Genomic DNA, 51,609 nt, shown 5'->3' on the forward strand with positions numbered 1-51,609 from the left:
CGTCAGTGGGAATAAAGGGCGGGCCATGCAATTTTTGCTTGTTCAATCAAAAAAATGGCAAATTATCCGATATATTTCAAGCTTTGGGTACTAGTATAGAATCAAGGTAGCCGCATACGCACTAATGGCACGAGCTTCTATGGTTAGGAGGGCAAACGAACTTCGCGAAATGCCTCACCAAGCTGAAGCGCCGCACTTCGCCTGTCGCCCATGTCGACCAGCATGTCGAGGATCCGCAGGAAATTCTGAGCTATAGCCAGCGTCATTGGTGCGTCACGATGTGCAAAGTGCTGAACCAGTTCTGCGATTCGCGCCGGAATGAACGTTCCATGCCAACCCTTTAGGTTGTCGGGTCCGTCGCCGATAATTGCGAGCACTTGGTCCGCGAAGGCTTCGGCCGAATAGTTGGCCCTAGCTCGCTCACAGAGCGTCAAGAACGGGTCCATCACGGAAGCAGCCCACCCGCCGGCACGAATGAAACGATCAATCAGTGGCAGGATGCGGCTGATTTCGGACCAGTCACCATTCACGTAGCGAGCGGCCAAGTCCGCGCGTTCAACCGAAACAAACATTAAGGTACGAACAAGCTGGGGCTGATCGAAGCCTGAGAATTCTCCGCTCCGGTAGGCTTCGCGCTTGAAGGCAGAGTCCTGGAGAAGTCGCCCAAGACAGAGGTCAAGCGTGGCGACTGCGTCGGCTGGAACGACCGGCGCATCGTACACGTAAGCGCAGACGTGGGTGCTCGCGAATGGAGACAGGAGAGCCCAGCAATTTTCGCCCTCGAGCCCCAAAATCGGGTCAAGGAAGCGGGCCTGAAAGTCGGCAAGCGGGAGAAGACCGGCCACGTGGCCCAGCCGCGATCCGAGCGCATGCGTCCACTCAAAGATTTGGGTCGCCGACCGATCACGGCGCCTGGGCTTCACCCACGGTGGCGCATTCTTCTGGTTGGTCCAGTCGAGAACACCCGCGAGGAAGTCGAGAAGTGCGCTCTTTGCGCTGCTGTTCAGAACCTCATCGAACGGGATGCGCTGGAGGATTTCTGCGGCCTGCTTTGAGTGCCAGAAGACATCCGGTTCACCCCACACCTCAGCCGCGTCGGTCGCATCATCCGCGTCGTAATCTTCATAGCTTTGATGCCCACGCCGGCCCTTCCCGGGTTCGACCTTCACCCAGGCTGGAGGCGGTAACGGAAGGGAGGCCCATCCGCTTCCGTTCTTATAGAACGCAAGCGCCGCGTCGACCGCCGCTTGCGCTTCACTTGAGGAGTGGAGAGCTTCTCCGTGTTGACGGGCTTGATCGCGAGGCCGCGGCGGGACGTGGCAGAGGGAAAACGCCAAGATCAGCGCAGCCCAAGTTAGCTTCGGGTCCTTTGGCCAAAGCTTGCAGGCTTCTTCGAGCGCGGCCAACGAAACGACTTCAAGTGGGTGTGCAATCAGTCCGAGGAGGTCGCGAGCCGCACTTTGGGCCGCTGTACCTTCGCGGAGATCCGCTGCGAGACCTCGCGCCACGTAGATCGCCTGGTGCCACGGGATGACTGAACCGGGCGACCACATCAGGTCGGGCTTTTCTGGCAGACGGATCGCGCGCCTTAGGACGTCACGAGCCCACTCAAGGTCTTCTTGAGTGCGCCCGTCTCGAAAGTTGAGCGCGATGGCAGCGGTAGCGGCGACCGCGCCGCGACGCATACCCAAAAGCTCTTCTTCGTTCTCCTCGTTCGAGTGCTCGAACAAGTCGCTGGCGTCCGCTTCCCTGGCCAATGCGATGGCACCCTCGACCGTGTAGGTGTCGCTTAGTGTTTTCTCTTCGAAGGACTTGGACGCCCACGTCCAAAGGCCCGTTTGCTTAAGCCGCTTAGAAGCCTCCTCTGCCCTAGCGACATTTTCAGGCTTGGCGGCAGAAGGGCTCACATGGACAATCGCAATCTGGTCTGAATCCTCTTTGGTGCGGTAGGCCTGATAGTTTTGCGGGTCCGCCAGCTCGGCATATTCGAGGGCCTGAGCTGTGAGGTGCTCCCGTTCCCTCGGATTGTTTCGGTGCTCTTCGTACTGATAGGGCAGATCGTTCTTGAAGTTAAGGATCGCTTGCCTGGCTCGGTCGCGGATCGGCCCCGTCGCAAAGACGAACCTTGGCACCATGCAACTAAGCTGTGTCTTGCGTACCGGCCGGGCATTTGCTGCTTGGATCGCCTCAATGTGAGGCCTGTCGGTGCGAGACGTAAAACCGATTAGGCTAGCAGTCGGAGAGAGGTCTTGCGCCCATCGGTTATGGTCTGCCGCCAACAGGCGCTGTGAGGTGACGAGCGGCAACGTTGCTTCGGACACCGTCTCGGTGTGGAGCGCGAGCATCGACGCGATACCCAGGATGGCGATGCACTCGTTCCCCTCCACGATTTGCTGGATCAGCTCGTCAACGGGCCGGCTGCGCGCAAGCTCGGCGAAGCACCACTCCTCGAGCGCCATAAACCCGCAGCCGATGGCTTGGGGCGCCCACGTCGACCGAAACCAAAGATACTCCTGGTCGGTGCCCCAGAACCTTTGGGTGCCCCAGGGAAATGTCAGTTCGAGCGGTATAGGGGTGCCCCCACGGTCGTGTGAGTGACGATGCAGCTGTCGCCACGCGGTCATCGCGTGATTACAGAGCTTGCGACAGAGCCTCAGTGCCTCGTCGGGCGATGATTGGAAAAGCGAGTGAAAGGGCTCTCGAAGCGGCGAAGGAGGCCAGAAGCTTCGGTGGTCGTCGTGGATCGAAAGCCTTTCCCAGTCGTGGTAGCTGAAATCGCCGACGGTTCGCAGATAAAACCCACCCGAGAGCGCCATTTTTTCTTGACGCGAGCGCTCGGTTTCCGGCTTCGCCAGGACTACCTTGCGCCACTCAGCTGTGTCATGAAGTTCCTGCTTTTCGCGGGCGACTTGCTCGTCTGGAAGCTCCTTTCGCAGGAACGCTAGTGAAAGCCCAACCACCGACTGGGGAAGCGATTGGGCGAGGATGCGTGAGTAGGCGATGATGTCATGAAATGCATCGTCTCGGATGCGCTCTGAGTTGGAGACCCGCTGCAAATAGTCGGCCGCAAAGGTCGGCTCGGCTCTCGACGATCTTAAGAGGATCTGGCCCAGGGATTTTCGTAAAGCGTCCAAGCCGGGCACCTTCTCCCAGTACGCAGAGTTCTCGTCGGGCCCATTGGCGGTACTAATCGCGTCGATGGCGGCGAGCCAAGAAGCGCATTGTTGTAGAAGATCGCGAGAAGTCGGGTTGCGAAGGTCGGCTAAGGCGTTCTGCCAGACCTCGAAGATAGCGACGATCTCCGGATAGAGCCTCTGCGGAATGTCTGAAATGCGCCGGAGGATAAAGGCGATGAGGCGACGCCACGCGGCAAAGTCGGAAGGCCAACCGAGAAGATCAGCGAACCGTTGGCGTTGCTCCTGTGGGAGGTCACCAGCTAGGATGTTCGCATTCGGGGAGGTCTTCTCCGCCTGAAACCAGACGAGCGCCTTTCTGAACAGGCGGAAGTCGTCGGCAAAAACGGCCGTCGCGAATTGGCCCTCATCAACTTCGAACCTAGAAGTTCCGAGAGGACCGACCAACCACGCTCGAAGCCATTGAGCTCTAAGTTCCGAACCTTCGGTTTGGGCGAGGTACGCCGTCCAGTCTTCTCCCCGCGCGTACTCCCATTGGGAAACGAGTTCGACGACGCGTGCGACCGCGGGTGGCTCGCCGCAGACCTTAATCTCTTCCATCCATCGGGCCCGGCGTTCCGCCAGGACATGGAAGAAGGCCCATTCAAAGAAGATATCGTGAGCGAAGCGGACGGAGATCCCTTCGCGAGCATTTTGGAGTATGCCGTCCGATCTTAGATCATCGATGTGTGCGACCGAGGTGAGCTGGCTAAGGCCAATCGGCTGGCTAAGCTGGCGGGCGCGAACATGAGCCAAGTCGAGCAGCGCGCGTTGGCGTCCAATCGCGCTTTGGCCGGATTCGTTGTAGCCGCCCCGTCGCCACCAATTCTCGATCAGATCGAGTTCAGATTGAGGGGCGAATGTCGGGGCGCTGGGATCGGCCACGTGACTCTGGTTCAGCACCTTCGCAAAAAAGGGTCGTCGGACAATTTCTTTCGCCTGGGGTGATCCAAACAGAAGCGGCCTCAGGTGTGGCTTGGCTTTTGCGAGTGTCTCAGCCTCTTGGTCGCTCAGCTGACCAACTTCAAGAGTTTCGACCTTAAGGACATCAAGGAAGTGGCCTAACCAATTGCGAAGCACTTCAATCCCAGTGTCGCGAAGAGAGACAACGAGGTGCCAATTATCGAGTAACGGCGACCCCATGATGGTACGGATCACGTCGAGGATGATGGGCTGGCGCTCCCTCTCAATGCGATCGATTGCATCGATGAACAAAATGGGAGTGCCAGCCGCCCCGATCTCCACGAGAAGTTGCTCCAAGGGAGCACCAGAGAGCCCCTGCGAGGTCGCGTAGCTGATCCAGCTGGTGCCTTCGAGCTGTTCGGCCTTGAGGAAGAGGACCGGCCCGCACTCTAGCGCGCGTTGTACCGCTCGCCTCACTAAGACTGATTTCCCACTTCCTGGCAGGCCGCGGACCTGGACGACACGGGCCGTGGTGAGCTTGGCGTCTACGTTCTCAAGGAGCAGGGCGCGGTCGAGCTTCGTTCCGCCGACGTCGTCCGGAATGAGGTTCGCGTAGCTCTTTGCGAGCTCCGTTAACTTGTCAAGGTCGAGGCGTAAGGAAGGCGCGCCTCGAAGGCGTGCGACAGGGGAGATCAATTGCACAAGCCGCGCGCGATCAAATTGGCCTGATTTCCCTGCTGATGCGCGGGCTAACTGAACGAGCTTTGACCAGACGAGGGGAGCCTTAGCTGCGTCATCGGGCGCGAGACAATCTCGAATACGATTAATGGCATCAGGCGGATCAGTGGCCCCTTCTCGAAGGAAATCGAATTGGATCATAACGAAGTGCGCAAGGAACCGATGCACTTCTTCACCCGTGCAAGGTGCCCGCTTTGTCTCTTCCAGCAGAGCAACGACGTCGTTCTTGACAGCTTTGATGTCTTCGCTGGCGCTACCGCCCTGTGCAAAACGAGCGTCGAAATGGTCAGCTGTCAGACTTTCACGGGCCCAATCGCAAAGGGTCCTAAGCGCTCGTTCTTTGGCAGGGGTGACCGTGCCAACTGCTGCCCCGTAGCGGTCCGCGTTGATGCGGAAATCAGGCTTCTTGAGGGTGGCCCAACTGTCGCGGATAATGTCGCGAAAGTCGGTGTTCGTTTTCGCGTCGCTGATAGTGAGCGAACGCTTCACCTGGAGGCTAAGGCGAGCGGGGTTCTTTGCGGCTTCCTCAAAGTCGACGATTACATCATCGAGCGGTTCGCCGAAGTCGCGCTGCTGAACCGATACGCGAACAACGGTTCGATCATCGATGCCGGGTGCATATGCCTCGTCTAGCAACGCAGTGAGATAGAACGCAACCGCGTCCCCCTCAAAGGTGAAGCCCTCGCCGCCGGCGAGTTCAGGTGAGTGCGGCATCGCTAGCCTGTAAAGTTCGTGGATTAGTCATAAGTCGAGGAGCCGATTTGGCGACTGTAGGTACTAGCTGCGCGGCATGGTCATGTCTATGTTTCATTTGCCTGCCCAACGTAAAAGTGAGGGGCGCCGCGCTTTTGCGGCGTCCCTCTCGACTGCCGGGTTGGGCGACAAGCGATCATTACTGTTGCCACTCAAGAGAACTCTCCTGCTTCAGATAATGGGCGCCAACGAATCGCTTGAGATATGGCCTGGCTCTGACGTTATTCATAAGTCGCCAGAACCATTGGCGCGTAACGTCCCCTTGTATATCAGCGGGGTACTCGTAGCTGTAGGCTGGAGAGTTTTCCAGACCTGCTCTGTATGAATGAGCAAAGGTAGGCATCAGATACGCTTGCAACCCCCAGCGCACATTGTTCAGAAGCTCTGATAGCCATGTGCTGTAGTACACGAAATAGTTTTCAGCCAAATGCTCTCTGAAGTCGTCTAGTGCAAGGGGTATTTGTTCCTCTGGAACAGAGTACCCATGATTGCTCAGAATTTTGGCAACGTCTCTGGATACCCCAGTCAAACGAGAAAGATTGTGTTTGGAGTGATTGCCGATGATATTCAAAAACTCCAGTCTGGACACATCAATTGTTGCGTTGATATCGAGGGCCGGCAGCCAGATGGTTATGGTATTTTTATAACTGAGCCAATTTTCTAGCGCTTCGATTGAGTTCCTTAGGTCGGTAACACTTCCGTTAACGTCAAATGACTTCGTAGTGCATGCTTCTTTAAGAACCGTCAAACAAGAACCAGTTACACCAGTTAGCTGCTTGCTCCCATTTTCTTTGACGAAATCGAGCAGGCGAATTAAGAATAGATCACGATGGACACTGGTTTGAAAGATGACCTCTGCTTCACCGGGGTATGCGGAAACATCGCGAAGCGTAAGCAGTGCATGGTTTGCAATATTGCCCACTGCTTCAAGGCATATGCATAGCCCAATGGCCTCTCGTTCCGCCGCGCTGTAGGTCATGTTATTGCCCAACGTTTGGGTTAACCGGCGCCGCCACTGGGCTTAACCGGCTTTGCCGCCGCTGAGCTTACCGGCGTCCGGTTGAACCCCTGGTTAGGCAATTATCTTTGGGACACTGTGCATAGAAAGTGCATTCGTGCCTATACTGGCACTATCAACTCGAACGACCAATGACCTTAGCTGTTCTATGAGAGAATCGACGGGTTCGCGCCACGACTGCCTGATCAGTTCCACGATTTCCGCCTGCCCTGGGACAAATTGCAGAACGGCACTTGGAGACATATTAAAGAAAGCGCCCATCAGTCCAACCGCAATTTTGAAATCTTCAATAACGGGAAACTTGCTTCCCAAGGTGACAATAGTCTTCACACCAGTATCTGTTCTGTAATTTTCAATGGTGGTTCTGTCCAGACCTGTTCTTACTCCTATGCCAAATGAGCAGAAACTTGATTTTTTGTTCCAGAAACTCTCGCGGTAGAGTTTGACGGCATTGTTACCTTCCACTTCACCAAGTATGGCCGTGTCAAGCATCTCCTGGGAGGAACGCCTTATCAGGATACAAAGATCGACGTATTTGATGTCTTCCCATACATTGCTGATTGTTTTCTCGGTGTACCCAAAGATACCAGCATTGGTGTTCTGCAAGAAAGAGTGACCACTGTACGAGTCAATACCACATACGAAGACCCCATACGACTGCATTTGAGCACGAAGGTCAACGTTGTAATTGTCCGAAATGCTGTCAAGTAAGGAGATTATTGTGTTCTGCCCTTCGTGACTCATTAAATAATGACAAAGGAAATACTGCAGCCCCCAATTATGAATACTACTTGTTACTCGAGAGAAGAAACCATGATCCGAGGCTGACATCAAATTAGAAAGGGTTTTGGGCTCAGGACTAGGAACAGACCTGGTGAAGGAGAACTGAAGCTGTTTGTGTTCCCAGAGGGTTTCCAAAATCGCACAAAAGTGCATTGCCCAATATGATTTGGGATTGCCTATAACGTTGGGCTGGATTAACCTGACTATCTGATTGGTCATGTCGTTCAGTGCTTTTAGAGCCTAACGTCTAAGCTAAGCGGCGCGGCGTTAGCCGCGTCCGGTGGAGGCCGAAGGCCGGAACGAACTTGAGCGCCTTGTTATGTGTTTTCAAAGCCAACCCCCACTACGCCACCTGTCTCTTCCTCCGAAAACACACGTGTTTTCCAGGATTCTCCAGGAAACTCCATTTGTAGCTTTAAGAGCCAAGACATCGCCATAAGCTCGGCCAGGTGATGATCGTGCCTCCGATTTGTGGAATCGCGGACGGAAAACAAGTACGGCACTTCACGCCACCTAAAGGAGTTGACAATTCCTGCACTCTCCCTTGAGCCCTGACTTTCCTCCAATTGCGACCGCTGCTCCGGCAGCAGGGGACCAAGAACGACTTGGCCATTTACAACTTCAAACTCAGGGAAAAATACGGACCATGCGAGGATTGCTTGTTTTGGGTCGGCGAATGAGTGAATGAAATCTCCGACCTCCCAGCCTTCCTCGCCACCAAACAGATCTCGGATTTGGCTCAAATGGTCAGTCATTGGGGAACACATAACGCCAAAAATAAGGGGCGGCGTAGCCGTCCTGCTTAATTTTCTTGTTAAATTTATTCTTACAGAGGGTCCAAAACATGAATGACATTATTTCTCACCCAGTGTTCCTGTATTTTGCTGGAAATGTTCAAGGCATAATGCTGACCGTTCTTCTTGTTTATTTAAATTACCCGAAACGGTGATGGTAGTTAGCGCGGTAATTGCCGATACTACCAACGCAACTACTGCTGGCTTAATTAGCCAGTTTTTAATTGATTGTTGTTTTAGATATTCTTCATGGGTATTCAACCAGCCAATGCCTTTGTCGTTTATTGCAGCACATGATACACCGCTATGTTTTGCGTATTCAATACAACCTACGTGATGCAGGTGCTTTAACATGTTTTCGATTTCACCCTCACTGGCTCCTTTGATTCTATCCTTAATAGAGTCAACCGTTAGGCGAGCCCCTGGAGATGGGTCGTGATCGAATAAATCAAGTAACTCAGACAATATCTTTGGCTTTAGATTGGTTGATTTCATGGCAACATTATCTTTTCAATTTAACTACAATTATACGTCCGAAATGACGCAATACATTACGTCAAAAATGAAATCTATTACGGCAATACTCATACTAACTCCTTAAATTTTATGGAAACAGGCCGATTTAGGTTTCATTGTAACAATCTATGTTATATCCACGAATGAATATTATGAACAAACCCCGGCTTTTGGATCAGGTGCGAGATAAGCTTAGACTAAAACATTACAGTTATCGTACCGAGCAATCCTATATTGCGTGGATAAAGCGCTTTATTTACTTTCACGAGAAGCGACATCCGAACACGATGGAAGAAAGGGAGATTGAATCTTTTCTCACTCATCTCGCCGTGAAACGTAATGTGGTCGCGTCTACACAGAATCAGGCTTTGTGTGCACTGCTGTTTTTATACAAGGAGGTACTCGGGTGCGAATTGGCATGGCTGGACTCAATGCAGCGCGCCAAACGTCCAGCACGATTGCCGGTGGTGCTCACAGTTCAAGAAGTACTCAATCTGCTTAAATAAAAGGGTAGAGTAGAGAACAGGCTTGCAGAAATGGGGTCAAGTCTTGTTACAACACATAAGCGGCAACGGCCCGCTTCCCAAACTGTCCCCAGTATCCAGTCCGTTTGCAACCACTCAGGACGGCTGCTTTTCCCGATCATGGCTGAATAGCTGTTCCATGGCCATTGCCCAATATCCTTCACCCCACCCGCCCGCGCAGGATTCAGCACAACATAGCGGGAGAGTTCAAGCAGATAGCTTTCCTTCTCCATCAGAATGGCTTTCTATCGTCCTTGGTAGGCATGTACAACATGATTTAAGACTTGACCCCTATCGTATTGCAACCATGGCTCTTTTAGATATCCAGACTTGCCCCGCGTTTGCGCAACCACTCCTTTCTTTCGCGCCAATCCGGCAGCACCTTGTCCACCTCGTTCCAGAAGGCATCGCTGTGGTTGCGGTGATGGAAGTGGCAGAGCTCGTGGACCACGATGTAATCGATGATGCGCGGCGGGGCCATCATGCACTTCCAGTGAAAATTGAGTACGCCGCGCCTACCGCAACTGGCCCAGCGGTAGCCCATGTCCTTGACCTTGATACCGGCAACGCTCACGCCGACCCTGGGCGCATAGAACGCCACATGCTCGGCAAAACGCTGCTGCCCCTTGTCGGCATAGAACTGCTCAAAGGCCTTGCGGGCCATGTCTGTGCCGCCCTGTTCGATCAGTTCACGGCTGAGGCAGAAGCGGTCGCCTTTTAGCAGCAGTGCCTTGTCCTGCCCATTGACCAGCACCAGTCGATAAGTGCCGCCCAGATACAGAAAGGTTTCGCCGTTGACCCACTCACGCGCCACGGTGGCAGCGTTCAGGTCTTTCCATTCGGCCAGGTTGCGGTAGATCCATATGCGTTTGCTCTCCACTAGCGCATCCACCTGTTCCGGGGTGAAGTCGGCGGGTGGGCGCACCACAATCTTGCCATCGCGTTCGATGACGATGTCGGTGGTGCGGCGCTGGCTACCAGGCAGCAGGTGGTATTCGATGTCGCGTATACGGCGGGCGTTCATGGCTGCTGCTCCCCGACGACTCCTTGCAGCAGGGCATCGTGGCGATTCTTGGCCAGTCGCATGATCTCCACGGCGATGCGTTCACGATGCGTTTTCAGCTCGCCAATGCCGGTCAGCGTCAACGCTGTCTTGATCTCGCTGCGGGTGCGTTTCTGTTTGTCGGCGTTGTGCCAGAAGTCGATGCTGCCGATGCTCCGTTGCAGAATTTCCACAATGGCTTCCATCAATGCACGCATTTTTCCCTGAGCACTGGCGGGCACTTCGCCATCAAAGGCTTCGTTGGCGATATGCTCGTAGAAGGTGGTGGCTTCGCGGCTCATGCCGGCTTTGCCCTGCTGGCGCCCTGCGGCGGCCACCTTGCGCAGCTTTTCCAGTTCCTCGGCCAGTTGCTCCCACTCGTCCTGATAGCGGCCGATCAGCTGTTCCACTTTTTCCGACAGGCTTTTGTAGAAGGCCGGGTCTTCATCATGATGCACGGTGCAGTGCTTGCGAATGGCGTGCTCCATTTCGCTGGCCTTGGCCTCGGCATTATCACCGGCATGCTGGTTGAGCTGCTCGATAAAATCGGCGGAAAGCAGTTCCACCGGCGGCACCTTGGGGTTGATGCCAAGGCTGATCAGATGCTCGTTGATCAGATCACGCACCTTCTGCCCGGCGTCGCCCAGGTTCAGCGTGTCGTCCTTGTAGCGTTCTTTGGCCACGCGCAGGATATAACCGAACCGCTTGGCCGGCACCCGGTAGGGCTGACCGGCGGCATGGGGCAGAATAATATCGAGGCTGGCGAGAAACTTCTTCAGGTACACATCAAAGTCGGCGCGCTGTTTTTCGTCCTTGAGCAGTTTCACCGCCGCATGCACCACGGCGGCTTCGTCTTCCACGCTGGCGAGCCTGCCTTCGACAAAGTCGCGCACGCCGACCACCTTATGTTCGGCGAACAGTTGCAGCAGACGCTGGTAGCGCTCCTGCAACACCGGCACTTCGGAGGTAATGTTTTTCAGGCCGCTGGCCAGTTCCTGCTGTTCGTCGGTGGCGGCGTACAGGGTCAGCGCCTCGGTCAGGCGGTGGGTCAGGCCGACATAGTCCACCACATAGCCGCGCTGCTTACCTTTCTTGACCCGGTTGGTGCGGGCAATGGCCTGCAACAGGGTATGCTCGCGGATTTTCTTGTCCAGATACATCACCTGTTGGATCGGTGCATCGAAGCCGGTGAGCAGCATATCGCACACCACCAGAAAGGCGATGGCGCTGTACGGTTGGTCCGGATCGTCAAAAGCAAAGGGTTTGCAGAAATTCTCCACTGCATTCCAGGCGCGCGCCTGTTTGCGTCCCTCGGTGATATAAGCGGCTTCGTTGGTGCCGTCGCCGGAGATCACCACCGCCGCTTTCAGCATGTCTATCTGGCGGATTTTTTCGGCATCCGGCGCGGGTGCGGCGCGCAATGCGGCAGCGGTGTCGGCCAGTGCCTGATGAATCGCCTTCTGGTAGCGCACCGCTGCCAACTTGGAATGGCACACCACCTGGGCCTTGAAACCATTGGGGAAGATATGCGCCAGATAGTGGGCCACCAGATCTTTGGCGATCGCTTCAATGCGTTGCTCGGCTTCCAGAATATCGCCGGTGGCACCGTATTTTTTCTTGATCGCCAGCAGCTCCTCCTCGCTGCGGTCCTTGAACAGATTTTCGAACTTGGTCTCGAAGGCATGCTTCTCGTTCAGCGCTGCGTCCGAAGTGCGGCCCTCGTAAAGAATCTGCAAGGTGGTGCCGTCTGCCACTGCGTCCATCAGCTTGTACTGGTCAATGTACTCGCCAAAGCGTTTGACGGTGCGCTTTTCACCATGGCGTTCAGTAATCAGTGGCGTGCCGGTAAAAGCGATGCGCGCGGCATTGGGAAAGGCTTCAAAAATGTTTTCGCCCAGCTCCGAGCTCTGGGTGCGGTGGGCCTCGTCGATCATCAGCACAATGCGATCCGAAGCATTGACCACACCAAAAGTCTTCTTGCCCGGAATCGCCAGATAGGTGCCCAGCGCCTCGAACACCGACGGCGGCAGGCTCTGGTCGGCAATCTGGAACTTGTGCGCCATCACCATATTGATATCGGACTGATCGGTGGCCAGATCGCGGCGCAGTGCCGCGCGGCTGTCAATCACATTCACCCGACCGCCGATCAGAGCAGCGGTTTCAGCCAGTTGCTGTTCCAGATCGGTGCGGTCGTTGATCAGCACCAGCTTGTAGTCGTGCAAATCCCTTGATGCGCGCAGCATGCGCGCCACAAACACCATGGTCAAGCTCTTGCCCGAGCCCTGGGTATGCCACACCACGCCGCTTTTTTCCTCGGCGGTTCTGCCCTCGCGCAAACGCTGGAGAATCTTGCCGGCGGCACGGAACTGCTGGTAGCGGCACACCACCTTGATGCGTGGCCCGCCATCGGTGTCCATGAACACCGAGCAGGTGCGCAGCATCAGCAGCAGGTTGGCCTTGTTGAGCATGCCATGGATGAGGCGCTGCTGGGCATTCATGCCCTCGGCCACTCTGTCGGCTTCTGGCCATTGCGTTTTCCAGGGGTAGAAGTGTTCCTCGCCAGAGGTAAGGGTGCCGTAGTCGGCTTCCACACCGCTGGAACGGATCAGCAGCAGGTTGCTGTGGAACAGCCGTGGCTCGCCTTCCTTCAGCCCCTGGCGGGCGGTGTCCTCGCGCCGGTTCATGTAGCGCTGCAACTGGGCAAAGGCCTCGGCCATCGGGTTGGCGCAAGTCGGCCCGCCCTTTTTGCACTCCACCACCGCCAGCGGTATGCCGTTCACGAACAGCACAATGTCGAGAATGATGAATTGCCGGACAGCGCCGGGAGTATCGATGCGGAACTGGTTGATGGCAAGAAAGTGGTTGTTTTCCGGCGTGTCGAAGTCGATCAGCCGTACCACCGGGTCCTGCTCGCCGGTTTCTTCATTCACATCCACCTGCGCCTTGAACAGCAGCTTCTGCACCGCCTCGTTGGCTTCCAGCAGCGTGCGGTTGGGCTGGCGCAGCAGTTGCTCCTGCAAATCCTGCAATTGCTTGGCTGTCAGCCAGGTGCCGCCGTTCTTGCCAGAATCGGCACTGGGGTTCAGTGCGGCAACAGCGCGGTTGAAAACCTCCGGCAGCAGCCACTGGCGGAAACTAACGCGCTGGCTTTTGGCCGGATCGGAGGGAATCTCCTGCCCCTGGTCGATAATCTCCCAGCCCAGTGCTTTGAGTTGCTGCAGGAAGGGTTGTTCGACTTCGGTGTATTCAGACAAAAGCAGCCTCGCCAGTTTCGTGGGTTTTGTTGTGATCGGTATTGTTCTGATTCATCATGGCGATTTTATCGACTGCAAAAAATTCACCAGCTCATGGATGCGCGTGCTCGGGTTGCCGGTCCCGCTGGCCTGCGCCTCGCGTAGCGATATGGATCACGCCTTGCCGCACGCCGCCGTAACCCATTCGCGCTTTTTGCCTTGCGTTTGTGAAACAGGTTATCCGTACCCATCAGCCAATCTGCTTGAGTGACCGAATAAACGGCAAGGCGCCATAGCGACCCGAAAGATAGGCCGCTTCCAGATTTTCACGCCCCTTGCGCGGGCTGAAATCCGTTAACGGATACAGCACCGTGGCCTGAGACTTGTCCTTTTCACAAAACCAGATCTGATCACGCCGGAAAACCGCCTGGTTCAGGATCGATGTTTCATGTGTGGTAAAGACGAGCTGAGCATTGTTGGGATTGATTTCCGGGTTATGAAACAACTGCACCAAAAACTCCACCAGGCGCGGATGTAGATTATCGTGCAGTTCGTCGATAAACAACACATAGCCGTTAGCCAATGAATCAATCCACGGGCCAGCGAAGGCAAACAGCTTTTGAGTGCCGTCGGATTCGTCGCCAAAATCAAAAGTAACAGGGCTGCCCTCATCATCTTTATGAACGGTTTTAATGTCGAGAATCTTTTTGTCTCTCATACCGCCAGTAATGGCCTCTCGCATCGGCTCCGGCATATCGGCCGGCAACGCAGCGGGATCAAACGGCCTGGTTTCGACCAAAATATCGTCGATATGCAAATCAGCGGCGCGCAGAAAATCCATAATCTTCGCCTTGTCACTGCTTTCACACAATGATGCGCTAAACTCAGGCCCCCACCCCCCCACATTGGCCAGTCGCAGCGTATTTTTGAACCAGTCAAACACTGGTTGTAACTGCTCGCTGTTGAGCTGTACTGCTGTCGATAAAAACAGCGCATTATCGCGAGTGGATTTTTGCCAGAGTTGTTTCTCACCCGTCAGATTATTGCCCAGCTCCCAGTCGTAGCGCTGATCATCCGGATTCCAGGCGCGACCGAGCCAGCGTTGTGGTCGACCCTTGGGGTATGCCAGCAGCCACTCCTCATGGATGCGCTCGGCCGTGGCCGCAAAGCCATACTGATAGCGCACCCCATCCACCAGAAAGGTGACTTCAAATTCGCTGGGTTGCTGGCGCGTCTCCGGGTTCAGCCGAAACGGGGTCACGGGCAGCTTATCGCCCCGCTGCAGGTTGATGGCCGATTCCAGCACCACTCGCCTCATGGTTTGCAGTGCCAGCAACAGATTGGACTTGCCGCTGGCATTGGGGCCATAAATGGCTGCCGAACGCAGCAGCGCGATGTTGCTGGCCGCAGTGGCAATAAAGGTGTTGCTGGCCGCCCTCTCGTCACCCTTACCTTTCGCCAGGGTAAAGGTTTGCATCTCACGGAAGGACCGGAAATTGGCCACACTCAGCTCAATGAGCATAAAAACCTCTCGCGGCAAAAATGGCAATAAACGTCAGAATTTAGCAAAAGAATTATCTTTAAGCAATTTATTATTCAATTTTTGGCTAAATTAGTCATAATTGGCGCACAAATAACATGCTGCCGCCATGATTACTCTAAAAAGGATTGTTCGGCTTCGGTGTATTCGCTCACTCCCTCTCCCCTTCTCGCTGAGCCTGCAGGCAGCGTTCACCGAGCGGGGTCAGCCGGTAGCGCTGCTTGCTGCTGCGGGGTTTGTCCGGCAGAGTCATTTCGATCAGGCCTGCTTCCAGTGCCGGCATCAGATACAGGCTGCTGAAGTTCACCCGGTCGCGTAATGCCATAGCCATCATCAGATCACTTCGGCTCATCTCGCCCGCTAGCACCCGCAACAAGGGCATGACTTGCTGGGTGACTTGCTGGGTGACTTGCTGGGTGACTTCGGGGGTGACTTGTTCGGTCACCGGCATCTCCGCCAATGGATGCACCGGCAGCCTCACCACACAGGTCAGGCGGTCATCGTCGGTTTCGAACTGCGGGGCGGGCGAGCCGTTGGCGGCCATGGCCTTGAGGATTTTGGGCACGCCGGTGGAGCGGCCTTCGGTCAGCTCCAGCTCCTTGAGAAACTCGCCGATGCGGCGGTTGCGGTAGCGGCGGCTCACCGCCCGGCCAGCGGCGAAATCGGCCAGCCGGATGGAGCGATCCGGGCCGGGCACGCTCAACACCACCAGCTCGTCACGGCTGATGCGCACTTCAATCGGTTCACGCTCCTCGTAGGCACGGTGATACACGGCATTGACCATCGCCTCCTCGATGGCGGCGTAGGGAAAATTCCACACCCGCGTGGCCTCGGCCCGGTCGGGGTGCTTGATCACCGTTTCGTGCAGGTAGTTGCGCTGGATATAGCCCAGCGCCTCGCGGGTCATGCGGGCCAGCGGGCCGCTGAAGATCTTCTCGTCAAAGCGGTCGCCACCGGCGCCTTCGGGAAACCACACCACCTCGATGCGGGTGTAGGGGAAGAAGCGCTCCGGCGTTTCGTTGAAAAACAGCAGGCCGATATTTTTCGGCCAGGGCGACTCCGCCGGGCCGCCGGCCACATTCATCTGCCGCCCCAATGCTTCGACGGAAAGGTTCCCGGCGTCTTCGGCCAGCGCACTACCCACTTCGCGCAGATACTCCAGCATCAAGGGTTTGGATAAATCCGCCACGCTTGCCTGCTGGGCGTAGCGATCATCAAAGGGCACCGTGGCCGTCAGACTCAACAGCTCCCGCTCGGTGTCGCCTTTGGCCTCCACAGTGCTGCTGTAGCGGCGAATGTAGTAACACCAGGTTTTGTGTTTTGCCGTAACCGATGCCGGTGCCTTGTAGGGTCGATTCATGCCGCCGGGTGCCTGCAGCACCATCAGGGCGCGCCCCGCTACGCGTTCGATGCTCAGCGCGGGGAAATAGGGCGGCTGAATCAACTGGCAGGCGGCCAGCAGTTCCTGTTGAATCTTGTCGAGCTGCTCTTCCGCCAGGCCCACAGGCGGAAACTGCGGCTGGCCGTTGGCATCGCAATCCTGGCCGATCACCACATAGCCACCGCCCAGATTTTCAAAATCGTTGGCAAAGGCGCACAGGGTGCGGATGATGGCATCGGGATTCCAGCCCGCCTTGTATTCGATGCGCTCGCCCTCGACCCGGCGCTGGTGCAGCAGGTCATCGAGATTGATGGGCAGGCGGTCAGCCATGGACAGGCTCCGGGTCGGGGGTGACGGAGACTTTGCCGGTCAGCAGGTCGTGCATCAGGCCGGATTTTTGTTTTTGGAGTTTTTCATAAGCCAAATTCTCCGAATCAATAATCCTCTCGACCGATTCGATCATGTGTGAAATAAGTTGTTGCTCCTGTTTGGTTGGCACAGGCACCCTTGGCTCCAGGATTTCTGATTTTGATAGATGGGGAATGTCCATTCCTTTCTGTTGATTTACTAGATTTTGAAGATAGGAAGGACTCACAACCAGCCATCTAAGGTATTCAGGCCTACAGCGCACGGGGACGAACTTTCCGACTCGTTGAACGAGTAGGCTTGGCGTATCTGATTTGCCCAGTACTGAGATCTTAACTCCGGTCTTAGTAAAGGTTCTATCCATACCAATAACAACATCACCTTCATCTAGGAGATACTCTTCGAACGATTCTGCTGTTATGGATGGCAAACATCGTATTTCCGACCAGTTCGCTCGTCCGCAACCAACATTCTCTCCGCGCAACAGCTTAATTCCTTCGTCTCGGAACCATGTGCTCTTAAACGCATAGCCCACAATTAGATCGGCGATATTTCCAAGTTTGCCTACTTCCCACTCCTTCGGAATCCAGCCGATGGGGGTTTGCTGGTAGCGGTGCGGGGCCTGTTCGCGGGGCGGGCGCAGTTGGCCGTCGGGACCGATGCCGCGGGTAAAGAGGTCGTGCATCAGGCCGGCCTTGATCTGCTGGTATTTGTCGATCAGGGCCTCGGTCTGTTCGATGGCCCGGTCGATGGTTTGCAGAATGCGGGCGATTTCTTTTTGAGATGCTTTGCTTCGGGGATAGGGGACTAAAACTCGTCCCGTATCCTTTCGGTTGATTTCTAAGAATGTGCTGCCCGCTGCATATCTAACGAAGCTACCCTTCAAGCGACTAAGTTGGTAGAAAAGAAAGTTTCCATCTATTTGGTCATTTGCTACGACGTTTTTAAAACCCTGATTGGTAGTTACCGGCCCAGCAGAAATTCTGATATCGCCAATAGTTGCCCTTGAGGTAAGCAGCAGCGTTCCCTTAGGCAAGAGCTTGGCGGACGAAGAACTCAAGCCCTTCTTGGTGATAAAGTCAGCCGTCTCGCAAAGGTAGTTCGTTCTGCATGCGGTGATATCCGATGGTGTTACCCATGGAATGTCACCACCCCAGCAAGCAGGATTGGCGCGAGACGGTGTTCCGCCACTTGATATATCCGCTAATTGCTCCAGTGGTAGCTCATTCCACTCACTCATACCCCAACTCCACCAAAAACGCCTGCAACTGCCGCGCCGCCTGATCGCGTTCGGCTTCGATCTGGCGGGCGGTGACGGCGTATTTGCTCCAGAGGTTCTCCACCGCCTGGATGCAGGCGCGCTGTTCGGCGCGCAGGTAGCTGCGGTAGATATTGAGCAACTGCTGTTGCAGGCGCTCGATGATGATGCCGCGCGCTTCCTCCACGCTGATTTTTTCGCGGGCGCTGGCGGCCAGTTGGTCGCGTTTCTGTTCGATGGTCTTGATGGTTTTTTTCAGGGTTTTGGCTTCGTCCTCCAACGCCTTGTGGTGCGCCAGTTGCGCTTCCAGTTGCTCGGCTTGCCGCTGCCATGTGGCGGCATCACCCAGATTCGGGTCGCGCTTGCACAGTTTGGCCTGGCCCTTGGCGTCTTTCAGGCGCGCCTTGAGGGCCTTGACTTGCTCGGCAGTCATTACCCCATTGTCATCGCTGTCTTCAAAATCTTCGTCATCGGCGGCGGCAAACAGCGCTTGCAGTTCGGCCAGCCGGGCCTGGGCCTGCTCCTGTTCGGCCAGCACTTCCGGGAACTGGCTTTGCAATAGCTCCTCATCGGGGATCAGCTCCGGCCCCCAGCCGCTGGCGGCGATGGATTTGAAATCGGCCTTGAGGCTGTCAATATAGGTGGCAAAGGCGCCGCGCACCTGAAAGGCGGTCAGCAGGCCGTTGCCGGCCAGGGCTGCTTCGATGCTTTTCAGCAACTGGCTGCGCATCACATAGACATTGTTGGGCCGCGCTTGCGGGTTGGTGGCATCCGGTGCCAGGGCTTCGACCACCGGCAGGTTGTGTCGCCACCAGCTTTGCAGCGTGTCCATCACTTGCTGGTGGGCGGCCAGCACGCCGGGGTGGGCGTTGATCAGCGCGGCGATGTCACGCTTGCCGGTGAGCGTTGGCGCGAAGTTTTTATAGTCGGCATCGCGTGCGACAAACAGCGTGTCCTGCAGGCCGTGGTATTTATGCCAGTAGCGGCTGAGGCTGGCGATTTCGACTATCGGCACACCGCCATGCAGGTGGGCGCGCACGTCGTGGGGCTCGGGCGGCGGGGCGTTGTCCACATAGCGGCGGATGTTGCAGTTGTAGTCTTCGGCGCGCAGTGCATCGATGGGCACCGGGCGCGCATAGGCCGGGATCTCCTGGCCCTGGCGGTAGGCGTAGATGATCTTGTCCAGGTCTTCCGGGCGCAGGTGGTTCTGCGCCTTGCCTTCGCGGTATTCGCGGTCGGCGTTGATAAACAGCACGCTGCCGTTTTCACCCCGGCGCTTGTCCGCACCGGCCTTGTTCAATACCAGAATGCAGGCGGGAATGCCGGTGCCGTAGAACAGATTGCCGGGCAGGCCGATGACCGCCTGCAGATAACCCTGTTCGATAAAGTATTTGCGCGCTTCGCGTTCCTCGCCGCCGCGAAACAGCACGCCGTGGGGCATGACGGTGGCCATGCGGCCGTCATGCTTGAGCACGGCCAGCATGTGCTGCACGAACATCAGATCGGCCTTTTTGCCCTTCTCTGGCATCATCACCGGGAAGCGACCGGGGAATTTCAGGTCTTTCTTGAGGTAGTTCTGGCTGAACGGCGGGTTGGCGACCACGCGGTCGTAGCGTTTCAGTTCGTTGGTTTCATCCAGGTGCTGCGGCTCGCGCAGGGTGTCTTCCTGGCGGATATCGGCGTGGGAAATGCCGTGCAGCAGCATGTTCATTTTGCAGATCGACCAGGTGGTGCCGATCTTTTCCTGCCCATACAGGGCCAGCTCGCGGGCGTCGCCGCCTTTTTCACGCAGGAAATCGCGCATCTGGATCAGCATGCCGCCGGAGCCCACCGTCGGGTCATAAACGCTCATGCCCTCGGCCGGGTCACAAATTTCGACGCACAGGCGCACCACTTCCCAGGGGGTATAGAACTCACCGGCCTTTTTGCCGGCAGAGTCGGCAAAGTATTTGATCAGCCATTCGTAGGCGGCGCCAAGCAGGTCGGGGAACTCGAAATCCTCATCGCGCAGGGGGATCTTCTCGAAGTTCTGCACGAAGTCGGCAAGGGTGTCGTCGTCCAGCGTGCGGCTGCCGATTTTGCGGTTGAAATTGATGCCGCTGAGGACGTCCCGCAGGGCGTCGGGGTTGGCGTCTTCAATGGCGGCCAGCGCCTTGTTCAGGGTGGTGCCGACGTTTTCCTTGACATGCTTGAGCGCCGGGCGCTGAACGCGCTTTTTCTCGCCGTTCTCGATCACTTCTTCCTGCCAGGGCTGGTTCCAGCGGGCACGGGGCGGCACATAGAAATACTTGCCGGAGTAATGGTCCGGATCGTCCAGCTCGATGGCGATGTCGGCTTCGCTCATGCCCTGGGCGGCAAACTGCTTGCGCAGCGCCTCGCGGCGCTCGTCGAACAGGTCGCTGGCGCGCTTCAGAAACAGCATGCCAAAGATGTATTCCTTGTATTCGCTGGCGTCCATGCTGCCGCGCAAGTCATCGCAGGCGCGCAGCAGGAGGGATTCGAGGTGCGAGAGAGTAAGTTTCAGTTTCACTGGGTCTTGTATATCAGAAGCAATACGAGGTGAGTGCCGGGTTCTTTTTTGTATAACGCCTGGCACAGCGGCAGACGATACGCGCTAGGAGGCTGCCCGAGAATAGCGATCGTAGCGAGGACGAAGCTGGCTGAGCGGGATTTTTCGATCATTTGAGGCGAATAGTTGTTCTATTCAACGAAAAGGATCGGAAAATCCAGCCTGGCAGGTTCGTCCGCAGTAGATCAGTCTGTTCTCGGACAGCCTCCTAGGAGGCTGTCCAGCTCCGGCCCGAAGGGACGGCGCCATGCTGGTGCCACTTATTAATTATCCTTTATTTTACATAATGTTATATGAGGTTGCGAACAGCCACTAAAAGATATATACTTTATGATATATACCACCAAAAAGGCCACGTTATGTCTGACCATATTGCCAAAATATTTATGAATGGCCGCAGCCAAGCTGTACGCTTACCCAAGGATTATAGATTTGATTGTGATGAAGTGTTTGTGCGAAAGCAAGGTGATGGACTTGTAATTTCACCAAAAAAGCCTACATGGGACGATTTCTTTGACCAGCCAACTGCCTTTGACGATAATTTCTTAACGGACAGGGAAGATACCAAACCACAAGAAAGGGAATATTTCTGATGTATATGCTAGACACCAATACTTGCATATACGTCCTGAAAAATCGCTCAGAAAAACTAAGGAAAAAATTCAAAGCGATAAGGAGTCTATGCATATCTTCTGTGACTTATGGAGAATTGTGCTTTGGCATTGAAAATGGCGACCCAAGATTAAAGGAAGAGCGATACGCACAACTTGATCGATTCACTCAGCGGCTTTTAATTGATCCATGGGACGAAGAAGCAGCTCGGCAGTATGGTCTAATTCGTGCATTTCTTAAAAGAGAAGGCAAAATTATAGGCAACAATGACTTATTAATTGCAGCGCATGCCAGAAGTCTGGATGCTGTGCTTGTAACAAACAACACCAAGGAGTTTTCTCGTGTTCCAGATCTCACACTTGAAGACTGGACTGAAAATTAACGCCCCGCTAAACAGCGAGCTTTGGCGAGCCGGGTGGAGGCCACGTTTTTTGTGGCCGGAACATATTTGAGCATTATGCATACATCAGCCGACCGCGGGGTTCTGGAACCGGCCGATTCAGTTCCTTCGCGGTTTCAATCCATTCCTCAATTACCTTTTGCACATTAGCGACAGCCTGCTCATAGGTTTCGCCATCAGCCATACACCCAGGCAGTTCCGGAACCTCGACTACAAAGCTCTGATCTTCTTCGCTCCAGTAGATGACAAGTTCATATTTAATCGACATTACTCTCTCCCAAATGATATTTCACAAGAATACCCCTGACCTGTCTGACTTGGCAGGGCTTGGCTTTCCTGCTGCCCTTGGGCTGTAAATTGATGATCTCAGCAACATCATTCCGACTGAAAATGTGATGATCACCCTTTACCCGCTCCTCAAATTCGAAGCCGGTAAGCAACTTGCAAAGATCGCCAACTCGATGTTCGAATCGGCACCACCCGCCAGGATTTTCTCCCTGAGTTTTGAATACTTTCCCATTCGATGCGTCCCATGCAACATGTTCTGCGGTTTAATATGCATAGCGAATAGCGTCTATCCGCCGTTATCCTCAAGTTTGCAATAGTCACTACCCTATCATTGCACCCCTCCTGGTAACGGATCAATATTGAGCACCTGATAGATGGCCGCAAGTGCCGACTCAGTTGCCAGGCAGGATTTGCAACATGAAGATGGGTTTGCTGTCTATGCCCACGAAAAACCCGACCCATTCTGCTGCCAGCTCATTCACTCCAGATTCATGCAATTGGCATAGTAAGTGGCCGTCGCGGGCCAGTCGGAGAAAATGCCGCGAATACCAATTTGCCTGGCCAGCACATCGAGCAGCACGTACATGTCGCCGTCGCTGTCGATTGCGTCAGCAACCGTCTGATAGTACCAGCCACCACCAGTTTTCAGCGGGCCGGAACGTTCCAATGTCCAGGTGATGATGCCCAGTCCATTGGCTTTTGCGATCCTGGCATAGGCCGAGGGCACGATCTCACTAGAAGCGTTCAATGTCACCAGCCCCCATAATGGGGGCGCGACGATCTTGATGCCTTCGGCCGCCAGCGAAGGCAGTCTGGTAGTTGCGGCATCCAGATCGGCTTTATCCTGCATCGCTTCCAGAAATACCGCCTGCTTGCCAAACTGTGGCGCGTTGCTGATCCAGTAACGAATATCCTCCAGGGAAAACGATTGCAGGTAAACGTCCTCGGCACAGATGCCCGCCGCCTTGTATTCATCGATGATTTTCTGCGCGTAGGCCTGTTGCGTAAAACCGTCGAATGGCATCGGCACACTGGGGGCCTTCAGCTCCGGCGCCATCTTGACGCCCAATGCCCTGAACAGCTCGATACTCTCCGCATGCGTCATCAATGCCGCATCCGTCGCGTATAGATCGGTGCGCCAGCTCGGGGTCGAGCCCAGATATTCTTCGAGCGTGCTGGCATCCGGATTGCCGGCATCCATTTTGGCCCGGAGCGATTTGAACTCGGTGACGGTGATATCGCTGGTACAGCAGCGCACATTCGCAAAAGGTTTGTCGGCGTCATAATCGGGCGGCATCGAGCATTTACTGGCCAGGCCGGTTGCGAGGATGTTGGTTGTCGTATGCAGATCGCACTGCGCGTGGCGGCAGACCAGTGCCTTATCCTTGGTGAACGTCACATCACATTCGAGTATGCCCGCACCCATGCGCGCGGCCGCAGCATAGGACTGCCGGGTATGTTCCGGGAACTGGAGCGGTGCGCCACGATGGCCGATCGAGAACCCGGTCTGATGAAAAGGCCCTTCGGCGCATTTTTGCAACGCGGTTTTCAAATCCCCTTCGGCCATGCTTTCAACCAGATAATAAGGACGCGGCCCAAGCTGAACGTTGAAGCTCGACGCGGCACGATGCTCGGCCGGGGCAGGCGGGGGCGGGGCATCACGGCAGTTTTCGTCACAGGCAGCGGTTGCGGCCGATAGCGGCGGCGGCATTGCGGCCACCATGGCTGCCACCCATGCTTTGTAAAGGAGATGCATTGCGTTTTCCTGAGGACTGTTGTGTGATTGCCGGAATCAAAACTGACATACAATCATAATCGCTACGGCATGCCAAAGATATCAAGAACAGTTAGATATGTGCCGGAAGCATACAAGCACCCAGTGACTGGCTGCGGCAAGTTGCGCAGCAAAAGTGCGAATCACATTGAAAGCGTCAGCAGGTTTATATCGACAATCGGTACAATCACCCGTGAACTCAAGGCCAACAACTCATTACAGGAGGCCACGCTTGCGCCCTTGAGCGGCAGCATAAAGACTATGCATACAACTGCTCCAAAAACAACTAACCGGCTTGTGCTGCTGGGTGCCAGCAACCTGACGGTGTCATTGCGCCGGATCATCCAGACGAAAAAAGGGTAGCGTCCCCTTTTTTGCCCTCAGTGTGCGGCAACTCAACCACTCACGCTGAGTCACCCGTGGCATGAATGCTTCCACGGATTCTACTGTTGCCTGGTGTGGAGCGGGTGCCGCCAATGCAGTCCGTGCGGCGGCCAAGTTGGCTGCCTTGTGTGCTGAGCCTATCAGACCGTAGTGATGTATCCGCTTGAATCCATTTGGCAAGAGCAAAAGGGAAGCGTCCTCTTTTGCTTCCTCTTTTGCTTCCTCAAAGGGTAGCGTCCCCTTTTTACCTCCCAAAGGGTAGCGTCCCCTTTTTACGCTTTTTTACCTTGCAATCAAAGGGGTTAGCTAGCCATTGGAGCGCCACGCCGCCGCAGACTCAGTGCCCCGAGTAATCCGCCGAGCATCACCAGCAGCCCGGTCGCGGGCTCCGGTACATCGGTCGGCGGCACCGGATCCGGCCGGATCTCGGTCACCAGCTTCTGGATCGCCGCCGCCTCGATATCCGCGAAGGTCTCGGCCGTCAGCACAAAGCCGTCGGGCGTGATCGCATTATTGGCGTACCAGTCGGTCAGGCTGAAATTCGTCACCTCCTCAATCGCCAGTCCGTTGACCGTGATGCCCGCGTCGATGGCCAGCTGTACCGCCGCCGGCATTGCTATGCCGGCGTTGCGGGAGCCGTCACCTGAAATGTCGATAACCTTACGTGTGCTGAGGAAGTCGTTATTGGCGATTGAGTTGACGCTGTAGGCAATCGCGCTGCCCACCGCAGTGCTGCCACCGAACGGTCGGGGTGCCACGGCGATCAGGTCGCCGAACGCGCTCGCGCTGATGGTACTGCCCGTGCCATCACCGACCAACGTCCAGTCCACCGAGTGGACTTGCCTGTTTGCCGAAGACCAGTAGATGAGCGTGGCTGCAATCTGGCCCAGCGGCCCGCCGCTGATCGCATTCTGGACGTCGGTAGTACGAAACGCGTTGGCCCAGCCGTCACGCTGAAGCTCAAAGCGCGCCTGATTGACACTGCCGGACACGTCGACAGCCAGTACCAGTTCCAGATCGACGTTTATAGGTGTCGCTGCCGCCGGCGGTGCAGTCAATCCAGCAATTAAGATCAGCGCAACCGCGTAGCCCAGTAGTTTTTGCAGCATTGGCCTCGTCGGTAACCCGGGTTTGGACGCAATCTGTAAAATCTCCCGGCAGACCACCACCCCGCAGGAGGAATTTATTTCCGGCTGCAGATCGCGGAATCGCGGGATTATCAGATTTTTCAAAGTATTCATGTTACTGCTCCTTTCTTTCGTTTCGTTGTCAATATATAAACTGGAGTTTCACGATTCTGACTTTGTGGCAACGCTAATTACATAAAGTATCTAATTGATAATAAATATTTTTATTAAACGGACGTGTGCGCCCAGAAGTAGTTTTATAGGGGTTCGCGTGAAACGAGCAAGCCCTATCATAATTGCCCAACGCACTATAACCACAGAGAAGCTTGGTAGTCGTAAACCGGTGAAACTTCAGCATATAAAGTAAAGCAATTTTCGTGCCAGAGACAGAAAGTTTCTGTCAGCGCTGACAATTATCAAACGACTCGAGTGATGATGGCCGTGAAGTGTAAAAATTTCTGACACTTTCTATCGGCTATGCTACGCATTGAAATAACAAAAGGAATCGGGTAGCTGAGGGTATCTAACCCGAATATTGCATGCATGAATGAAGGAGGCAGTTCCTGCTAAATCTTTTATAATTCAGTTATTTAGGCTGAATAAAAGAGAGGAATTGCCAGTGACAAATTGCACCCAGAGATCATTCAATTTTCCAGAAGTAAATTTTGCAGGTGGAGTCATCACCTCGGATGGAGGGGTAATGTTACTGCGACAGGTGGATCGGCAGATTGGGTTAAGCAAGGCAGTCGCGAGCGTGTTGGAAGACACCCGCAGACAGGCCAGCTGCAAGCACGATGGATTGAGCCTGTTACAACAGCGGATTTATGGCCTGGCATCAGGTCATGATTGTGCGATACGCATGGCGTATTCACGAAGTGATGGTCGAACAATTCATTGCCTCGTTCGACGATACACCCAGTGAATTGATTCTGGATTTCGATGCGACCGATGATGTGATACATGGCAAACAGGAAGGCCGCTTCTTTCACGGCTACTATGATCACTATTGTTTGCTGCCGCTATACGTTTTCTGCGGTGATCAATTGCTGGTCAGTTACCTGCGGTCGAGTAAACAGGATGCCGCCCGGCATGCCTGGGCGATACTTTCATTGTTGGTGAAGCGGTTGCGGAAGGCCTGGCCGAAGGTCCAGATTATTTTTCGTGGCGACAGCGGCTTTTGCCGCCATAAAATGCTGAGATGGTGTGAGCATCACGCTATCGGCTACATCGTTGGTATCGCTCAGAACAAGCGGCTCAATGCCTGCGCAGTGGCAACAGGCAGCACAATCAAACTTTGAGCAATCAGGCGAAAAAGTGCGCCAATTTTACGCGCTGAGTTATGCCGCGAAAAGCTGGCGTCGATCAAGAAAGGTGATTGCCAAAATCGAATACACCAGCAAAGGCAGCAATCCACGCTACATTGTGACCAACCTGACTGGCGAGCCGCAATTTCTCTATGACAAGTGCTACTGCGCACGTGGCGACATAGAAAATCGTATCAAAGAACAACAACTGGCCTTGTTTGCCGATCGTACCAGTTGCCATGACTGGTGGGCCAATCAATTCCGGTTGCTCATGTCTTCCCTGGCTTACATCCTGCTGGAAACAATACGCCGTGTTGCGCTCAAAGACACAGAACTCGCGCAGGCTTACGTGAATACACTGCGCCTGAAATTAAATCAAAATCGGTGCTGTGATTTTGCGCAATACCCGCCGAATTCGTTTGCTGCTCACAAGCAGCTGCCCATACCAGAAACTCTTCTTTCATGCTGCGGCCAAACTGACACCCGGATAGCACGTTTCGATATTTCAAGCTGATTTCTACCGCAGAAAATGGGGCTGCGGGGATCAGCTACGCCCCAAACACACAAAAATCGCAATTTATTGCGGCTTGATCCCAAAATCTGCTGTGAAATTCGAAACACCAAGGCAAATTCGAAGACAAATCCAATCCAGATGGCATTTTTTATCATTGGGTCACGAAAATTCGGATATTTTTCTAGACTCGCGCAACATTCGGGTTAGCTGACACAGATCGTTACCCTTCCTCCGATCTTCTCAGGCATTATAAGTGGCAGATGCCCGGCAGGACAAATCTGCGACCAGACCACAACTTCCCGGCATCACAAACGATGCAGAAATGTTTACCAAGATGATTTCCCGGACCGACTCATGCCCAGGACTTTTTACCCACCCCCCGCAACAGTCAACCGGCTTGTGCTGCTGGGTGCCAGCAACCTGACGGTGTCATTGCGCCAGATCATCCAGTGCCTGCAACACCACTGCGGTGGGCCCAGTGAAATACTGGTGGCAGCCGGTCACGGACGCTCCTATGGGCAAGACAGTCAATTTCTCGGGCGTGAACTACCGGGTATCATCGCCAGCGAGCTATGGACACAGCTGGATAGCTGCAAGACACTACCCACTTACGCTTTCCTGACGGATATTGGCAATGATATTCTGTATGGCGCGGCCCCCGCACAAATTCTGGACTGGGTGGGCTGGTGTATCGAGCATTTGCAGCAACAGTCCGCCCAGATCATTGTGACAGACTTGCCGCTCGCATCCATTGAATCGCTGCCGGCATGGCGCTACAAGCTCTTTCGCAACCTGTTTTATCCCTTTTGCCGGCTCTCCCTGGATGAGGTGCGCGCACGCGCGCGGGCAGTTCATCGCGGCCTGCTGACGCTGGCGGCACATCAGCCGTTCATGTTGCAGGCGCAACATCCGGAATGGATGGGTGCGGATGCCATCCATCACGCCTACTGGAAACGCGATGCTTTTTATCAGCAGGTTTTCCGGCATCTGCGGGTGTCGCCAGGCACAGCCGGACTGAATGGATGCAAGCAGGCAGTTTCTCAGCGCTGGTTGCGCCGACCAAAATTTGCTTACAAAAAAGTGCTGGGCTGGGAACAGCGCCACCCGCAACCCAGCGGGATTTTGCTCGATGGATCGGTTGTTTCCCTGTATTGACTGCGGGCGGGCATGGTGGAACAGACGGTACAATGCAACCTTAGGAGTCGTTCATAAATAACTGTAACACTTGGATCACGTCTGGCGGGCACACTGCGGCGCGTTACTCGTCGTCGCCATAGCCTTGCTATGACTTCTCCTCTCGCCTTGCATTGTATCCCACCAGACGCGCCCAATTGTTACACTTATTCCTTCACGACTCCTTAGCGGTTTTGCCCGAGACAACGGCAAACCTCACAGACATGAACGGATTAGCCCTATGAATCGGATTGCAGCAATCGACTGGATGCGTGGCATTGTCATGATATTGATGGCGCTCGATCACGCATCGATTTTTTTCAATGCAGGACGCGTCGCCAACGACAGCATCGTGACCCATGCAGTCGGATCAAGCTTGATAGCCGAGCAATTCTTTACACGCTGGATCACTCACTTGAGTGCGCCGACCTTCATTTTCCTGACCGGCACGGCCATGGCGTTGAGTTTCGCGCAACGGCGGGCAAGAGGCATGGACAGCCATGCGATCGATCGTGATTTCCTGATCCGCGGCGCATTCATCGCCCTGCTCGATGTCACCGTCTTTTCACTGATGGCCGGGAAACTGTATCTGCAAGTGCTGTATGCCATCGGTATCGGCATGATGCTGCTGGTGCCCCTCTCCCGCCTCAGCAGCCGAAGTTTGCTGATCGCCGCGCTGGTTCTGCTGATCGGAGGAGAAGCCTTCACCGTAATGTTCTGGCAGCCACATGGCGATGTGCCTCTGTGGCTTGCGCTGACTTTTGCGCCCTGGTTCAGCGACAGCTTCACTGTGCTCTATCCGGCCCTTCCCTGGTTCGCCATCATGCTGCTCGGATGGGTGTTCGGAGCGTGGCTGACGACTGCCGAGGCCAGCGGCCGGGCGGTCGCGGGCGTGCTGCTGGCCGGCGGCCTGATTGCCATCGGTGGTTACTTGCTGGTGCGCGGCTTCAATGGCTATGGCAACATGCTGCTGTATCGCGAAGACGACTCAATCATTCAGTGGCTGCATGTCAGCAAATACCCGCCCAGCATTGCCTATATCTCGCTGGAGCTGGGGCTGATGGCATTGTTATTGGTGATCATGCTGTGGCTGAAACCACGGGTAGGCGTGCGCCGCTATGGCCCCATCCTGGTTTTTGGCCAGACCGCGCTTTTCTTTTATCTGGCCCATTTTGCGGTATTGGGCATGCTGACGCTGTTCATGGAACGGGCCGATCTCGGCCAGGCATATCTCGCCGCTGCAATCGCGCTGGTATTGCTCTACCCGGTTTGCTGCGGCTATCGCGCCTTGAAATGGCGCTATCCGGACAGCTTGCTGCGTTTTGTCTGAGAAACTGTTTGGAAATTTCCATTTTGGGCCGATCTCATCGCCGCCATGGATATGATGTTGAAAAAATAGGCCTGAAGCGGAATTTTCCAAACAGCCTCCAAGCTCGTCGAACAAGCGGGAGGCTCTGCTACAATCGGTTATCCATTTTCATTCCATAACGGAGGCCATTCATGCCAAGATCGCAATTGACGACTATCGTCCTGTTAATCTTGCTGGTTGCAATGGTGCGCCTGCTGCCGCATCCCATGAACATCACACCGGTGGGCGCACTCGGGCTGTTTGCTGGCGCCATGCTGCCCGCACGCATCATGTGGCTGCTACCGGTCGGCGCATTGCTGCTCGGCGATAGCCTGATCGGCTTTTATTCCCTGCCGATACTGCTCATGGTCTATCTGGGATTTGCCGGTAGCGCATGGATCGGCCGTGCCTTGCTTGCCCATCGCCGCACACCCTTCCGGCTGGGTGCGGCTGTGCTCGCTTCCGCCTCGCTCTTCTTTTTATTGTCGAATTTTGGTGCCTGGCTGGTGCTCTATCCCCTCACACTGGCAGGCATGGCTGAGTGCTATGTCAATGCGCTGCCATTCTTTGGCAACTCATTGATTGGGGATGCCTTCTATACGTTGCTGATGTTCGGCAGCTACGAATGGATCAGCCGCCATCAGGACTCGTGGCGCTATGCCTGAACGCGTGGCGCTGGCCTGGAGCAGCGGCAAGGATTCAGCCTGGACATTGCATCGGCTGCAGCAGGCTCCACAGTATGAAGTCGTAGTGCTGTTAACCACCCTGGACATTGCAGGCAATCACGTCACCTCGCATGGCGTCCCGGCGCAGTTGCTGGCACGGCAGGCAAAGGCTGCCGGTCTGCCGCTGCACCGCGTTTCACTGCCCTGGCCCCGCTCCAACCAGGTTTATGATCAGGCCATGGCAGCCGCCTGCGCCCAATTGATCGACGATTATCAGGTCACGCATCTCGCGTTTGGCGATTTGCTGCTCGAAGATGTGCGCGCCTACCGTGAACGCATGCTGCAAGGAACTGGGCTTCAGCCGTTGTTCCCGCTCTGGGGCAGCCCCACCAGCAGGCTGGCCCGGGAAATGATCGACAGCGGCCTGCAGGCCCATCTGAGCAGCGTCGATCTGAGCAGGCTGCCCACACACCTGGCTGGCCGCCGTTTCGATCATGCTCTGCTCGATGCCTTGCCTGCCCATATCGACCCCTGCGGGGAAAACGGTGAGTTTCACACTTTCGTATCCGCCGCGCCATGTTTCGCCGAGGCATTCGCCATCACAGCTGGTGAGATCGTGCAGCGCGATGGATTCGCCTACGCCAGCCTCACTGCGGCCGGCAGCGATCCGGCCGATATCGCCGATGCCGACTGACATCATACATCCGATGCCAGCCAAGCTCAGCCCCGAGGAGCCCGGTTCATTTGCCGCCTTCACGCTGGCACAACGCATGCCAGCCATATTGGATGGCCTGCAGGCGCATGCCGATGCGTCCACCCGCCAGGCACTGCACCAGCTGGCGGCAGAAATTCCGCAGGGATGTATCACGCCATTACCTGCAGCCATGTTCGGAGAACTGGGCCAGTTTATCGCGCCCCATTGCGGGCTGCGGTGGCATGAAGTGCCTTTCCTGGATGTCGAACTCTATTTCTATGCGCGCATACTGCTCGCTTTTGGCTATACACCGGCAATAGCTGCCGATCCCTTTGCAGCGGTCAAGTTCAGGGCTACGCAACAGGCAATTGAATTGCTCGCCGGAACACCCGGTTACAGCGATCCCGCGCGCAGCCTCACAGCCATCATACGCTGGGCGGTAACGAGTAACTCGGCTGATCTCAGCCAACTGACCGCCGCTGACCAGAATCAAATCTCGCTACTTGTGGATGACAGCCAGGCTGTCGCTGACCTGTTGCATGCCGCGCCCCGGCGAATCGACTTCGTACTCGACAATGCCGGTCTGGATGCGCTGGCGGATTTGCTGCTGATCCGTGCGCTCTGCAGGAAGGGTTTGCGGGTGGCAGCACATGTTCGCCCCTATCCGATGTTCGTTTCGGATCTCACGCTGCCCGATCTCGAACACTTGCTGGCAACTTTGGCGGGCAACCCGGTTGCATCAATACAGCAACTGGGAGAAGAATTGATCGCTGCCATCCAGTCCGGTCAGCTGACCATTCACGCCAGTCCCGCGTTGGGCCTGCCGATCTGTTTTTGCGAGGACCGCGCACGCACTGCCGCCACATTCGGCGATGCCGATCTGGTGATCTTCAAGGGAGATTTGAATTATCGTTATTTTGCTGGGGATCGCCACTGGCCGCACACCACACCCAGACAGCCGTTCGCTGAGCGCTTCGGCCGCCCCGCCATCGCTCTGCGCACCCTCAAATCGGAAGTGCTGGTGGGTCTTTCCGTTGAGGCCCAGGCGCAAACCGGTCAACTGGAACCGGCCTGGCTCACCAATGGCTGCCATGGCATCATTCAGGTTTTTAGCGGCAACTGCCTATAGCTCTCCTTGCTGAAACCGAAAGCGTATCACGCCATAGCATCAGACATACGCCAACCCCGTCTGCGACAATCCCACCAGATCGATGTTGGTCTCGTTGAGTGCCGTGGCCGCAGCCATGACGCCGAGTGATGCGACGCTATGCTCACCGGCTTCCAGCAAGCCCACATAGTGCGCCTGCTCCGTCGCGGCAGGCGCCACGCCGACCACATTCTGGTAGAGCAAGTCGACCACGGCCGTATGACTGGCCGCCTCCGCGCCAAGTGCGGCATTGATCGCCAGTTGCATCAGCGCCTCATAGTGCATGCCGTTATCCAGCAGGCCCAGCCCGATGCCGACCAGCGCCTGGTCCGATACGGCCTCCTGACCGAATACCGCACCGGCTATCCTGGCTGTGATGCCGGCATAACCATCCAGATCCAGCGCCAATGACAAATCGGAAAACTGGATGCGTTCGATATCGATCAGTATATCCGTGCTGATAGGGCCGCTCTGTTTGTGCGTGACGGTCCAGGCGCCATCAAAACGGCTGTCGATGTCGTAATCCGCAACAGGATCGCTGTACAGAGCGGTGTCAATGCCGCCCTTGCCGTTCAGAACGGCGTTTCCGCCGTAGCTGCTCAGGACGTCTCGCCCCGGCCCGCCCTCGATCACGACGAATTGACCACGATTGACAGAGAAAGGGGTTTCATAGCCCTCGAAATGGGTCATGTAATCATAGGCAGTGGTGCCGAACCCGTCTCCCGGGCTGGTGACCGCACCTGATTGCAGGAATGACCGCAGCCCACCGGTGCCCAGCAGGTGCGAGGCCGCCAGCATGCCGGAAATCGTGATCGGCACACCGTTGAGAATCTGGCCGTCATACTTGGCAAGGTCATTGAGCTCTATCCTTCTCCATAAAACCTCATGCCATTCCCGAACGATGAGCTCCTGTACCGGCCCGTTGTTGAGATAATCCTGCTTGCTGTGGATACCGTTCTTACCCGACCAGTTGCCGACCCAGTCATTTAGGAACAGATCGGGATCGCTGTTATCCATGGCATAGTAGCCCAGGTCATGCAGCGCTGCTTCCCCGAACTGATACTTGCCGATGAAACCGAACGGATTCTCGATGGCATATCTACTGGATGATTCCCTGAAGCCGAGCGCGTCAAAATAATTTTGGTAGGTTCTAGTCACAATGGTCCTCCGGTGATGGCAACCGCAGCATCTCGCCGGTCTGCGTTAAATCACCCCCCTGCCATCGGTATAGGGTGTAATGCTCGGCCCTGATCAGGCTGATACCGTCCATCAGCCTGATGGCGAGATGACGATAGCCATCAGACTGATGGTTCAGTAGCAGGATATCGTCGGAGCTGCTGTGCACGGTTTGATACTCGAGTTTATGCTTGCTCGGATTGAACGCAAAAATAATCAGATGACAACCGCCCCGTCCGCACATGCCCCGGCCGGACAGATAAAGCAAAAGCTCTTTCCAGCCATCGCCATTCAGATCGTACCGGGCAATGCTGGCCTCGGGCGGTTCCGATGCAAATTTTTCATTGGCCTCGCGCCAGCTCGAGGCAATGATTGCTGGCACACTCCGGTCATTCAGCAAGGTGCTGGCCAGCGAGTGACTCGCTTTCTCGAATCTCAATTTGACCGGACAAATGACTTCCGCAAACACCATGGCAGCCTGGGTGGCGATGACAAGCAAAAGACAGAGGGTTGATATTTTGAACATATGCGTCGATCCCGGTTGCTGGACAGGCAGGGCGCCTCAGAAACCGCCAGCGGCAAAGTGGCATGTGCGGATCCATTGTACTCAAATGGAATCGTGCAGGAAACCCATCCTGGATGCTGCGGCATGGTGCATGAATGCACCCTTGGTAACCTGCCCTGCCAATCATTACCGGGTGCGCTTGCGCACCGCGATGCCATGTAAGCCTAGGAGGCTATCCGAGACACACCCTGGCATTAGAATTAGATCACGTTAAACAACGACAGATTGGCGATGCGGGCAAAGGATTGCTGGGCAGCTTCCAGTTGAGTCTGCCGGCGCATCAGGTCGGAGATGGCCTGGGCATAATCGAGATCCTCCAATTGCGAGAGCGACTGCTGGTACTGGAGCGTGACAGCCGAACCGGTCTGTTGAAGGGCGTCGATCTCCTGCAGACGAGTGCCAGCGGCGGCGCGCGCACTCAGGACATTATCGAGCGCATGCCCCAGGTTTTGCATGGTATTTTGCAATACATTGCTCAGCCGCGCGTTTCCGGGGCCACTGGCCGGTATTTCCAGGACGTTGATAAAATTTTGCATGGTTTGGAACAAGCTTTCGTGGCCGCTTGGTTTGACATGAAACTTATCACCAGCGGCTGGCATGCCCCGGATCTCGAATTGCAGGCCGTCGAAAGCAATGACATCGCCGCTGGTGAAAGGAATGTCAATGAAAACAGGTGCGCCAACAGGTGCGCCAGTTGTTTCATTGGTAATCGTGTAACTTGTTACTCCCCCGATATCACTGAAATCAATCCGGTATTCATCCCCCGTCAAGCCAGCCGGCGAAGTAACTGCGCCCGGGCTGATCACGCCACTGCCGCTGTTGCCTGCATCAGCGGCAGTAACGAATACGCCATTACCGTTACGGATACGTTCGAACACCGCCTGCCCGGTTTCGCCGACGGCCATCTGGCGCGAGCTGCTCACCTGCACCAGGCGCTGGCCCTGATCGCCCACATACTGCACGCCTGCTGCTGTTTGCACAAACGGCTGGTTTTTGCTCTGGAAACCAGCAAACAGAAAATTGGCTTCGCTGTCGGCGCTATTGGCCAGTCCCAGCAATTCCTCGAAACGGCCGCGCAGTTCGGTCGCGATGCTGGCCCGGTCGCTGTCGGACAGCGCTGCATTGCCTGCAGTAACGGCCAGGGACTGCACATGCTGAATCAGATCGGTAACCCCTGCCAGCGTATGGTCCAGCAACTTGAGGCTGTCCGCTGCCTGGCCACGATTGCCGGCATACTGGGTATTGATCGAGATCGCCTGCGACAATTCATGTGCGCGGGCGGAGCCGATCGGGTCATCTGCCGGCGTCAGGATGCGTTTGCCGGTCGAAATTTGCTGTTGAGTTTTGAACAGCGCATGCTGTTGCTGCAACATGGATTTGACACCTTGGTCGTAAAGTGTGTTCGTGCTCACGCGCATGATGGATTCCTCGTATCACTAATGATGGATCAAATTCTGAGCAATGTATCAAACAGCGAGTTGCTGATTTCGATGACCTTGCTGGCTGCCTGGAATGCCTGTTGGTAGCGCAACAGGTTGGCGGCTTCCTCTTCCAGATTGACGCCCGACAGCGACTGTATCGACTGATCGACCTGGGCGAGCATGTTGGTCTGCGCCCGGTTCATCACTTCCAGTTCGCGCGTCTTGCTGCCGACCTGGCTGACCAGGCTGGCATAAGTGGATTGAAACGAAGCGGTTTCGTTCAGCAGGCTGTTTTGTGTCTGCAACCCAGCCATCAGCAACGCATTGCGGTTATCCGCGACACCATTGGTATTGGCACGGATAACAAAAGTATCCCCGGCCGCCGGCTTGCCGTCGATTTGTATGCTCCAGCCGTTGAAGCTGATGTCTTCGCCGGATTTGTAAGTCTGGTCGTCGGTCGGCAAGCCGTCTCCGGTCACCTTGAATAGATTGGATGATTGAAAGGTGATGGTGACGGTTTTCTGCAAATTGGTATCAAGCGGCGAGTTGACCCGGCCAGCACTGATAGTGGCTGTACCAGTGTTGGCGATATCTGCCTCGGTCCGGATTGGCGCTGCGGCAGCAATCCGGGCCGGATCCTGGATAGCGATACCGATCCCCTGGGCGGCCTGGCGGGTCGGCTGGATGAGAAAATGTTCGCCCGACTGGATGGTTGCATCAGTGATGCTCAGGCCGTCCAGTGTCAGAGGTGTGGCATCCGGAGCGACTGGCGTACTGACCGAGAAATTATCCGACAGGCGGGTCAGGGTATAGTTGGTGCCATCGTATTCGAAGCGATAATCGCTGGCGGTCAAGGCGCCAACATCGCTGACAGCAACCGTCACGCTGGAAGCCGAGTCATTGCCGCTGGCTGCTTGCACGCCGGGTTCAGGAATATGAAAGAAATCGCCGCCCAGCAAACCATGCAAATCCTGCCCCAGCCGATGCTGATCATTGAAGGTCTGCGCCAATCCCAGGGCGATCAGGCCCAGGGTATTCTGGGTGCTGTCGAGCGTTTCTTCACGGAAGGCGAACAGGCCGCCGAGGCTGCCGCCTTGCAACTGATGCTCGGGCAGCAATATAGTCTTGTTGCCCATATCGAGGGCGACAGTCAGACGCTGTGCATCGTCCGGCGCAACCACGGTTTTGAGAGTCATGGTCCGGTCACCCACCACCAGCGCCTGGCCGCTGCCTACGAAGACATTGTAATGCCCGTTGTCCTGCCGGACGACATCCACCTTGATGAACTGGCTGAGTTCACGCAGCAGGAGATCGCGCTGATCGCGCAGGTCATTGGCCGGCTGGCCGCCCGCCACGCCTTCGGCAGTCTGGATATTGATATTCAATTTGGCAATCTGCGTGGCGAGCACGTTGATTTCCTCCACGTTGCTGGTCAGCTGCTTGTTCACACCATCGCGCATCTCCGAGAAATGCTGGTCCATTTCCTGCAGGCGGCCGACCAGGATTTGCGCATGGCTCAGCAACGCTTGGCGCGAAGGGATTGAAGTCGGATTGGTTGCCACGTCCTGGGCCGCGCTGAAGAAATTCTGCATGGCCGGGGACAGGCCAGACGATGTGTCGGCCAGCAAATTATCGATTTGCTTGATTTCGTTGTAATAGCTGCTCAATTGACTGCTTTGCGTCTGCACCTGCAATGCCTGGCTGGTCAGAAACTGGCTGTAAATACGCTGAACGGTTGTCACCTGCACGCCCTGCCCGACGAAACCGCTGCCTCTAGGTAAAGGATTATTGGTGCTTTGCACAATCTGCTGGCGGTTGTAACCAGGGGTATTGGCATTACTGATGTTATGGCTGGCGGTCAGCAATCCGGATTGTGCACTACGCAAGCCGGAGATGCCGATATTCTGAATACTGCTCATTGTTTCACTCCTAGATTAGATGGCGCTTACGCTATTGCTTACGGCAAAAGCCGGACAAAATTAAAGCAATCGGTTGTGTCGCTAACTATGACCCGGTGAGCAAATGCATCCTTGCAGCACCCATTCGATCATCCCAATTTATCCCACAAAGCATTATTTATATGCCTAATGCATCATTTTGAATTATTTTAATTAACTTATCAGCATAATTAGGATCGGTCGCGTAGCCGGCCTGCTGCAATCCCCAGGCAAAGGCGGTTGCGCTGCGGCTTTTCAGCACGCCCGCATAGCGTGGTTGGGTTTGCAGTAAATGCGCATAGTCACGAAAAGCTTCTTCGTAGGAAGTATAGGCACGGAAGGCTTCCTTGATCTTTTGCGGACGGCCATCGATATACTCGGTCGTAACGGTCTCGACAACGCTGCCCTGCCAGTTCTTGCCTGCCTTGACGCCAAACAGATTGAAGCTCGGGCGGCCATCGGCATGCTGGATCTGGTGCTTGCCCCAGCCGGTCTCAAGCGCTGCCTGGGCGATCATGAAGCGTTCGGGAATGCCGGTTTCACGCGCCACCCGGCGTGCATGCGGCAGCATCTCACTGACGAAGGCATGGGGCTGGCTGACAGCCGGGTGGTCATCAGGGGCTTGATTCGAAGGGTTGGAAACAAATGGCTCTGCCAAAGATGCGGGCGATACGGCGGAAAAGGTCGGCCGGGCAATCGATTGCGCGGGATTGCGCCACAACTGGCTCGGCAAATCCTTGAAATGGTCCTGTGCGAGCGTGACCAGCGGCACCGGATCATCCTGCCTGCCGCCAGTGAGCGATGCCAGCAATGACGCCGCGCCGCCTATGGCGGTATCCGGCTGATCTGCCGCGTCCATCACCTGATCGAGCTGCTGCACGATCAGATCCGCCAGGCCGATACCCTGTCCGGCAAGATTCTGGGCCAATTGCTGATCAAGCATTTGGGTATAGAAACGCGACTGCTCGTTATCGAAAAGCCCCTGCTGAGGCGATGCGTCGCGCATGCTTTTGAGCATCATGTTGACAAACAGCGCCTCGAACTGGCGCGCGGCCTGCCGCAGACCGGCCTGCGGATCGTGCCGGGCCTGATTGCGCAGTTTGTCGATATGCTGGCTATCGATCGCCAGTTGACCGGAAAGATCGTATGCATTCATAGGGCTTGCCGATTAAATGATTTCCAGCTCAGCGCGCAGCGAACCAGCCGCCTTGAGTGCCTGCAGGATCGCCAGCAGATCCTGGGGCGTGGCACCGATCGAATTCAGCGCATTCACGACATCGGCCAGCTTGGCTGAACCTGGCAGCAGCATCAGGTTGCCTTCATCCGACCGAATTTCGACTTGCGACTGCGCCGCGACCACCGTCTCGCCACGCTCTGCAAACGGCCCGGGCTGGCTGATGATCGGCTGGGTTGTAATGATGACCGATAGATTGCCATGCGCGACCGCACTGGTCTCAAGCGTGACCGCCTGATTCATCACGACCGAACCCGTCCGCGCGTTGATGATGACTTTGGCCGCACCCTGAGAGGGTGTGATATCCAGGCTTTCGATTTGCGACAGAAAAGCGACACGCTGATCATTGTCCAAGGGCGCCCGGATCTGCACCAAACGCCCATCGATGGCCTGCGCCGTGCCCACCGAAAAGCGGTAATTGATGGTTTCCACAATACGCCGGGCTGTCGTGAAATCCGCATCACGCAGCTCGAGATGAATATATTCCCCTTGCCCGAGCGTAGTCGGAACGGCCCGTTCGACAATCGCACCCGCGCTGATACGGCCAGCACCCAAATGATTGATCTGGATACTGCTGCCGGCCGCCCCCGCGCCCGCCCCACCGATCACCAGGCTGCCCTGAGCGATGGCGTATACCTGGTTATCGATCCCTTTGAGCGGCGTCATCAGCAAGGTACCGCCACGCAGACTTTTGGCGTTGCCCATCGAGGACACCGTGACGTCGATCTGCTGTCCCGGTTTGGCAAATGCCGGCAGGGTGGCGGTGACCATCACCGCTGCCACATTGCGCAACTGCATATTGATACCAGGCGGCAAATTCAGACCCAACTGCCCCAGCATGCTGAGTATGCTCTGGACCGTGAAGGGGGTTTGCTGGGTCATATCGCCGGTGCCATCCAGGCCGACCACCAGGCCGTAGCCGATCAATTGATTGTTGCGTACACCCTGAATACTGGCCAGATCCTTGATGCGCTCGGCCGCAACCGACCCAGGGATGAGCAGGCCAATCAGCAAAGCGACTCGCAATATGGAATGATGTAATCTCATAATGATACGTTTCCCGATATGCCCAGTTAGTAGCTTCAGAAGGGTGAAATCGTCATGAAGAAGCGCGACAGCCAGCCCATGGTTTGCGCTTCATCCAGATAACCGGTTCCGCGATACTCCAAGCGTGCGTCTGCCACCTGAACCGACGAGACGGTGTTGTGCATGATGTTGATCGGATTGATCACCCCGGACAGCCGGATGAATTCATGTCCCTGGTTGATGCCAATCTGCTTCTCGCCGCTGACCAGCAAATTGCCATTGGGCAGGATATCAATGACGGTCACGGTGATCGTGCCAGTGAAATTGTTGTTGCTGGAACTCTCCCCCCTGCCATCGAAATTATTGGCGGAGTTGGCCTCCAGCGAAATATCCTGAAAAATGCTTTTCAGTGGCAGCCCCATGAAGGAGGGAATCGAGAATTCGGTATCGCCCGCGCGCCGGACATTGCTGCCGCTCCGTTTACTCGCGTTGGTGCGCTCGTTGAGCGTCACGATGATGGTATCGCCAATCCAGCGCGAACGCCGGTCCTCGAATAAGGGAATATAGCGTGTGCCGGCCTGCTGATTGAAGGCCGCCTGGAAGATCCCGCCGTTGGTTTCGTTGGCGGTCAAAGGTGGCAGGGTGGGTGGGCGCACCGACATCGGTTGCTGTACCTTGGGCTTGGGGGTGCTGGTGCAACCCGAGAACATGCCGATCACAGCCAGTACTCCCAGCCACACTGCCCAGCATCCATGATTGCGCTCGATAAAATTCATGCGGTTAACAGTGCCCATAACTGCATCCTGAATTGCGAAGTTGCACAAGGGTAAATAGTCAGCGAAACCCGCGTTCTCACAGCTGCGCCAGTCTTTGCAGCATCTGATCGGAAGTCTGGATCGATCTCGAGTTGATTTCGTAGGCGCGCTGGGTCTGGATCATCTCGACCAGCTCTTCCACCACATTGACGTTGGAGGTTTCCACAAACCCCTGGTTGAGCAGCCCCATGCCATTGACGCCCGGAATTTCCGGGTTGGGCACGCCGCTGGTGGCCGTTTCGAGATATAGGTTCTCGCCGAAACGCTGGAGACCGGCCGGGTTGATAAAACGGATCAATTGTAAGTTGCCAACCGGCACTGGGGCGGCCACTCCCGGCATCTGGACCGAGACCACACCATCACGCGCAATGGTGATGTTAGTGGCATCGGGCGGAATGATGATACCCGGCTGCACGATGAAGCCACTGGCGGTCACGAGCTGGCCATCCTGATCCGACTGGAAGGCTCCGTCGCGGGTATAAGCCAAAGTGCCGTCCGGCAGCAGAATCTGAAAAAAGCCTTCTCCCTGGATCGCGACATCGCGCGGATTGCCGGTTTGCTGCAGGTTGCCCTGCAAGGTGATGTTCTCGGTCGCCACCGGCCGCACCCCGGTTCCCATCTGCAATCCGGAGGGCAGGCGGGTGATTTCGGATGACTGCGCACCGGGCTGGCGCAGCGTCTGATAGAGCAAGTCCTCGAAAACCGGCCGCATCCGTTTGAAACCATTGGTGCTGACGTTGGCCAGATTGTTGGCGATCACGTCCATTTTGGTCTGCTGGGCATCCAGACCGGTTTTTGATATCCATAAGGCTCGAACCATGTTGCTATCCTTTGTTCAAGATTGAAAAATTATTTTCGACAAGCGTGCATCCGTCACTGCTGCCCTCAACCCCGCAGCACCATGATTTCACTCGCCTGCTGAGCGTTTTGCTGGGCGCTTTCGAGGATTTTGATTTGCATATCGTACTGCCGCGCGAGTGAAATCATCTTGACCATCTCGCTAATGACATTGACATTGCTGCCTTCGAGCGCGCGATCAACCAACACCACATCCGGGTCGGCCGGTACTTCACCGCCGCCACGCAGACGGAACAAGCCGTCATCGCCCTTGATCAGCTGTGCTGCCGGCGGATTGACCAGCTTGATGCGACCGATGATCGACACGGCCGTGATTTTCGGATCGCTCGGCAATACCGAGACGGTGCCATCCTTGGCGATCGTGACCCGGCTCTCGGGAGGAATGGCGATGGCGCCGGTATCGCCCTTGACCTCGAATCCCTGACGGGTCATGAGCACGCCATTGGCATCCAGTTGCAGGTTGCCGTGGCGCGTATAGGCTTCCTTGCCGTCCTCGAGCTGAACCGCGATCCAGCCCTCGCCCTCGATCGCGACATCGAGCGCCCGTCCCGTTTCATTCACGATGCCCGGCGCGAAATCTGCACCGGTGGTCGCGTCCAGCACGAATGCCCGGGTCGGCAGACCATCACCGAATACCGGCACCGCGCGAAAGGCATCGGTTTGCGAGCGGTAGCCGGTCGTCGAGGCATTCGCCAGATTGTGCGCCACCGTGGCCTGCTGGGTCATGGTATGCAAGGCGCCGGTCATGGCGGTATAGATCAATCGGTCCATATGCGTTCCCTCATCATCAATTGCTTGAAAGCCAGCAGTCTGCGCTCATCAGATATTGACCAGGGTCTGCAGCACCGTGTCCTGTGTCTGGATGGTCTTGGCATTGGCCTGATAGACACGTTGGGCGGTGATGAGACTGACCAGCTCGTTGGTCAGATCGACATTCGATTCCTCGATGGCCGCCGACTGGAGCGCGCCCAATGTACCGCTGAGCGGCACGCCTACCAGCGGCAGACCCGATTCACCGGTCTCCACCCACTGGTTGCGCCCGAGTGGACGCAAGCCATTGGGGTTGGCGAAGTTGGCCAGCACGATCTGGCCCAGCGCCCGGTTGACACCATTGGTGTAGTTGCCCTGTATCACTCCGTCGTCCCCGACACTGAAACCGGCCAGCCGTCCCGAGGTGAAACCGTCCTGGCTCATCCTGTTGACACCGAACTGGCTGCCAAACTGGGTGGAACTAGCCAGGTCAAACGAAAATTCAAGCGGCGAGGTTGCGCCCCAGTCTGCAATACCAAGATTTGCAGCCACCGCTCCAAGATCAATCTCGGCATCAATAGGACCAGCTGGCGCAGTCAATGCGCCATTGGAATCAAATGTCAATGCAAGGGGGCCAGCACCATTATCTAATGTCACACCGACTGGCTGACCGGCACCATCCACAGCACCATTAACAGTAGCAAATACACCCCACTGAGCTGGAGCGGTTTTCTGAAAATAAAGCGTCAATGTATGAGAGTTACCCAGGCTGTCGTAAATCGCGCCCGAGGTTGAGTTGGCATAGGTCGCCGGATTGGTGGCATCAAATGCTGGCAAAGGTGCCGGGACATCCGTGCGTGAATCGAGGTTGATACCGAGCCCAAAGTTCTGGGTTGCCTGGGGCGTTAATTCGGCGGTGGAAAGCTGCAGATTGGCCGGGGCAGTGGTGATGATTTGGCCGTTCGCATTGGCGGGATAGCCGGTGACATTGATGTTGTCCGCATTCACCAGAAAACCATCCTTGTCGAGCTGAAACTGACCGTTGCGCGTGTAGCTGATGGCACCGTTGTCGTTCATGCGAAAAAAACCCTTGCCCGCTATCGCAATGTCCAGGGGATTGTTGGACATGGTGATATTGCCCTGTGAAAATTCCTGGGCGATTGTCGACACCCGGGTGCCGATGCCGACATGATTGCTGCCAGAAGCGCCGCCGAGCGAGTTGGCGAACACGTCGCTGAACTGCGCCTGCGACTGCTTGAAGCCGACCACATTGACATTGGCGATATTGTTGCCGACCACCTCCAGTTTAGTCGAGGCGGCTTTCAATCCACTCAATCCATGTTGAAATCCCATCGTTTATCTCCTGTCTCAGAATATTTTTTTGATGTCTGTCATGCCGGCATAGCCGAGCTCACCGACCCCCAGAGCCACGCCATTGGCACCGAGCGAGGCGTTCTCGACCGTACCGAATGCCAAGGCCGAGGCGGCCACTTCCTGGTCGCCACGCAGCGCTTTCACGGCGAAGCTGTAACGCCCCGGGGCAGCCTCGGCACCGCTGTTGGCGACGCCGTTCCAGACGAAGGTGCTGACGCCCGCGGCCTGCGGCCCGAGATCGATGTCGCGCACCGCGATACCGGCACTGTCCTTGATAGTGACGACCAGTTTGTCGACCGGCTCACTCAGTTCAAATCCACCCACCCCGGCGTGGTTCTCCAGCGCCATCGAGGTGCCCGGCACCAGCACACTACGGCCGATCATGGTCGCCGCCTCAAGCGAACGCTTGGCATCGGAATTGGCCACCAGTTGTTCCAGCGTGCCATTCAGCTTCTCGATGCCGTTGACGGTACTGATCTGGGCCAGCTGGCTGGTCACCTCGGCATTGTCCATCGGACTGAGTGGATCCTGGTTCTGCATTTGCGTGACCAGCAGCTTGAGAAACCGCTCCTGGGGATCTTCCTCGCTTTTGCGCGCGCTCTGGATGCTGCCGCCATGCGAGGCCAGCAGCTGGGAAATACTGGAATTTGCTTGATCTACCTGGGCCATGCCTGACTCCCTTATTGACCGATTGAAAGTGATTTCTGCAACAATGTCTTGGTCGTATTCATCATGTCGACGCTGTTCTGGTAGGAACGCGAAGCCGACATCATGTTGACCATTTCATCCACCACATTGACGTTGGGGGTGGTGACATAGCCATTGTCATCCGCCATGGGATGCTTGGGGTTATAGGCCACCTTCATCGGTGACGGATCATGGACCACGCCGGCGACCTTGACGCCCTTGGCCAGTTTGGCCGAAGTATTAAGGGTGCTGAATACTACCTGCCGGGCGCGATAGGGTTCCCCTGATGAATTGGTCACGCTGTCCGCGTTGGCCAGATTGCTGGCCACCACGTTGAGCCGTTGCGACTGGGCGGCCATGGCCGAGCCCGAAATATCGAAGACACTGAATAGCGACATGATTAAACGTTTCCTTCTCTGATGGCGGATAACAAGACCCGGATCTGATTATTGATAAAAGTCAGCCCGGCGTCGTACTGGATGGAATTGTCGGCGAACTGCATCCGCTCGGTATCCATATCGACGGTATTGCCATCGATACTGGGCTGCTGCGGCACGCGATACTGCGCCTGGGCAGTACCGATCGATCGGTAGCCGACGGGATTGATATGCCGTGGGGATGTGGTCGTCAAGCCTTGCTGCGCAGGATTCGACGAAAGCACATGCTGCAAGGCTTGCGCAAATTTGACATCCCGCGCCTTGAAACCGGGCGTATCGGCATTGGCGATATTGCCGGCCAGCAGTTCCTGCCTGGCTGCCCGCACATTGAGGGCCTTGTGATGAAAATTCAGGGTATTGTCTAGCTTGTTGATCATGAATGACTCCTACGAGATCGTCACTCTTATCTCAAGCATGAACCATGCCAGAATTTATTGACGATAATATATGCTCAATTGCCGGAACAAACCCGGTAACCTGTTTCAGTTCCGGCTTTAACTTACCGGCCACGGCACTACCATGCAGGGCAGGCGGCAAAAATTGCCGCTACCGGCAAAAATTACCCTGCGCCCGGGGCAACAACCTGGATGCTCAACCCAATATGATTAAAACTTCCCCCCTGCTATGGGGTCTTTTCTGTTTATTGATGCCCGTGCTGGCGAATGCCAGCGATCATTCGCCAGTCAGTGCGATTCTCGAGGCGGTGGAAGCTTTTGTCCATGAGCAGGGGCGTGATCTACCCGGCAGGGTGAGCATCAAGTCCAGCAGGCTTGATTCGCGGCGCACCCACCAATCTTGCCAACAGCTAGAAGCCTTCCTACCAGTCGGCGGACGAGTCTGGGGAAGATTTTCGGTCGGGATACGTTGTTTGGATGCGTCCAGCTGGACGCTTTATGTTCCGGTCGAGATCGAGGTTATTGCCCCCATCGCGCATGCAGCCCGGCCGATACGCAAGGGCAAGCTTGTGCATAGCGACGACATAAGCATGCATGAAACCGATCTGGTGCGCTTGCCGCAAGATATACTCAATGATGCCGAGCAAGCGGTAGGGAAAATGGCAACCAGTTCGATCGCTGCCGGTCAGCCCCTGCGCCAGCGGCATCTGCGCGCCCCGCATGTCATTACGCGTGGACAGAAAGTCCAACTGACCGTAACCGGGCCGGGATTCACGGTCAGCACCGAAGGCGATGCGCTGACCTCGGCCGCGAGCGGAGAAATGGTACAAGTACGCAATTCAGCCGGCCGGATCATCAGCGGGATCGCGCGCGCGGATGGCAGCGTCGAAGTCAGGCCATAGCAAAAATGGCGTATGCTTCCATATATTTTCAGCGGGCACATGCGGCCGGGAGGCTGTCCGAGAATAGCGATCGTAGCGAGGGCGAAGCCCATCTGCAGGCAGCCCGGTCCAAGGCAGTGATATGAATCAAATGCTACACAACATAAAGAAAACGTCGAGTGAGCTGGGTATCAAGGACACGCTACTCTATATTTTCGATCGATTGCTATACAAGATCAGTTTCAAGACACTGATACTGCATAAATATTATATTACCCAACAACCGGTAAGCCAGGATTGCCTGGTTCCAGCCGGTAAAGGCGGGGACATCGAGATTGCCCAGATCGGACCCGATCATCCTCTGCTACAACAAATGGACAGACCTTTTTCCGTATTGCAGAAACGTTTCGCCAATGGCGGTCATTGTTTCTCTGCCCGGAAAGGCGAACAATTTGCAGGTAATCTATGGCTGAATTTCGACAAGTATCAGGAGGATGAGGTCCGCTGCACTTATGTTCTGCAACCCAAGGGACAGGCAGCCTGGGATTACGATGTATTTGTTTTACCCAAATACCGGTTTTCCTATGTATTCGCCAAATTATGGGATGAAGCCAACAAAGTCATGCGGCAGCGCGGCATTGGACATGTCTACAGCAGGATCAACTACTACAATATTGCTTCATTGCAAGCCCATAAGCGATTGGGCAGCAGAATCATCGGCTCGCTATTCTTCATTAACTTGGGTCGCTTCCAGTGCGCCATCAGCCTGCATTTCAAGCCAACTTTAACCTTCAGCCTGAATCGCGATGTTTTTCCGGAAGTGCATATTGGCGCCACCGAAGAGCACTAGCCCAACTACCAAGACAACGACATAAACAAACAGGATCAAGCGATTAAAAAACCGCTTGATCCTGCGATCATACCGGAGACCTGAATTCTCCCGCTACAACCCGACTACTCCGCCATCTTCGCGCGTAACGACAAGGGTCGCTGAACGGGGACGCGGGCCGTTGGGATCGGCCACGACCATTGCCTGGTTCGGATGTCTGTAGACAGCACCGCTGTCCGGCCAGTTGCTGGTGAACTGACCCGGCAACGAGCGGTCGCCAGGATGCTGTAAATTGACGAACAGGGTTTTGCCATCCGGCGTTGACACCACACCCGTCGTTTCCTGATCGACAGGGCCGGCCAGGAAGCGCTTGATTTCACCGGTTACCGGATTGGCCGCCAGCATGGCATTGGCGCCGAATGGACCTTGGGCTTGCTGGGAACCGCTCATGTCAGTCTGGATCCAGAGTATGCCATTCTGATCGATCCACAGGCCATCGGGGCTGGCAAAAATATTGTCCTGGGTCAGACCCGGGCCGCCCTGCCCTGGCAGAATCTGGCCATCAAACTCGGGCCCAGCCAGCACGAACAAATCCCACTCGAAGCGGGTTGCCCAGGACTGGTTGCCGCGTTCGCGCCAGCGGATGATATGGCCATAAGGATTGGGGCCGCGTGGATTGGCGGCATCGACATTATCGGCAGTGCGGTTGCTGTTGTTGGTCAGTGTCATATAGACTTCCCGCGTTTGCGGGTGCACTGTCCCCCATTCCGGACGGTCCATTTTGGTCGCGCCCACGACATCGGCTGCCAGGCGGGTATTGACCAGCACATCGGCCTGATCCAGGAAATAGATCCCCTTGCTGATGGACATCGCGCGGAAATAGCGGTCATTGATATCCAGCGCCAGCCATTCACCGGTTCCATTGTCATAGAAGCGCGCGACATAGAGCGTGCCCTCGTCCAGGATATCGCGGTTGTCGTGCTGACTGTTGTAGCGCGCCTTGGTCACGAATTTGTAGATATACTCATCCCTGGCATCATCGCCCATGTAAAACACCACCGGCTTGCCCGGTTGGGGTGGAGCCATCCAGCAGCCTTCATGCGCAAAGCGGCCCAGTGCGGTCCGTTTCTTGGGCATGCTGTTGGGATCGAACGGATCGATCTCCACCACCCAGCCCATCGTGTTGGGCTCGTTGCGATAGTCCCGGGTTGCATGGCTGCCTTTGATTGAAGCATCGAAGCGCACATAGGAATCTTCCCCGCTTTGCGCCTTTTCCCAGCTATAGCGGCTACCCGTCGTTCTCACACCATAGCGGCTGAATTCACGCGGCAGCGTCAATTCCAGATCATCCCGAATGCCGGCACGGGCCAATAAAATAGCCATCGTTCCAAGCGATTCGCGTTCCTCATCATTGAAGGTCGAGCCAAGCTGGGTATAAACATGGTTGGTCACCTTCTGATCGTGTATCTCATCGAAGATGCCGATAATGCGATCGGTCTCGGGATAATAACGTGCGTAGTAACGGCCTTGGGTGAAAGAAACCTTGGGCCCAGGGTAACGGCCCGGTTCGTTGGCCTCGAACCAGTTCAACAGCGCATCGGCACGCGCCTGCTTGATCTGGTTGTTGAAATAACCCGCCCAGTTTTCTTCACAGGTCAGATAGGTGTTCCAGGCGGTATAGCCATGCGCGCAGTTGTTGATCGTTCCACGTGCCCGAGTTCCGTCTGGACTGAATCGAGTCTTGACCAGGTCACTGCCACGCACGGGGCCGCTGATTGCCATTTCGGTGCTGGCAGTGATCCGGCGGTTATAAGCGCCTCTGATGACGCACCATTCACCACTCGCCGAACTTCTCTGCACTTCCACCACACTGACGCCATGGGCCGCAATTTCTTTTCTGACTTCATCGGTAGGACGCATCCCGTCCACAAAGCTGGGCCCAGCTGGATGAAATACGCGCTGATCGACATACTCATGATTCACACACAACAAACCATGACCATTGGGATCGTCGTTGAACGGGAAATAATGCATGCCGTCGTGATGTGAACCGACCTGCTGTTCCTGTTCTTCGCCGCTGTTACCATCGATTGAATTGAATTCCGGATAGCCGCCGGTTAGCGGTTCTCCCCAGGGAATCAGCGCCTGCGCCTTGTAGCCTTGCGGAATGACTGCGGTATCCGAGCGAGACACCGGAATTGCCTCGAAATTCAAAACGGGATTCAGGGAAAATGAAGGCTTGGCTGGGACAGGCAAGCCGGTGGTGGATGGAAATTTTTTGGCTTCAGCCTGTTCGACCATGCCAGGCAAACCGAACACGGTCGCCACGGCGGCCCCCAAGCTGCCGGTCAAAACTTCCCGGCGGGACAGTCTTCTTTCAAGAATAGTTGCAAAATGTTCGTTGTCGGAACGATTACTCAACGGCTCATCGCCGTTATCGATTTCAGTTAAGGGATTTTCTTTGTCGTTCATGGTGTTCTCCATTTATCAGTGTTAACCGAGGAGTTGCTACCATAACGAACGAAAGTGAAGCTGCCATGACGGCTACATTTCAGAAAAATGAAGCTTGGCAAGCAGCCAGATCAATTGTCTAGGGATAATTTCTGGCCCAAAGTAGCCCGCTCTGCAGCCGAAGCGGGAATCGTATCCATTTTTTCTATTTGCGCCAGGATATTGCTCAGCCCTCTGCCATTGGCAATCTGGATGGATAGGCCCGGCCGCGCATTCAATTCCAGCACCAGCGGACCCAGATCGCGATCGAGCACCACATCCACTCCCAAATAACCCAGCCCCACCAAATCATGACATTGTGCCGCCAGCGTCAACAGCTTGTGCCAATGAGGAATTTCCAGTCCGCTGATCACCGCGCCGGTATCGGGATGCTGCGTGACCGGACTGTTCTGCCAGACCGCACGGGTCGTGCGGCCGGTCGCCAGATCGATGCCGGCGCCGACCGCACCCTGATGCAAATTGGCCTTGCCGTCCGACATTCGGGTCGGCAAGCGCACCATGCATGCGACGGGCACACCCCTGAATACAATCGTGCGGATATCCGGCACCCCCCGGAAGGACACGGTCTCGAACAATGGATCAAACTTGACCCGGTATTCAATCAAGGCTTGATCAGGTTGACCACCAAGACTGTACAAACCGCTCAGAATATTGGAAATATGGTATCCAATTGCATCCTCGGTCAACAAATCGCCATTGTTCTGCCGGTAACGTTCGTTGAGACGTCCGGTGATCACACAGATACCATTTCCACCCGAACCATGCGCAGGTTTGATGACAAAATCGTGATGATCCTTGACGATATTGGAAAGATTGGCGACATCATGCTGGATCTCGATCACGCCGTACAGCGTCGGCACGGCAATGCCGGATTCGATCGCCAGATACTTGGTGCGCAATTTATCATCCACCAGCGGATAGAGCGAACGTTTGTTATAGCGCAGAATATAGTCGGCGTTACGCTGGTTCATGCCAACGATGCCCAACCGCCTGAGCTTGGACCAGATGCCGAACATGCTATGACGCTTTATTGCTTAGGAATGCGCGGAAGCGCCAGAGCTCGGTCAGCCGGTAGCCCGAATAACGGCCAAGCAGCAATATTACAGCCAAAACGACCAGCAGCAGTTCCGGGAACACGAAAAACATATATTGCAGTTCATCGATATTCATCGCCAGGTAACCAATGATTGCCACCAGCAGGCTGCCCGTCACTTGCTTGAAAGCTTCCATGGGACCGGCCTCTTCCCAGGTCAGAGACATGCGCTCGATGGTCATGGTCATGATCACCATCGGGAACAGAGCCACCGACAGCCCCATCTCGAGTCCAAGCTTATGCATGATGACACTGATGCCCGCCATGAGTAGCACCACCATGGTCAGCACCGCAGCCAGCCGGGGTACTAGCAGCAGTTTCAACTGCTCGACATAGGCACGCAGCGATAACCCCATGCCGACAATCAAACTGAACAAAATAACCCCCCATAGCAGCTCTGTTTCCCGAAAGGCCAGCGCGATCAGTACCGGCATGAATGTACCGAACGTCTTGACGCCGATAAGATTGCGCATGAGCACGACGACCAACGCGCCCAGCGGCACCATCAACAAGATCTTATAAACATTCTGGGTATGTACCGGCAATGAATAGAGCGAGAAATCTATCAAGTGCGAGCCTTGCTCCGCCGCACGGCTCCCGGCAATATCAATGATTTCCCGCAAGGTACTGGCGACTGAATACTGTATGCTGACTTCAGTCGCGCCTTCGGTAGAAAAGTTTTTATCGTCATCGATTTGCCACACTACAAAATTTGGCGGTAATCCTTCCTGGCCATCCCGGATATTGAGCGACCGCCATTGCTCGCCGTCATAGACTTGCAGAAACGACTCCAGATCAGAATAATCCTTGCCGTTCTGCAGCCGCAAGCCACGCACAACCCGCGACGGAATGCGGGCACCGGCCAACAGCCAGCCGACACTTTTGGCGAAATTGCGAGAACGGCCGATATGCTCCAGCAGCAACTTCAACTCAGGTGCGGGCTTCTCTGCGTTCAATTGCTCGATCACACGCCGCGAAAAAGAAACGGTATCGGCCGATTGCTGCCGTGCCTTTTCGAGCAGCCCCTGGATGACAGGCGCCAGATTTTCCGAATAATCAGGCACTTTAGGATAAGCAGGGGGGGCACTCGGTTTGGGGACCATCTCCTCGTCCTCGAACAACACCGCCCGGTAAAACAACAATTGCTTGCCTTGGGCACGCCGTTTTGCCCACAGCGCCACCCGCCCACGCTCATCCTGCTCGGTTGCCAAGCCGTAATTGGCACCCACAAAATCCTCGTCGAGGATGGCATAACCAGGGGGATTGTTCGGCAATGGCAGCGTTACCTTGATGGCAGTGTCAGGCTTGGCCCGGAAACTGATACGCGCCTCGATACTCCAGACTTCGGCCTGCTCGGAGGTCGTCAAGGGCAAGCCAAGCACTTCGACCTTGTAATAGGTCAGCCCCAGTCCTGCCGCGCAGAGAAACAATGTCAGCAACAACAGATGCAGTTGCCTCATTCGGCCGCCCCTTGACTGGCTGCATCACTGTCTTTTATTTTCTTTTTTTGTAACTATTCAGCGAAAAAAATGCAAAAAGTGCTTGACAGGGTTTTTGTGTAAAAAAGCAAGATTACCGATACATTTGGAGTTGCCCGTC

General features: G+C 55.6%; 44 protein-coding genes and 1 pseudogene. 14 read left to right on the top strand and 31 right to left on the bottom strand.

Translation table 11 applies throughout. From position 1 onward, the window contains the following. Positions 1 to 143: 143 nt before the first annotated feature. The 5 genes from BLV85_RS06085 to BLV85_RS06105 all read right to left on the bottom strand — a co-directional run bounded on the left by BLV85_RS06085 (position 144) and on the right by BLV85_RS06105 (position 8,657). Entirely contained in the window at positions 144 to 5,528 is a 5,385-nt protein-coding gene (locus BLV85_RS06085; protein WP_090413306.1) for an NACHT domain-containing protein, read from the bottom strand. A 178-nt stretch (positions 5,529 to 5,706) separates the two neighbouring features. Further along, a complete protein-coding gene (locus BLV85_RS06090; protein ID WP_090413308.1) occupies positions 5,707 to 6,546 on the bottom strand; it encodes a hypothetical protein in 840 nt (279 codons plus the stop codon). Positions 6,547 to 6,639: 93 nt separating this feature from the next. Then, on the bottom strand, positions 6,640 to 7,587 hold the full coding sequence (locus BLV85_RS06095; RefSeq protein ID WP_218132783.1) for a hypothetical protein: 948 nt from the start codon (positions 7,585 to 7,587) through the stop codon (positions 6,640 to 6,642). 98 nt (positions 7,588 to 7,685) lie between these two features. Next, positions 7,686 to 8,123 (bottom strand): hypothetical protein, encoded by a 438-nt coding sequence (locus BLV85_RS06100; RefSeq protein WP_090413310.1) that lies wholly within the window; start codon positions 8,121 to 8,123, stop codon positions 7,686 to 7,688. Positions 8,124 to 8,222: 99 nt separating this feature from the next. Then, a complete protein-coding gene (locus BLV85_RS06105) occupies positions 8,223 to 8,657 on the bottom strand; it encodes a hypothetical protein (RefSeq protein WP_090413312.1) in 435 nt (144 codons plus the stop codon). A gap of 173 nt (positions 8,658 to 8,830) precedes the next feature. On the opposite strand from BLV85_RS06105, the gene BLV85_RS06110 reads away from it, so the two are divergent. Further along, positions 8,831 to 9,184 (top strand): phage integrase N-terminal SAM-like domain-containing protein, encoded by a 354-nt coding sequence (locus BLV85_RS06110; RefSeq protein WP_342707053.1) that lies wholly within the window; start codon positions 8,831 to 8,833, stop codon positions 9,182 to 9,184. A 334-nt stretch (positions 9,185 to 9,518) separates the two neighbouring features. On the opposite strand, the gene BLV85_RS06115 is transcribed toward BLV85_RS06110, so the two are convergent. After that, positions 9,519 to 10,226: a M48 family metallopeptidase gene (locus tag BLV85_RS06115; RefSeq protein WP_090413316.1), complete on the bottom strand. Its 708-nt coding sequence runs from the start codon at positions 10,224 to 10,226 to the stop codon at positions 9,519 to 9,521. Continuing rightward, positions 10,223 to 13,498: a type I restriction endonuclease subunit R gene (locus tag BLV85_RS06120; RefSeq protein ID WP_090413318.1), complete on the bottom strand. Its 3,276-nt coding sequence runs from the start codon at positions 13,496 to 13,498 to the stop codon at positions 10,223 to 10,225. Before BLV85_RS06120 ends, BLV85_RS06115 begins: the two co-directional genes overlap by 4 nt. On the opposite strand from BLV85_RS06120, the gene BLV85_RS15140 reads away from it, so the two are divergent. Continuing rightward, positions 13,485 to 13,748 carry a hypothetical protein gene (locus BLV85_RS15140; RefSeq protein WP_176973952.1) on the top strand — a complete coding sequence of 88 codons (264 nt, stop codon included), beginning with the start codon at positions 13,485 to 13,487 and terminating at the stop codon, positions 13,746 to 13,748. The genes BLV85_RS06120 and BLV85_RS15140 overlap by 14 nt on opposite strands. Here the strand turns inward: BLV85_RS15140 and BLV85_RS06130 are convergent. The 4 genes from BLV85_RS06130 to BLV85_RS06145 all read right to left on the bottom strand — a co-directional run bounded on the left by BLV85_RS06130 (position 13,728) and on the right by BLV85_RS06145 (position 20,552). Beyond that, positions 13,728 to 14,999, bottom strand: coding sequence for an AAA family ATPase (locus BLV85_RS06130; RefSeq protein WP_090413327.1), 1,272 nt, complete (start codon positions 14,997 to 14,999; stop codon positions 13,728 to 13,730). The two genes, BLV85_RS15140 and BLV85_RS06130, sit on opposite strands and share 21 nt — an antisense overlap. A gap of 169 nt (positions 15,000 to 15,168) precedes the next feature. Then, positions 15,169 to 16,728: a Fic family protein gene (locus BLV85_RS06135; protein ID WP_090413329.1), complete on the bottom strand. Its 1,560-nt coding sequence runs from the start codon at positions 16,726 to 16,728 to the stop codon at positions 15,169 to 15,171. Continuing rightward, a complete protein-coding gene (locus BLV85_RS06140; RefSeq protein WP_090413331.1) occupies positions 16,721 to 18,004 on the bottom strand; it encodes a restriction endonuclease subunit S in 1,284 nt (427 codons plus the stop codon). Before BLV85_RS06140 ends, BLV85_RS06135 begins: the two co-directional genes overlap by 8 nt. After that, positions 17,997 to 20,552: a type I restriction-modification system subunit M gene (locus BLV85_RS06145; RefSeq protein WP_090413333.1), complete on the bottom strand. Its 2,556-nt coding sequence runs from the start codon at positions 20,550 to 20,552 to the stop codon at positions 17,997 to 17,999. Before BLV85_RS06145 ends, BLV85_RS06140 begins: the two co-directional genes overlap by 8 nt. Positions 20,553 to 20,950: 398 nt before the next feature. On the opposite strand from BLV85_RS06145, the gene BLV85_RS06150 reads away from it, so the two are divergent. Next, on the top strand, positions 20,951 to 21,184 hold the full coding sequence (locus tag BLV85_RS06150) for an antitoxin (protein WP_090413335.1): 234 nt from the start codon (positions 20,951 to 20,953) through the stop codon (positions 21,182 to 21,184). Continuing rightward, positions 21,184 to 21,585 carry a type II toxin-antitoxin system tRNA(fMet)-specific endonuclease VapC gene (gene vapC / locus BLV85_RS06155; protein WP_090413337.1) on the top strand — a complete coding sequence of 134 codons (402 nt, stop codon included), beginning with the start codon at positions 21,184 to 21,186 and terminating at the stop codon, positions 21,583 to 21,585. Before BLV85_RS06150 ends, vapC begins: the two co-directional genes overlap by 1 nt. Before the next feature lie 73 nt (positions 21,586 to 21,658). On the opposite strand, the gene BLV85_RS06160 is transcribed toward vapC, so the two are convergent. The 4 genes from BLV85_RS06160 to BLV85_RS06180 form a co-directional block, all read right to left on the bottom strand. Further along, positions 21,659 to 21,871 carry a type II toxin-antitoxin system HicB family antitoxin gene (locus BLV85_RS06160; protein ID WP_090413339.1) on the bottom strand — a complete coding sequence of 71 codons (213 nt, stop codon included), beginning with the start codon at positions 21,869 to 21,871 and terminating at the stop codon, positions 21,659 to 21,661. A 498-nt stretch (positions 21,872 to 22,369) separates the two neighbouring features. Continuing rightward, positions 22,370 to 23,647, bottom strand: a complete 1,278-nt coding sequence (locus BLV85_RS06170) for a glycerophosphodiester phosphodiesterase family protein (protein WP_245725109.1) — start codon at positions 23,645 to 23,647, stop codon at positions 22,370 to 22,372. Positions 23,648 to 23,992: 345 nt separating this feature from the next. Beyond that, complete coding sequence (locus BLV85_RS15145) at positions 23,993 to 24,304, bottom strand: hypothetical protein (protein WP_176973953.1); 312 nt, start codon at positions 24,302 to 24,304, stop codon at positions 23,993 to 23,995. Between the two features lie 47 nt (positions 24,305 to 24,351). Continuing rightward, positions 24,352 to 25,290 carry a DUF1194 domain-containing protein gene (locus tag BLV85_RS06180; RefSeq protein WP_090413392.1) on the bottom strand — a complete coding sequence of 313 codons (939 nt, stop codon included), beginning with the start codon at positions 25,288 to 25,290 and terminating at the stop codon, positions 24,352 to 24,354. Positions 25,291 to 25,876: 586 nt separating this feature from the next. On the opposite strand from BLV85_RS06180, the gene BLV85_RS16015 reads away from it, so the two are divergent. The 7 genes and pseudogenes from BLV85_RS16015 (at position 25,877) to BLV85_RS06210 (ending at position 32,003) form a co-directional block, all read left to right on the top strand. Further along, complete coding sequence (locus BLV85_RS16015; RefSeq protein WP_281245724.1) at positions 25,877 to 26,098, top strand: transposase; 222 nt, start codon at positions 25,877 to 25,879, stop codon at positions 26,096 to 26,098. Then, positions 26,055 to 26,994: pseudogene (locus tag BLV85_RS06185) on the top strand (IS1380 family transposase). The gene BLV85_RS16015 and the pseudogene BLV85_RS06185 overlap by 44 nt, the downstream one beginning before the upstream one ends. A 354-nt stretch (positions 26,995 to 27,348) precedes the next feature. Beyond that, on the top strand, positions 27,349 to 28,149 hold the full coding sequence (locus BLV85_RS06190) for a hypothetical protein (protein ID WP_090413346.1): 801 nt from the start codon (positions 27,349 to 27,351) through the stop codon (positions 28,147 to 28,149). A 259-nt stretch (positions 28,150 to 28,408) separates the two neighbouring features. Continuing rightward, on the top strand, positions 28,409 to 29,497 hold the full coding sequence (locus BLV85_RS06195) for an acetyltransferase domain-containing protein (protein WP_090413349.1): 1,089 nt from the start codon (positions 28,409 to 28,411) through the stop codon (positions 29,495 to 29,497). Between the two features lie 170 nt (positions 29,498 to 29,667). Then, positions 29,668 to 30,180 (top strand): DUF6580 family putative transport protein, encoded by a 513-nt coding sequence (locus BLV85_RS06200; RefSeq protein ID WP_090413351.1) that lies wholly within the window; start codon positions 29,668 to 29,670, stop codon positions 30,178 to 30,180. Beyond that, the gene (locus BLV85_RS06205; protein WP_090413353.1) at positions 30,173 to 30,874 is read left to right on the top strand and encodes a Dph6-related ATP pyrophosphatase; all 702 of its coding nucleotides are present in this window, start codon (positions 30,173 to 30,175) and stop codon (positions 30,872 to 30,874) included. Before BLV85_RS06200 ends, BLV85_RS06205 begins: the two co-directional genes overlap by 8 nt. Continuing rightward, positions 30,864 to 32,003: a damage-control phosphatase ARMT1 family protein gene (locus BLV85_RS06210; RefSeq protein WP_090413355.1), complete on the top strand. Its 1,140-nt coding sequence runs from the start codon at positions 30,864 to 30,866 to the stop codon at positions 32,001 to 32,003. The genes BLV85_RS06205 and BLV85_RS06210 overlap by 11 nt, the downstream gene beginning before the upstream one ends. 39 nt (positions 32,004 to 32,042) lie before the next feature. On the opposite strand, the gene BLV85_RS06215 is transcribed toward BLV85_RS06210, so the two are convergent. Together BLV85_RS06215 and BLV85_RS06220 are read right to left on the bottom strand one after the other, a co-directional pair. Further along, the gene (locus BLV85_RS06215) at positions 32,043 to 33,179 is read right to left on the bottom strand and encodes a hypothetical protein (protein ID WP_090413356.1); all 1,137 of its coding nucleotides are present in this window, start codon (positions 33,177 to 33,179) and stop codon (positions 32,043 to 32,045) included. After that, the gene (locus tag BLV85_RS06220; RefSeq protein WP_090413359.1) at positions 33,172 to 33,723 is read right to left on the bottom strand and encodes a hypothetical protein; all 552 of its coding nucleotides are present in this window, start codon (positions 33,721 to 33,723) and stop codon (positions 33,172 to 33,174) included. The genes BLV85_RS06215 and BLV85_RS06220 overlap by 8 nt, the downstream gene beginning before the upstream one ends. Between BLV85_RS06220 and BLV85_RS06225 the strand changes: the two genes are divergently transcribed. Then, positions 33,724 to 33,924 (top strand): hypothetical protein, encoded by a 201-nt coding sequence (locus tag BLV85_RS06225; RefSeq protein WP_090413361.1) that lies wholly within the window; start codon positions 33,724 to 33,726, stop codon positions 33,922 to 33,924. Between the two features lie 38 nt (positions 33,925 to 33,962). Here the strand turns inward: BLV85_RS06225 and flgL are convergent, their stop codons facing one another. The 11 genes from flgL to flgB form a co-directional block, all read right to left on the bottom strand. Beyond that, positions 33,963 to 35,180, bottom strand: a complete 1,218-nt coding sequence (flgL, locus tag BLV85_RS06230; RefSeq protein WP_090413363.1) for a flagellar hook-associated protein FlgL — start codon at positions 35,178 to 35,180, stop codon at positions 33,963 to 33,965. A 29-nt stretch (positions 35,181 to 35,209) separates the two neighbouring features. Further along, positions 35,210 to 37,102: a flagellar hook-associated protein FlgK gene (gene flgK, locus BLV85_RS06235; protein WP_090413365.1), complete on the bottom strand. Its 1,893-nt coding sequence runs from the start codon at positions 37,100 to 37,102 to the stop codon at positions 35,210 to 35,212. Positions 37,103 to 37,259: 157 nt separating this feature from the next. Continuing rightward, positions 37,260 to 38,276, bottom strand: coding sequence for a flagellar assembly peptidoglycan hydrolase FlgJ (gene flgJ, locus BLV85_RS06240; protein WP_090413367.1), 1,017 nt, complete (start codon positions 38,274 to 38,276; stop codon positions 37,260 to 37,262). A 12-nt stretch (positions 38,277 to 38,288) separates the two neighbouring features. Continuing rightward, on the bottom strand, positions 38,289 to 39,401 hold the full coding sequence (locus BLV85_RS06245; RefSeq protein ID WP_090413369.1) for a flagellar basal body P-ring protein FlgI: 1,113 nt from the start codon (positions 39,399 to 39,401) through the stop codon (positions 38,289 to 38,291). Positions 39,402 to 39,436: 35 nt separating this feature from the next. After that, positions 39,437 to 40,174 carry a flagellar basal body L-ring protein FlgH gene (locus tag BLV85_RS06250; protein WP_425433786.1) on the bottom strand — a complete coding sequence of 246 codons (738 nt, stop codon included), beginning with the start codon at positions 40,172 to 40,174 and terminating at the stop codon, positions 39,437 to 39,439. Positions 40,175 to 40,232: 58 nt separating this feature from the next. Then, positions 40,233 to 41,015, bottom strand: a complete 783-nt coding sequence (gene flgG / locus BLV85_RS06255) for a flagellar basal-body rod protein FlgG (protein ID WP_090413371.1) — start codon at positions 41,013 to 41,015, stop codon at positions 40,233 to 40,235. A gap of 65 nt (positions 41,016 to 41,080) precedes the next feature. After that, on the bottom strand, positions 41,081 to 41,824 hold the full coding sequence (gene flgF / locus BLV85_RS06260) for a flagellar basal-body rod protein FlgF (RefSeq protein ID WP_090413372.1): 744 nt from the start codon (positions 41,822 to 41,824) through the stop codon (positions 41,081 to 41,083). 48 nt (positions 41,825 to 41,872) lie between these two features. After that, on the bottom strand, positions 41,873 to 43,156 hold the full coding sequence (gene flgE, locus BLV85_RS06265; RefSeq protein ID WP_090413374.1) for a flagellar hook protein FlgE: 1,284 nt from the start codon (positions 43,154 to 43,156) through the stop codon (positions 41,873 to 41,875). 15 nt (positions 43,157 to 43,171) lie between these two features. Then, on the bottom strand, positions 43,172 to 43,846 hold the full coding sequence (locus BLV85_RS06270) for a flagellar hook assembly protein FlgD (protein ID WP_090413376.1): 675 nt from the start codon (positions 43,844 to 43,846) through the stop codon (positions 43,172 to 43,174). A gap of 11 nt (positions 43,847 to 43,857) precedes the next feature. Beyond that, a complete protein-coding gene (flgC, locus tag BLV85_RS06275) occupies positions 43,858 to 44,262 on the bottom strand; it encodes a flagellar basal body rod protein FlgC (protein WP_090413377.1) in 405 nt (134 codons plus the stop codon). Positions 44,263 to 44,264: 2 nt separating this feature from the next. Beyond that, the gene (gene flgB, locus BLV85_RS06280; RefSeq protein ID WP_090413379.1) at positions 44,265 to 44,678 is read right to left on the bottom strand and encodes a flagellar basal body rod protein FlgB; all 414 of its coding nucleotides are present in this window, start codon (positions 44,676 to 44,678) and stop codon (positions 44,265 to 44,267) included. A 224-nt stretch (positions 44,679 to 44,902) separates the two neighbouring features. Between flgB and flgA the strand changes: the two genes are divergently transcribed. Then, the gene (flgA, locus tag BLV85_RS06285) at positions 44,903 to 45,598 is read left to right on the top strand and encodes a flagellar basal body P-ring formation chaperone FlgA (protein WP_090413394.1); all 696 of its coding nucleotides are present in this window, start codon (positions 44,903 to 44,905) and stop codon (positions 45,596 to 45,598) included. 121 nt (positions 45,599 to 45,719) lie between these two features. After that, complete coding sequence (locus BLV85_RS06290) at positions 45,720 to 46,427, top strand: hypothetical protein (protein ID WP_090413381.1); 708 nt, start codon at positions 45,720 to 45,722, stop codon at positions 46,425 to 46,427. A 93-nt stretch (positions 46,428 to 46,520) separates the two neighbouring features. On the opposite strand, the gene BLV85_RS06295 is transcribed toward BLV85_RS06290, so the two are convergent. The 3 genes from BLV85_RS06295 to BLV85_RS06305 form a co-directional block, all read right to left on the bottom strand. Beyond that, a complete protein-coding gene (locus tag BLV85_RS06295; protein WP_090413382.1) occupies positions 46,521 to 48,878 on the bottom strand; it encodes a PhoX family protein in 2,358 nt (785 codons plus the stop codon). A gap of 110 nt (positions 48,879 to 48,988) precedes the next feature. Beyond that, the gene (locus tag BLV85_RS06300; protein WP_090413384.1) at positions 48,989 to 49,933 is read right to left on the bottom strand and encodes an alpha-L-glutamate ligase-like protein; all 945 of its coding nucleotides are present in this window, start codon (positions 49,931 to 49,933) and stop codon (positions 48,989 to 48,991) included. A gap of 1 nt (position 49,934) precedes the next feature. Beyond that, complete coding sequence (locus BLV85_RS06305) at positions 49,935 to 51,470, bottom strand: inactive transglutaminase family protein (protein WP_090413385.1); 1,536 nt, start codon at positions 51,468 to 51,470, stop codon at positions 49,935 to 49,937. Positions 51,471 to 51,609: the final 139 nt, after the last annotated feature.

Source organism: Nitrosomonas halophila, from assembly GCF_900107165.1.
Lineage (GTDB): Bacteria > Pseudomonadota > Gammaproteobacteria > Burkholderiales > Nitrosomonadaceae > Nitrosomonas > Nitrosomonas halophila.

What these genes read in the sequence shown, in the direction of transcription:
- BLV85_RS06085 (WP_090413306.1), bottom strand. Translation starts at nt 5,528, where the DNA reads ATGCCGCACTCACCTGAACTCGCCGGCGGCGAGGGCTTCACCTTTGAG.
- BLV85_RS06090 (WP_090413308.1), bottom strand. Translation starts at nt 6,546, where the DNA reads ATGACCTACAGCGCGGCGGAACGAGAGGCCATTGGGCTATGCATATGC.
- BLV85_RS06095 (WP_218132783.1), bottom strand. Translation starts at nt 7,587, where the DNA reads ATGACCAATCAGATAGTCAGGTTAATCCAGCCCAACGTTATAGGCAAT.
- BLV85_RS06100 (WP_090413310.1), bottom strand. Translation starts at nt 8,123, where the DNA reads ATGACTGACCATTTGAGCCAAATCCGAGATCTGTTTGGTGGCGAGGAA.
- BLV85_RS06105 (WP_090413312.1), bottom strand. Translation starts at nt 8,657, where the DNA reads ATGAAATCAACCAATCTAAAGCCAAAGATATTGTCTGAGTTACTTGAT.
- BLV85_RS06110 (WP_342707053.1), top strand. Translation starts at nt 8,831, where the DNA reads ATGAACAAACCCCGGCTTTTGGATCAGGTGCGAGATAAGCTTAGACTA.
- BLV85_RS06115 (WP_090413316.1), bottom strand. Translation starts at nt 10,226, where the DNA reads ATGAACGCCCGCCGTATACGCGACATCGAATACCACCTGCTGCCTGGT.
- BLV85_RS06130 (WP_090413327.1), bottom strand. Translation starts at nt 14,999, where the DNA reads ATGCTCATTGAGCTGAGTGTGGCCAATTTCCGGTCCTTCCGTGAGATG.
- BLV85_RS06135 (WP_090413329.1), bottom strand. Translation starts at nt 16,728, where the DNA reads ATGGCTGACCGCCTGCCCATCAATCTCGATGACCTGCTGCACCAGCGC.
- BLV85_RS06140 (WP_090413331.1), bottom strand. Translation starts at nt 18,004, where the DNA reads ATGAGTGAGTGGAATGAGCTACCACTGGAGCAATTAGCGGATATATCA.
- BLV85_RS06150 (WP_090413335.1), top strand. Translation starts at nt 20,951, where the DNA reads ATGTCTGACCATATTGCCAAAATATTTATGAATGGCCGCAGCCAAGCT.
- vapC (WP_090413337.1), top strand. Translation starts at nt 21,184, where the DNA reads ATGTATATGCTAGACACCAATACTTGCATATACGTCCTGAAAAATCGC.
- BLV85_RS06160 (WP_090413339.1), bottom strand. Translation starts at nt 21,871, where the DNA reads ATGTCGATTAAATATGAACTTGTCATCTACTGGAGCGAAGAAGATCAG.
- BLV85_RS06170 (WP_245725109.1), bottom strand. Translation starts at nt 23,647, where the DNA reads ATGCATCTCCTTTACAAAGCATGGGTGGCAGCCATGGTGGCCGCAATG.
- BLV85_RS06180 (WP_090413392.1), bottom strand. Translation starts at nt 25,290, where the DNA reads ATGAATACTTTGAAAAATCTGATAATCCCGCGATTCCGCGATCTGCAG.
- BLV85_RS16015 (WP_281245724.1), top strand. Translation starts at nt 25,877, where the DNA reads ATGTTACTGCGACAGGTGGATCGGCAGATTGGGTTAAGCAAGGCAGTC.
- BLV85_RS06190 (WP_090413346.1), top strand. Translation starts at nt 27,349, where the DNA reads ATGCCCAGGACTTTTTACCCACCCCCCGCAACAGTCAACCGGCTTGTG.
- BLV85_RS06195 (WP_090413349.1), top strand. Translation starts at nt 28,409, where the DNA reads ATGAATCGGATTGCAGCAATCGACTGGATGCGTGGCATTGTCATGATA.
- BLV85_RS06200 (WP_090413351.1), top strand. Translation starts at nt 29,668, where the DNA reads ATGCCAAGATCGCAATTGACGACTATCGTCCTGTTAATCTTGCTGGTT.
- BLV85_RS06205 (WP_090413353.1), top strand. Translation starts at nt 30,173, where the DNA reads ATGCCTGAACGCGTGGCGCTGGCCTGGAGCAGCGGCAAGGATTCAGCC.
- BLV85_RS06210 (WP_090413355.1), top strand. Translation starts at nt 30,864, where the DNA reads ATGCCGACTGACATCATACATCCGATGCCAGCCAAGCTCAGCCCCGAG.
- BLV85_RS06220 (WP_090413359.1), bottom strand. Translation starts at nt 33,723, where the DNA reads ATGTTCAAAATATCAACCCTCTGTCTTTTGCTTGTCATCGCCACCCAG.
- BLV85_RS06225 (WP_090413361.1), top strand. Translation starts at nt 33,724, where the DNA reads ATGCGTCGATCCCGGTTGCTGGACAGGCAGGGCGCCTCAGAAACCGCC.
- flgL (WP_090413363.1), bottom strand. Translation starts at nt 35,180, where the DNA reads ATGCGCGTGAGCACGAACACACTTTACGACCAAGGTGTCAAATCCATG.
- flgK (WP_090413365.1), bottom strand. Translation starts at nt 37,102, where the DNA reads ATGAGCAGTATTCAGAATATCGGCATCTCCGGCTTGCGTAGTGCACAA.
- flgJ (WP_090413367.1), bottom strand. Translation starts at nt 38,276, where the DNA reads ATGAATGCATACGATCTTTCCGGTCAACTGGCGATCGATAGCCAGCAT.
- BLV85_RS06245 (WP_090413369.1), bottom strand. Translation starts at nt 39,401, where the DNA reads ATGAGATTACATCATTCCATATTGCGAGTCGCTTTGCTGATTGGCCTG.
- BLV85_RS06250 (WP_425433786.1), bottom strand. Translation starts at nt 40,174, where the DNA reads ATGGGCACTGTTAACCGCATGAATTTTATCGAGCGCAATCATGGATGC.
- flgG (WP_090413371.1), bottom strand. Translation starts at nt 41,015, where the DNA reads ATGGTTCGAGCCTTATGGATATCAAAAACCGGTCTGGATGCCCAGCAG.
- flgF (WP_090413372.1), bottom strand. Translation starts at nt 41,824, where the DNA reads ATGGACCGATTGATCTATACCGCCATGACCGGCGCCTTGCATACCATG.
- flgE (WP_090413374.1), bottom strand. Translation starts at nt 43,156, where the DNA reads ATGGGATTTCAACATGGATTGAGTGGATTGAAAGCCGCCTCGACTAAA.
- BLV85_RS06270 (WP_090413376.1), bottom strand. Translation starts at nt 43,846, where the DNA reads ATGGCCCAGGTAGATCAAGCAAATTCCAGTATTTCCCAGCTGCTGGCC.
- flgC (WP_090413377.1), bottom strand. Translation starts at nt 44,262, where the DNA reads ATGTCGCTATTCAGTGTCTTCGATATTTCGGGCTCGGCCATGGCCGCC.
- flgB (WP_090413379.1), bottom strand. Translation starts at nt 44,678, where the DNA reads ATGATCAACAAGCTAGACAATACCCTGAATTTTCATCACAAGGCCCTC.
- flgA (WP_090413394.1), top strand. Translation starts at nt 44,903, where the DNA reads ATGATTAAAACTTCCCCCCTGCTATGGGGTCTTTTCTGTTTATTGATG.
- BLV85_RS06290 (WP_090413381.1), top strand. Translation starts at nt 45,720, where the DNA reads ATGAATCAAATGCTACACAACATAAAGAAAACGTCGAGTGAGCTGGGT.
- BLV85_RS06295 (WP_090413382.1), bottom strand. Translation starts at nt 48,878, where the DNA reads ATGAACGACAAAGAAAATCCCTTAACTGAAATCGATAACGGCGATGAG.
- BLV85_RS06300 (WP_090413384.1), bottom strand. Translation starts at nt 49,933, where the DNA reads ATGTTCGGCATCTGGTCCAAGCTCAGGCGGTTGGGCATCGTTGGCATG.
- BLV85_RS06305 (WP_090413385.1), bottom strand. Translation starts at nt 51,470, where the DNA reads ATGAGGCAACTGCATCTGTTGTTGCTGACATTGTTTCTCTGCGCGGCA.